Origin of the sequence: Streptomyces sp. NPDC007346, assembly GCF_040703535.1 — a bacterium.
GTDB lineage: Bacteria > Actinomycetota > Actinomycetes > Streptomycetales > Streptomycetaceae > Streptomyces.
In genome coordinates, this window is sequence record NZ_JBEYKR010000045.1 from 1 (window position 1) to 45,926 (window position 45,926).

Below are 45,926 nucleotides of genomic sequence, written 5' to 3' on the forward strand. Positions count from 1 at the left end.
CGGTACCGGGCCCGGAGGGCGGCGGTCTCGCCGTGACCGTACGGCTGCCGGTCGGCCGACGGCTGCCGGGGGCCGGGTCTTGTGGAGGGCGCCCGTGGCCGAAAGGCATGCTTGCGCCGGCTGTCCGGACCCCTCGATACTCTCGTCAGCGATTGTCAGGGGCACGGCAACTCCGGAATCCGGACAGGCCCCCGACTGCGCCTCATGGGCCCGCCACCCCACAAGCGGGCCCCCGATTCCCCTCGGAGGAACCCGAAGTGAGGATCAAGCGCACCAACCCCCGCCGCAACCACGCGAGACGCATCCGTACCACGGCCGTCTTCGCCGGACTCGCCGCCGTCGCGGCGTTCACCGTTCCCACCGCCAGTGCCAGTGCCGAACCCACCGGTACGTTCAGCGCCACCCAGCTGACCGCGGCGAGCGACGCCGTGCTCGGCGCCGACATCGCGGGCACCGCCTGGAACGTCGACCCGAAGACCAACCGCCTCGTCGTCACCGTGGACAGCACGGTCACGCAGGCGGAGATCGACCGGATCAAGAAGGCCGCGGGCGACAAGGCCTCGGCCCTCAGGATCGAGCGCACCCCCGGCAAGTTCACCAAGCTGATCTCCGGTGGCGACGCCATCTACTCCAACACCGGGCGCTGCTCGCTGGGCTTCAACGTCCGCAGCGGCAACACCTATTACTTCCTGACCGCCGGTCACTGCACCAACGGTTCGAGCACCTGGTGGGCCAACTCCGCCCGCACCACCGTGCTCGGCACGACCGCCGGCTCCAGCTTCCCGGGCAACGACTACGGCATCGTGCGCTACACCAACACCACCATCCCCAAGGACGGCACGGTCGGCGGCCAGGACATCACCAGCGCCGCCAACGCCACCGTCGGGATGGCGGTCACCCGCCGCGGCTCCACCACCGGCACCCGCAGCGGATCGGTCACCGGACTCAACGCCACCGTCAACTACGGCGGCGGCGACGTCGTGACCGGCATGATCCGCACCAACGTGTGCGCCGAGCCCGGCGACTCCGGCGGCCCGCTCTACTCCGGCACCCGGGCGATCGGTCTCACCTCCGGCGGCAGCGGCAACTGCTCCTCCGGCGGTACGACCTTCTTCCAGCCGGTCGTCGAGGCCCTGAACGCGTACGGCGTCAGCGTCTACTGACCGGCGCACCGGGTCACCCGACCGGCGCACCGGTTCCCCGGCCGGCGTACCGGCGATACCCGGAGCTGTCCGTACCCGCGAGCCCCCGTCCGGAGTTCCGGACGGGGGCTCCCGTGCGCCCCCCGGCTCTTGAGAGGATGTCGCCACGACCGGTCGCACGGGAAGCGCCGACACCAGGGGGTCCCAGGTCCGTGAATCGCATCGGAATCACCGGTCACCGCACCATTCCCGCAGGCGCCCAGGCCCATGTGCTCGCCGGTCTGCGGGCCGCCCTGAACGGCCTCGACGGAGCCACGGAGGCGCTCTCCAGCCTGGCCGTCGGCGCCGACCAGCTCTTCGCCGGCCTCGCCCTGGACCAGGGCGCGAAGCTGACGGTGGTGATCCCCAGCGGCGACTACGAGGACTGCTTCGAGAACACCGCCGACCTGACCCGCTACCGCCTGCTCAAGTCCCGTGCGGCCCAGGAGGTCCGGCTGGACTTCCCGCACTCCACCGACGAGGCGTACTACGCGGCGGGCGCCTACATCGCCGACCACTGCGACCTGCTGCTCGCCGTCTGGGACGGCCGCCCGGCCCGGGGCCTCGGCGGCACCGGCGACATCGTGACGTACGCCCGTACGCTGGGCCGGCCGGTCACCGTCATCTGGCGGGACGGCGTGGAGCGGGGGTGACACCGGGCCCCCGCCCCCGGACACCGCCGGTTCAGGTGCGGTGCCGGACCAGCCAGTCGGTGTGCTCCGGCGAGACGATCCGCTCGGTCTCGAAGACCGCCACCGGCCACTGCCGCTCGGTGAGCGTGGTCTCCATGGCGGCCTGCATCGACTCCAGATCGTCCTCCACCAGGGAGTGCGCGGAGATCAGCGGATGGTGGCGGCGCAGCTCGTTCCAGGCCAGGCAGGCCGCTCCGGCCGCGGACAGCACCCCGGTCAGCCCCAGGGAGCGCCCCACCCCGAAGGTGTGCAGCACGCTCAGCGCCAGCGCCGGAAGGGTCAGCGCCACGATCGCCCCGGACCAGACGAGCGCGCCGCGCCGGGAGACGAGGCGCCGTCTGCGGTACCACCGCCGCTGCTCGATCAGCCGGTCCCGTACATACGTCTCCTTGCGTACGGTGAAGGCCTTGTCCCGCAACTCCCGCATGGACTCCGTGATGACCGCGCCGCCCCTGTCCGCCGGCGCCTCCCGCGGGTCGGTCCAGCCCACCTTCCTCAGTTCCTGGAGCCCCTCCTCCAGCCGGCTGGCGAACAGCGCCTCGGGGTGCGGGGCCGCGGTCTCGAAGGGCGAGCCGTGGACCGCGTAGCGCCAGCAGAGGGACTTGATGAACTCGGCGGCGGAGCGGTTCAGTTGCCAGTGCGACTTGGCCTTGCGCCGGGAGGCGAGGTAGGTCGTGAACAGGACCCCCAGATACGCCAGGACCGCGGCGCCGTGGAGAAGCTGAACGGCCGGGCCGTCCTCGGCGTGCCACGGGAGCGCCGCGGGCACCGCGCCCGCCACCAGCAGCGCCAGCTGGACGCGGGTGGTGTTCACGGCCTCGCGCTGCCGGGCGACGGCTAGGGCGTCCGTGCGGTGGAACAGTGCCGGAAGGTCCTCGTTCCTGAAGACCATGGACCTCAGCGGCCCAGGGAGCTCCGCCATGGTCACCCCCGTCCGCGGTTGTCGGTGAGACCCGGCCGTCCGCACGGCCGCCCCGCCCCGTCCGGGGCCCTGAGAGTAGGTCCGGGGCCGGGGGGCGGCAAGGGTGCCGCCGGTCCGCGCGGGGCCCGGAGAGCGGACTTCGGCCACCTGCACCGAAGGCCCGTCAAGCCGGGCCGGAGTGTGAGAAAGTTTCCCAACTGGTGTGAACGACAGGGCAGTTGTCGCTCAACGTGACGGATCCGCAACGACTGTCGACGGGGGAGGGGCCATCGAGGCGGACCGCACGGGCGGTGCCGGGGGCGTGCCGCCCGTCGACAGCCGCGAACGGGTCCTGGGCTGCGTACGGGGTGCGTGCGAGGCCGCGCGCCCCGGGCCGGCCGGAGGGTGTCCGTAATCGGCCTCACCCGTCCGGGTGAATGAAGGCGAGGTATCGATCGGAGAAACGGAGTGTGACGGCTCGTTCGCCGGCGTGTGAAAGGGGCGGCGTGGGAGTAAAGTCTGCCTTTCCGGACTCTGCAATTATGCGGGAACCGGCAGCATTTCAATGTCCGGAAATAGACCATCGAGGATCCCCCGAGGACGGCCGTGAAGACCTACGGAACCACCCCCGCCTTCGCCCCCGCGAAGCCCCGCACCACCCTCGCCGCGATCGACGCCCGCAGCGCCGACGCCGCCAGGAAGATCGACCGTGTATTCGGTGCGTCGACCGGCCGCTCCATCCGGACCTCCACCTTCAGTTCGGCTCTCTGATCCGTGCCTTGAGGGCGGCTAGAATGGCGGAATGACAGGACCCCTGGTCCCCTTCCGCGAATTCGTCCTCAAGGTGCACAGCAGGTGCGACCTGGCCTGTGACCATTGTTATGTCTACGAACACGCGGATCAGAGCTGGCAGACCCGTCCGAAGACCATCTCCGACGAGGCTGTCTCCTGGACCGCGCGACGCCTGGCGGAGCACGCGGCCACCCACGCGCTTCCCTCCGTCGCGGTGATCCTGCACGGCGGGGAGCCGCTCCTGGCAGGCCCCGCGCGACTGCGCCGGGTCTGCGAGGAGCTCGGCTCGGCGCTGGAGGGCGTCGCCGAGCTGGACCTGCGCATCCACACCAACGGGGTCCAGCTCAGCCCCCGTTACCTCGACCTGTTCGCCGAGTTCGGCGTCAAGGTCGGGATCTCGCTGGACGGCGACCGCGAGGCCAACGACCGGCACCGCCGCTTCGCCAACGGGCGCACCAGCCATCCGCTCGTGCTGAGGGCGATCGAGCTGCTGCGCCAGGAGCGCTACCGCCATCTCGACCTCGGTCTGCTCTGCACGGTCGACATCCGCAACGACCCGGTCAAGGTGTACGAGGCCCTGGCCGAACTGGCCCCGCCGATGGTCGACTTCCTGCTGCCGCACGCGACCTGGGACGAGCCGCCCCCACGGCCGGACGGCTTCGCCACGGCGTACGCCGACTGGCTGCTGACGATCTTCGACCGCTGGACCGAGCGGGGCCGCCCGGTGCCGGTGCGGCTCTTCGCCTCCGTGCTCTCCAGCCTCAGCGGCGGCCCCAGCCTCACCGAGTCGCTGGGCCTGGCCCCCACCGACCTCGTCGTGATCGAGACCGACGGTCAGCTCGAACAGGTCGACTCGCTCAAAAGCGCCTACGAGGGCGCCGCCGCCACCGGATTCGACGTCTTCACCAACAGCTTCGACGAGGTCGCCGCCCACCCCGGGGTCCGCGCCCGCCAGCTCGGTCTGGCGGGCGTCAGCGACACCTGCCGCCGGTGCCCCGTCGTCCGTTCGTGCGGCGGCGGGCTGTACACCCACCGCTACCGCTCGGCCAACGGCTTCGACAACCCTTCGGTCTACTGTGCGGATCTGGCCGCCCTCGTCCGGGGCATCGAGGACCGTACGGCCGCGGCCACCGAATCGAGCGCCGTCCGGGACCCGGCCGAGCTCGTCTCCGCGCAGCAGGACCTGACGCGCACCCTGCTGGCCCTCCTGAACGACGAGCTCGACGGCGGCGGCGGCGGAGCCCTCTGGGACGAGGCCTGGCACCTGGCCGGGGAGGTGGAGCGGACCGCCGAAGGGGCGGCGGCGCTCGACGCGGTGCTCTCCCACCCCTACACGCGCACCTGGCTGCTCGACACCCTGGGCGCGGTACGGGCCGGGGGCCCGGCCGCGGCGGAGCTGCCGACCGGGCGGCTCGGGGCCACGGTGGCCGCCGCCGCCGTGCGGGCCGGACTCGACCTGCCCGTCCCGGTCGGCTACCGGGACGGCGGCCTGTTCCTGCCCACCCTTGGCGCCGTACGGATCGGCGGCCCGGACGACCGGGGCACCGCCGTGGTGCGGGCCACCGGGGAAGGGTTCCTGGTCCACCGTGAACAGGCGGGCCCGGGTGCGGCGCTGCACCTCGGACAGGACGCGGCGGACACCCCCGACTGGCGGCCCGTGCGCACGCTGCGATCCGGCCCGGCGCCCGCGTTCGCCCTCGACGACCTCGATCCGTACCGGGACTGCTTCGACGTCCCGCCGGCCGGGCGGCTCGGCCCGGCGCGGGCCGACGCCTGGGCGGCGGGGATCGGCGCGGCCTGGGCCCTGCTCGACGACGCCGTGCCGGACCAGTGCGCCGAGGCGGCGCGGACGCTGACCACGCTGACCCCGCTCCCGCGCGCTCCGGCCGGGCCGGGGCGCCACGGACACGGCGCGGTCGGACTCGCGGTGACGGGCGACGCGGAAGAACTGGCGCTCGGGCTGCTGAGCGGATTCCGCAGGGCCACCTTGCGGGCCCTGACCGAAGTGACGGATCTTTACGCCTCGGACGGTTCCTGGGATCATCGGATGCCCTGGTGCGACGAGCCCGTGCCGTTCTCCCGTTTTCTCGCCGAGACATTCGAACGGGTGGGGCTCGGCCTCTTCGAGCCGCGCTTCCTCGAAGGCGTACCCGAAGCCCTCGACCTGATCGAAACGGCGGCCGAGCCGACCATCGACGGAAAACAACTGATCGCCGCTCTCCGTAAAGAGGCCGGTGACACACAGGGGACATCCGGGAGGAATGGTGGCAAGGCCATTTCGATCATGCAGGTCATGGGCCGAACACCCTGACGGCCGACCGGAAAGCGAGGTTCAATGACCGGATGGCAGGGGGGTGGAGCGCAGTCCGCTCCGGAATGATGAATTCGCTCGCATTCCTTTCCTCATCCTCGGGTGCGAGTGCTCACACAGGACGGGGGTCGTGTGCAGGCATCGACGCAGCAGCGAGCGGCGGACCATCGGCCGTACTTCTTTCTGAGTTACGCCCACACACCGGGGCACGGCAGCGGAACGGACCCCGACATGTGGGTCGAACGCCTCTTCCGCGATCTGTGCGGCCATGTGCTGGCCATGACCGATCTCCCCGCAGGCGCGTCCCCCGGCTTCATGGACCGCGAGATACGCTCCGGCGAGGGCTGGTCGGAGCGGCTCGGCGAAGTCCTCGCCACCTGCCGGGTCTTCGTCCCGCTGTTCTCGCCGCGCTACTTCGCCAGTGAGATGTGCGGCAAGGAGTGGCATGCCTTCGAGCAGCGGGCCATCCACCACCGGGCCCGCCGCAACCAGCTCGCCGAGGCGATCGTCCCGGCCCTCTGGGTCCCGGTGCCACCGAGTCAACTCCCCGGCTCCGCCGAGCGGTTACAGTTCAACCACCGCGACTTCGGGGAGCGGTACGTCACCGACGGCCTCTACGGCCTGATCAAGCTCAGACTCTTCGCCCAGGAGTACGAACGGGCCGTCTACGAACTGGCCAAACGCATCGTCAGCGTCGCCGACACGGTCCGCATCGACACCGGCAGACCCGTCGACTACCGCCTCGCCCCCAGCGCCTTCGGCTCCCGGAGCAGCGGGGTCGGCGCCCCCCGCCCGATGCGGATCACCATCGCCGCACCCACCCGCCACGACCTGCCCGACGGGCGCGACAGCGACTACTACGGCGACCACCCGCAGGACTGGAACCCCTACCACCCCTCCTCCGCCCGCCCCCTGGCCTATGTCGCCGAGGAGCTGGTGCGCTCGCTCAACTACCAGGCGCAGATCACCTCGTTCGACGAGGAGTCGGGGCGGCCCGAGGGCAAGACACCGCCCAGCACCCCCGAGATCCTCCTCGTCGACCGCTGGGCCCTGAAGGACGAGGACCGCTGCCGCAGGCTCGCCGCCTTCGACGCCGAGAACCGGCCCTGGGTGACCATGGTCGTGCCGTGGAGCCGCGAGGACCACCAGAGCCGGGCGGCGGAGGCCGAACTCACCGAGAGACTCGAAGCGACCATGCCGGCCAAGATGCGCCACGGGCGGACCTTCTGCCGTGCCGCGGCCAGAGGGGTGCCCACGATGGAGGCGTTCGGCCAGATCCTGCCCCAGGTCGTCGAGGTGGCCGCCCAGCAGTACCTGAAACACGCGACGGCCTATCCGCCGGGCCCAGGCGGAGGACCCGGCGAGCGGACCCGGCTGACGGGACCCATGGGCGACACCAGCTTCGCCCCCGACCCGCACGACCCTACGACGGAAGCGGAGGACCTATGAGTGCCGGTCGTGACGGGCGCATCGTCACCTTCTACTCGTACAAGGGCGGCACCGGGCGCACCATGGCCCTGGCCAACACCGCCTGGATCCTCGCCGCCAACGGCAAACGGGTGCTGGCCGTCGACTGGGACCTGGAAGCGCCCGGCCTCCACCGGTTCTTCCACCCCTTCCTCGAACCCGCCACCCTCGGCGCCACCACCGGCGTGATCGACCTGATCACCGACTACGCCTGGGCCGCGACCAGCCCCGCCGAGCGCGCGGACGACTGGCACCGCGACTACGCCCGCATCCAGCCGCACGCCGTCTCGCTGGCCCCGGAGGCGCTCGGCTGGGAGTTCCCCAAGGGCGGCACCCTCGACTTCGTCTCCGCCGGACAGCAGAACCGCGAATACTCCGCGACCGTCTCCACCTTCGACTGGGACAACTTCTACGACCGGCTCGGCGGCGGCCACTTCTTCGACGCGCTGCGCGAGGACATGAAGGCCAACTACGACTACGTCCTCATCGACAGCCGGACCGGCCTCAGCGACATCGCCGACATCTGCACCGTCCACCTCCCCGACATCCTCGTCGACTGCTTCACCCTCAGCGACCAGTCCATCGACGGCGCCGCCTCGGTCGCCCGCCAGATCGCCGAGCGCTACACCGGCCGCCCCATCGCGATCTTCCCCGTCCCGATGCGCATCGACGAGGGCGAGAAGGAGAAGGCGGACGCCGGACGGGCGCTGGCCCGGCTCAAGTTCGACCGGCTGCCCCGCGACCTGTCCGGCGACGAACTCACCGCCTACTGGGGCGCGGTGGAGATCCCCTACCGCCCCTACTACGCCTACGAGGAGACGCTCGCCACCTTCGGCGACGAGTCCGGGCTCACCAACTCCCTCCTCTCCGCCTTCGAACGGCTCACCGCGGTCGTCACCGGCCAGGAGGTCACCTCGATGCCCCCGGTCGGCGACGAGGTGCGCCTGCGCATCCGGGACGCCTTCACCCGCCGCCGGCCCGCCCTGCCCGCCGACCTCTCCCTCAGCTACGTGGCGGAGAACCGGATGTGGGCCGACTGGGTCGAGGCGGTCCTCACCCGGGCCGGCTTCCGCGTCGTCCCGCGTGACGTCTCCGCCGAACAGCCCCCGCAGGAACCGGAGGACGTCACCCCGGAGAGCGCCGCCCGCACGGTGGTGCTGCTCTCCGCCGCCTACCTCAAGTCGCAGCGCGCGGTGGACGTGTGGGACCGGGCGGTCGCCGAGGACCCGGGCGGCGGCCGGCGCCAGCTGCTGCCGCTGCGCGTCGGGGACGTACGCCTGACCGCCCCGTACATCGACCGCAACCCGGTCGACCTCTTCCGGCTCGACGAGGTGCACGCCACCACCGCCCTGATGCGGGCCCTGGACCGGCCGGTGCAGATGACCGACGGGGTGGCCCCCGGGCCCCGCTTCCCCGGCACCGTACCCAAGATCTGGAACGCCCCGCCCCGCAACCCCGGCTTCACCGGCCGCTCGCTCGTCCTGGAGCGGATGCGCGACCAGCTCGGCGGCGGGATGGCCGTGGTCCTGCCGCAGCCCCAGACCCTGTACGGGCTCGGCGGCGTCGGCAAGACCCAGGTCGCCCTGGAGTACGTGCACCGCTTCATGGCCGACTACGACCTGGTCTGGTGGATATCGTCCGAGCAGACCGACGACGTGGTGGCCTCGCTCGCCGAGCTGGCCGTCCGGCTCGGCGCCCAGGGCGGCGACGACATGGCGGCCGCCTCCCAGGAGGCCGTCGACCTGCTCCGGCGCGGCGTGCCCTCGGACCGCTGGCTGCTGGTCTTCGACAACGCGGACGACCCCGAACACCTGCGCCGCTACTTCCCGCAGGGCGGCTCCGGCCACATCCTGGTGACCTCCCGCAACCAGAGCTGGTCCCAGCACGGGGACGCGCTGCCCGTGGACGTCTTCCTGCGGGAGGAGTCCATCGAGCACCTCCGGCGCCGCGCCCCGGGGCTGAGCGTCGAGGACGCCGGCCAGGTGGCCACCGCCGTGGGCGACCTGCCGCTCGCCGTCGAGCAGGCGGCGGCCTGGATCGCGGAGACCGCCACCCCCGTCGACGCCTATCTCGAACAGCTCTCCCGCCAGGCACCCCAGGTGCTCGCCCTCAACCAGCCCCCCGGATACCCCGAGCCGGTCGCCGCCACCTGGAACGTCTCCATCGCCCGCCTGCGGGAGCGCTCACCCGCCGCGGTCCGGCTGCTCCAGCTCTGCGCCTTCTTCGCCCCCGAGCCGATCTCCGCCAACCTCCTCTACAGCAAGGAGATGATCGAGGCGCTGAAGCCGTACGACTCCTCGCTCCAGGAGAAGCTGGTGCTGGGCCGGGTCATCCGGGAGATCGGCCGGTTCGCCCTCGCCAAGGTCGACCAGGTCTCCAACTCCATCCAGGTGCACCGCCTCGTCCAGGCCGTGATCAAGGCGCAGCTCAGCGAGGAGGAGCAGCGCGAGGCCCGGCACGTCGTCCACCGCATCCTGGCCGGCGCCCGGCCCGACGGCGACGAGCCGATCGACAACCCGGAGACCTGGCCGCGCTTCGCGACGATCTGGCCGCACCTGGGCCCGTCCGATGCCCGGAACTGCAAGGAGCCGGAGGTCCGCAGGCTCCTGATCGACCGGGTGCGCTACCTGTGGAAACGCGGGGACGTCAGGACCGCGGCGAGCCTCGGGGACGAGCTGCGGGAGGTCTGGCTGGAGAAGCTGGGCGAGCGGGACCTGCAGTACCTCTACCTCTGCTTCCACCTCTCCAACATCCTGCGCACCCGCGGCCGGTACGTGGAGGCCAAGGAGCTCGACGAGTTCACCCTCCGGCGGCAGCGGGAGGTGCTCGGCCCCGAGCACCCGCACACGTACATGACCACCTCCAGCCTCGCCATCGACCTCGGCCTGCTCGGCGACTACGGCACAGCGATCGAGATGGCGACCGAGGCCCACGAGGGCTTCAGCCAGATCTTCCACGACTCCCACCCCAGGACCCTGGCCGCCGCCAACAACCTGGCGCTGAACCTGCGCAGCGTCGGCCAGTACGCCAGGGCCCGCGAGATCGACCAGGAGGTCTACGACCTGCGCTCGCAGGTGCTCGGCCCGGAGCACCCGAACAGTCTGTCCTCCGCCATGAACCTCGCCCGTGACCTGCGCGAGGTCGGGCGGTACGAGGACTCCGTGACGCTGCTGAGCCGCGCCTACGAGACCTTCAAGCGAACCATGGGCCGCAGCTTCCCCGCCACGCTGAGCGCCGCGAAGAGCCTGGCGGTGTCGCTGCGCAGGGCCGGCCGGCTGGAGGACGCGCGCAGGCTGACGGCGGCGACCCGCGTCCGGTACCGGGCGAAGTACACCATCGCCAACCCCGATTCGCTGGCCTGCGACCTCAACCTGGCCGCGGACCTGTTCGCGGCGGGCGAGCGGGCCGAGGCGAGGAACACGGCGCAGGAGGTCGTCGACCAGTACCGCAAGGTGCCGGGGGAGAAGCACCCGTACACCCTGGCCGCGCAGAACAACCTCGCCATCTACCTGACGGGGACCGGGGAGCCGGAAGAGGCGGAGAAGGTGCTCAAGCTGGTGGTCGCCTCGATGCGCGAGGCCTTCGGCCGCGAGCACCCGAACACCCTCTTCTGCGTCATGAACCTGGCCAACGCCACGGCGGACCGGGGGGAGCTGGACATCGTGCTGGAGACCGAGCGGAAGCTCTCCGTCCAGCTGCGCGAGGCGCTGGGCGCCCACCACCCGGAGACCCTGGCCATGACCTCGAACATGGCGGTCACGCTCGACGCGATGGGACGCGAGGAGGAGGCACGGCACCTGCGGGCGGAGCTCGTCGTCGAACTGGCACGGCAGCTCGGCGACGACCATCCGCTGACCGACATAGCGCGGACCGAGAAGCGGTTCCGGCGCGAACTGGAGCCGATGTCGGTGTGAGCGGTGCGGGGCCCGGCCTCACGGGCCCGCCGGCCCTCACGGGCCGGGCCCCTTCCGCCCTGCCTCAGCCGCCGGGTGCGGCGGCCGTCAGCGGCCGGCCCGGGTCCTCCTGCTCGTCCAGCAGCCAGTTGAGGATGCCGGGGAGCACGGAGAGCGCGTCGAAGTGCGCCGCCGCCGGTTCCAGTACGGCGGTGGCGCCCGGGATCTGCCCGGCGAGCCAGCGGGAGTGGCCCACGGGCGAGAACACGTCCTTCACCCCGTGCCAGAGCAGCACCCGGCCGGTGATCAGCGCCGGATCGAACCCCCAGGGGCTGCAGAACGCGATGGCGTCGTCGATCCAGCCGTACGCCGACGTGCGCAGCCCCTCGCTGTAGTTGCGCAGCAGCATGGACCGGATCCCGGCGTCGTTGACCACCATCCGGTCGGAGTCGGTCAGTTCCCGGCGCAGGTCGTCCAGGAGCCGGACCGGATCCTGCCGGATCTGCGCCGAGCGGACGATGAAGGACTCCGCGAGGGAGTCCGGGTCGGCGGCGGCCGTGGAGTACGCGAGCACGTTGGACGCGGCCATCCCGTCGAACCAGTCCAGGCCGGCCGCGCCCCAGGGGGCCAGCGTGACCAGGGCGGCGGTCCGGGTGACCCGCTCGGGCAGCAGCGCCGCGCACGCCAGCGCGTGCGGGGCCCCGCCGGAGCGGCCCACGACGGCGAACCGCTCCAGCCCCAGCGAGTCGGCGATGGCCCGGACGTCCTCGACGACATCGGAGATCCGGCGGCCCGCCAGCCGGTCGCTGCCGCCGTACCCGGGACGGTCGTAGGTGATCAGTTGTGTACGGCGCTGATAGAGGACCATGCCGCGGGGGGCGGGCCCGAGCCGGCTGCCCGGCGTCCCGTGGAGCAGGAACACCGGTCTGCCCCGGGGGTCCCCCCGCCGCTCCACCATCAGATGCCGCCCGTCCGCCGCGCGCATCCGGTTGCGCACCCGCGCCTCCTCAGCTCGGTCACCCCGGCCGGCCCGAGCACGGTGTGCCCGGCGTGTGCCGCCCTGTCGATGATGACCCATCAGGCCCGCAACCGTGACTCCTCGACGACGCTTCGTCGACTCCGGGCACGTTCTTCGGCCGGAGCAGGAACTGTGAAGGTCCCGAGGGGCTCGCGGCGGACGATTTACGTCTCTATCCGGACGGTTGGGTACAACATCCGGACCGGCGAGGGCGAATATCGGACAGGACTAGTCCTCACCCAGGGGCCGCCGGCGGTTGCGGCGGGTGTTCGCGAACGGAACCGACATGGTGTGACCGGGGCAGGTGAACATGGCGCGGGTGAAGCGTCGGTGTCGTGTGCACGTCTGGAAGTCGACCTTGTGTGCGTTTCACCGCCTCGGAATAGTGGGCGCCCCATCCTCCGTGTACGGGCAACCCCACTTTGCTCCGTGCACGGCCCCACAGGAGGTCGAATTGAAGCATCGACGCATATCCAGGAAGCGCGCGACGGTGGCCGGATCGGCCGTGGTCGCCCTGGTCGTAGCGGGATTCACGTTCCAGACCGCGAACGCCAGCGACGCGGTACCCGAGTTCACGGTCAAGACGCTCAGCGCGGACGCGGCCGGAGAGCTGGCCGCCACGCTCGACCGGGACCTGGGCGCGGACGCGGCCGGCTCGTACTACGACAGCGCGACGAAGGCCCTCGTCGTGAACGTCACCGGTGAGGCCGCCGCCGAGCAGGTCCGCCAGGCGGGCGGCAAGGCCAGAGTCGTGGAGAACTCCCTCGCCGAGCTGACGTCGGCGCGGCAGACCCTCACCGACAAGGCGACGATCCCGGGCACCTCCTGGGCCGTCGACCCGGTGAGCAACAAGGTCGTCGTCACCGCCGACAGCACGGTCGACGGCGCGGCCTGGAAGAAGCTCTCGACCGTGGTCGAGGGTCTCGGCGGCAAGGCCGAACTGAACCGGACCGAGGGCGAGTTCAAGCCGCTGATCGCGGGCGGCGACGCGATCTGGGGCTCCGGCTCCCGCTGTTCGCTCGGCTTCAACGTGGTCAAGGACGGCGAGCCGTACTTCCTGACCGCGGGCCACTGCACCGAGTCGGTCAGCAGCTGGTCGGACACCCAGGGCGGCTCGGAGATCGGGTCGAACGCGGGCTCCAGCTTCCCGGGGGACGACTACGGCCTGGTCAAGTACACCTCGAACATCGCGCACCCGAGCGAGGTCAACCTCTACAACGGCTCCACCCAGGCGATCACCCAGGCGGGCGACGCGACGGTCGGCCAGTCGGTCACCCGCAGCGGCTCCACCACCCAGGTGCACGGGGGCCAGGTCACCGCGCTGAACGCCACGGTCAACTACGGCAACGGCGACATCGTCAACGGCCTCATCCAGACGACGGTCTGCGCCGAACCGGGCGACAGCGGCGGCGCCCTCTTCGCGGGCAGCACCGCGCTCGGCCTGACCTCGGGCGGCAGCGGCAACTGCTCCTCGGGCGGTACGACCTTCTTCCAGCCGGTCCCTGAGGCGCTCGCCGCCTACGGGGCCCAGATCGGCTGACACGGCAGCACCGCAACTGCACCACGGCAGCGAACCGCACCACGGCAACAAGGAGAGGCCCCCGGTCCGCCGGGGGCCTCTCCCGCGCTCAGGCGGCCCGGACCGGGCTGTCGGAGCCGGCCCCGGCCGGGGCGATGCCGAAGATGTCCACGGCGTGGTAGTAGGTCCAGGCCGTGCTGTTGCACGACGTCCGCTTGGCGCCGGAGTAGGCGGCGCACACGCGCTTGAGGTCCTCGTAGAAGGCGGAGTCGATGCGGGCCTTGTTGGCGGAGAAGGTGCCGGCGGCCTTGTAGTTGCGGTAGCCGAAGTCGTGGCGGGCGCAGGCGGTCTGGAAGGGGAAGCCGAAGGGGTTGTCGGGGGAGCTGCTGCAGTAGTCCGTCGTCCAGTTGAAGCCGTACGCGGACCAGGCGCCCTGGTTGTTGCGGGCGGCGTTCCAGGCGTTGTAGCTGGAGGCGCTGGTCTGCGTCCAGGAGCTGAGCACCTGGGGCTTGTCGGCGGGGGCGGCCGAGGCGGAAGCGGCGGTGATCAGGGTGAGCGGGAGCGACAGGGCGAGAGCGGCGAGCGGAGCGGTGGGACGACGACGCATGAGCGACCTCCGTGGGGGTGGAAGGAGTTGTCCTGGCCGTGCTCCTCGTCGGGTGGTACGAGGCCGCTCCAGGATGTCGCCATGTACCTGTCATGCCTAGCCGTCGCGCCGACCTGACATCAAGAATTGGGGCGCACGTCGGATGGGGCCGCCATCGAGGCGGCCCCACGGATGGATCATCACGGAGGAAAGGGACGAAGGGGGGAGGGGGCGGCCCGCCTTCAGACCGCTGTCGACCCACCGGCTGACGACGCCGTCCCGGTGCTCCCGGTGCTCCCGGCGCCCCACGCGCTCCCGTCGTCCCGTCCCGCCCGCTGCCGCATCGACAGCAGCAGGGTCAGGGCCGTACCGACGACCGCCCAGGCGGAGAGCACCAGCAGCGGGCCGGTGACCGCGTTGCCCCGGAAGTAGGCGATCGAGCGGGCCGCCCAGGTGCCCGCGCCCGGCGGGAGGGCCGGTCCGATCGCCCGCCAGAAGTCCGGGAGCATGGGGAGCGGGAAGGCGCCGCCCGCGCTCGGGTTGCCCGCGATGACGATGATCAGGACGGCCAGGCCGATGCCGACGATGCCGGTGAGGGCCTCCAGGGCGAGCGTGATCATGCCGACCGAGAAGACGACCAGGGCGCCGAGGCCCGCCAGGCCCCAGACGCTGCCCGGCAGGGCGCCGAGGACCGGGCCGATGATGATCGCGCCGCCGATGCCGCCCCCGATCGCGTACAGCGCCATCACCAGGGTCCGGATCAGCGCGCGCTGCCGGTTGGCGGGCTTGGTGCCGGCGCTGATCGCCAGGATCGAGGCGCAGAGGTAGCCGCCCACGCACCAGCCGACCACCAGGTAGAAGGATGAGAGCCCGTCGAAGTCGTCGGCGGAGGCCGGTGCCACGTCCACGGTCCGTACAGTCCGCTGCTGGGCGCCCTCGACCTGGGTGATGAGCCGCTCCAGGGAGCTGGACAGGACGGTCCCGCCGCCGGAGGCGACCAGCAGGGTGTCGGTGCGGCCCTGCGGCGAGACGATCAGGGCGCCGTCGATGTCGCGGTTCATGATCTGCTCGCGCGCCTCGGCCTCGCTGCCCACCGCGCGGGGGTCCAGCGGCCCGCCGGGCAGGGCGTCGAGCTGGGTGAGGAGCTGCCGGGACATCTGCTGCGGGGCCACCACCCCGAAGGCCACATCCGTCGGCTTCGGTTTGTGCAGCGCGCCGACGTAGGACGCGATGAACAGCAGTTGCAGTCCGAGTACGCCGATGACGAGCAGGGCGGCCCGTGGCGTGACGGCGTTCTTCACCTCGTCGACGAAAGTCATGCCCCCACCGTCCGGGCGGGGCGGTGTCCGCGCAGGCGGGGCGGGGCCGAACGGCGTAGGGGCGAGCGCGGCCGGCGGGGTGCCCCGCCCCCTGGATATCGCACGAGTGTTCGAAGCTGGTCTATGGTGGGGAGCAGGGGGTGGTGAGTGACAGAACGGTCGGAACGGTTCAGGAGGTGCGGGTGTCCGGTTTCACGCATCTCCATACCGTCTCGGGATTCTCCCTGCGGTACGGGGCCTCGCACCCCGAGCGGCTCGCCGAGCGGGCCGCCGAGCGGGGGATGGGCGCCCTCGCGCTGACCGACCGCGACACCCTCGCCGGGGCGGTCCGGTTCGCCAAGGCATGCCTGGAGGAGGGGGTCGAGGTCCGGCCGCTCTTCGGGGTGGACCTCGCGGTGGCCTCGTACGCGGAGGGGGCGGGCCGGGCTGCCGTACGCCCGCGCACCCCCGCGCGAGGCGGCGCCTTCGTCGATGAATCCGCACCCCGGGTCACCTTCCTCGCCCGGGACGGCGCGCGCGGCTGGGCCGAGCTGTGCCGGCTCGTCACCGCCGCCCACGCCCGGAGCGCCGGCTCGCCGGGCGGGCCCCGGCCGCTGGACGGGTCCGGGCGGCCCGACGCCCCCGGGCCGCCCCTGGTCGGCCGGGGAGCGCTGCCCGCCGACGGGCTGACCGTGCTGCTCGGGCCCGCCTCCGAGGTGGGCCGGGCGCTCGCCGCGGGCCGCCCCGACCGGGCCGCCGCGCTGCTCGCGCCCTGGCGGGAGATGTACGGCGACGACCTGCGCCTCGAAGCCGTCGACCACGGCCGCGCGGGCACCGGGCCCGGATCGCTGCGGCTGGCCGCCCGTACCCTCGGCTTCGCCGCCGAACAGGGCGTACGGGCCGTGTTGACCAACGCCGTCCGGTACGCCGACCCGGGGCAGGGCCCCATCGCCGACGTACTCGACTCCGCCCGCAGGCTCGTCCCCGTCGACCCGCGCCGCTCGCCCCTGGACAGCGGTGAGCGCTGGCTCAAGGGCGAGGGCGCGATGCGGGAGGCCGCCGAACGGATCGCCTCCGCCGCGGGCCTGGGGCAGGACGCCGCGGCCCGGCTGCTGGCGGAGACCCGGCGCACCGCCGACGCCTGCCGGGTCGACCCCGCCGCCGACCTGGGCCTGGGCGGCATCCACTTCCCGGAGCCGCACCTGGTCGGCGCCGGCCGCCGCACCGCGCACCGGGTGCTCACCTCCAGGGCCGCCGCCGGGATGGTGCTGCGCGGCTACGACCGCGACCGCGTGTACTGGGACCGGATGCACGAGGAGCTGGACATCATCGCCCATCGCGGCTTCGCCTCGTACTTCCTGACGGTCGCTCAGGTGGTCGACGACGTACGGGAGATGGGTATCCGGGTCGCCGCGCGCGGCTCCGGGGCGGGCTCCCTGGTCAACCACCTCCTCGGCATCGCCCACGCCGACCCCGTCGAGCACGGGCTGCTCATGGAGCGCTTCCTGTCCAAGCGCCGCTTCGTCCTGCCCGACATCGACATCGACGTCGAATCGGCCCGCCGGCTCGACGTCTACCGCCGGATCATCGAACGCTTCGGACCCGAACGCGTCGCCACCGTCGCCATGCCCGAGACCTACCGGGTGCGCCACGCCATCCGGGACGTCGGCGCCGCGCTCTCCATGGACCCGGCCGAGACCGACCGGCTCGCCAAGGCCTTCCCGCACATCCGGGCCCGCGACGCCCGCGCCGCGATGGAGGAGCTGCCCGAGCTGAAGGAGATCGCGCGGAACCAGGACAGGTACGGACGGCTCTGGGAGCTGGTGGAGGGGCTGGACGCGCTGCCGCGCGGGGTCGCCATGCACCCGTGCGGGGTGCTGCTCTCGGACGCCGGGCTGATGGACCGTACTCCGGTGATGCCCACCAGCGGTGAGGGCTTCCCGATGTCCCAGTTCGACAAGGAGGACGTGGAGGACCTCGGGCTGCTCAAACTCGATGTGCTGGGCGTACGGATGCAGTCGGCGATGGCGCACGCCGTCGCCGAGGTGAAACGCGCCTCGGGCACGGAGGTGGACCTGGACGCCGTCCCCCCGGGCGACCCGGAGACGTACCGGCTGATCCGCACCGCCGAGACGCTGGGCTGCTTCCAGATCGAGTCGCCCGGCCAGCGGGACCTGGTCGGCAGGCTCCAGCCCGCCACCTTCCACGACCTGGTCGTCGACATCTCGCTCTTCCGGCCGGGGCCGGTCGCCGCCGACATGGTGCGGCCGTTCATCGAGGCCCGGCACGGCCGCGCGCCGGTCCGCTACCCCCACCCCGACCTGGAAGAACCCCTGCGCGGCACCTACGGTGTGGTCGTCTTCCACGAGCAGATCATCGAGATCGTCGCCATCATGACCGGCTGCGGCCGGGGCGAGGCCGACCGGGTGCGGCGCGGGCTCTCCCACCCCGAGTCGCAGGGCCGGATCAGGGTCTGGTTCGCGCGGCACGCGGCGGCCCGGGGGTACGACGTGGAGGTGATCGCCCGCACCTGGAAGATCATCGAGGCGTTCGGCAGCTACGGATTCTGCAAGGCGCACGCCGTCGCGTTCGCCGTACCGACGTACCAGTCGGCCTGGCTCAAGGCGCACCACCCGGCCGCCTTCTACGCCGGTCTGCTCACCCACGACCCCGGGATGTACCCGAAGCGGCTGCTGCTCGCGGACGCCCGGCGGCGCGGGGTGCCGGTGCTGCCGCTGGATGTGAACCGGTCGGCGGTCGCCCATCGAATCGAACTGGTGTCTGATGAAGTGGCGGGAGTGGAAGGGGAGGAGGCCTGGGGGCTGAGGCTCGCGCTCTCGGACGTCCACGGCATCAGCGAGGCCGAGGCCGCCCGGATCGAGGAAGGGCAGCCCTACTCCTCGCTGCTGGACTTCTGGCAGCGGGCCCGCCCGGGGCGTCCGGTCGCCGAACGGCTCGCGCAGGTGGGCGCGTTGGACACCTTCGGCGCCAACCGCCGCGACCTGCTGCTGCACCTGTCCGAGCTCCATCGCGCCCGCCGGGGCTCCGGTTCCGGCTCCCTGGGGGCCCAGCTCCCGCTGGGCGACGGACACCGCACGGGCTCCATCGGGCTGCCCGACCTCAACGAGGCGGAGCGGCTGAGCGCCGAGCTGGGGGTGCTGAGCATGGACGTCTCCCGCCACCTGATGGGGGACCACCAGGCCTTCCTGGAGGAGCTGGGCGTGGTCTTCGCCAAGCGGCTGCGCGAGGCCCGGCACGGGGAGACCGTGCTGGTCGCCGGGGCCAAGGTGGCCACCCAGACACCGCCGATCCTTCACCGCACCAAGTCGAGCCCGTACGGAGAGACGACCCCTCGCGAGGCGCAGCGGATCATCTTCGTCACTCTCGACGACTCAACTGGCTTGATGGATCTGGCCTTTTTCAGTGATAGTCACGCTGCCTGCGCGCATACGGTTTTTCACAGTGGCCTGTTGCTGGTCCGTGGGCAAGTCCAACGTCGTGGGCCGCGTTCGCTCAGCCTGGCCGGCTCTGCCGCATGGGATCTGACGGAGCTGGCGGAACTGCGTCGTGCAGGGGGTCTCGATGCGGTGGCGGACCGGTTGGCGGAGCACCAAGAGCATCGCCGCCCCCAGACGCAAATAGGCGGCCGAACGGTTCAAGTAGCCAATGGCGTCGAAATGGATGCATGGGCGGATCTCAAGCCAGCAGGAAGCGGCCCCATGGGAGGCCGTAAGTTGTGGCACTCCAGCCCCGGAAGCGCTGGGTGAGCGGGATGGCCATCATCTATCTCCGGGCATCAGGGTCGCTGGGGGAACCGTGGGAGACGCTGCTTCAGGTCCTGGGGAACATCACCCCGGTCATCGAAGCGGTGCCTCCCGATGCCGTATTGGCCGATGTGAGCGGGAGTGTCAAGTACTTCAACCGTGACGCTGTTGAGATTGCAAAACTGGTGCGTGTACGCACACTGGCGCTGCATGGCATCGACTGTTCGGTCGGAGTGGCTTCCAATCCCCTGCTTGCCAGGATGGCTGGGAGTCTCGGGCCGCCTGGCGCCGTTCGCCATATCCCGGATACTCCGCAGGCTGTGACTGAATTTTTGAGCCCGAAGCCAGTGACTGCTCTTTATGGAGTGGGGCCGAAGACGGCCCGCACGCTGTGTAAGTACGGCTTGGACAGCATCGGGAAGGTGGCGGGAACTTCTGAGGTCACTCTACAGAGAATCTTGGGTGCGAAGTTGGGACGTCTTGTTCACGAACGGGCCCGCGGTATCGACAGGATGCGCGTGGCACCGTACGCTCCATCCAAGTCGGCCAGTGCTGAATGGAGATTCGGCAGGCACGAGATCGATGGGTCGGTACGCAGTGGGGCGCTACTCGAGCTCGCCGTTGATATCGGGAGGCGTTTGCGAACGGGTGCCCAAGTGGCCCGCGCGCTTACACTTACGGTTCGCTACGCGGATAGGTCTACAACTACCCGGACACGTGCGCTTTCGGAGCCCACGGCTCACACTCCGATCCTGGCGGGCACCGCACAAGCCCTGCATGATGCTTTGGGGCTTCAGCGGGCACGAGTAATAGCTGTCTCCTTGAGGGCCGAAGACCTGATGACAGATCGGCTCTCCAGCCAGCAGCTCACCTTCGATCGGCGAACTGAAAGCAGTCGTCGGCTTGAACCCGTCCTCGATCGTATTGCCGCAAGATGGCCAGGATCGGTGGGGCCGGCCACCCTCGCCCGATCGCGGCAGTTGGAGGCTCAGAGTGTCAGCACGGGCCGGGCAGAGAGGTCTCCGTAAAGGTCTTCGGCGTCCGGACCGTACGCGAACTCAGCCATGGAAGGGTTCCTTTCGGCAGTGGCCAGGGGCAGCCATTCCAGTAGGACTCCGTAGCCGCCGCACACAGATTCGCCACCGTACCCACCGTGAATTGCAGTGACGCCAGTTCCGTGCGGTAGGTGTCGTAGGCGATATGCGGGCCAAAAGAGTTCGGCTGGTTCTGTGGGCCGACACTGCCCCCGTAAGAGATGCGGCCGAGAGGGCAGTCACTGCCCCCAGCGGAACAGGGTCCGAAGCTCCGGGGGGCTTGCGTCGATCGGACCAGTGTCCGTACGGGTCTTTTACCTCGGTCCTCAAATTCACGATCCCTGGATATGACCAGGTTCTCCCCACAGAAGGTGAGGAAGGGGAAGTTCGCTTTGACAGCGCCGCTTACAACCAGCGCGCCCAACTGGGTTCCGTATTCCCCGATGCCACGCCCGCCCTTCGCTACGATCGGAGCGACACGAGCGATCCCGCTGCCCCTGTCGAGCCGTACTACGGAGTGGCCGCAGTCGCCGACCACGTCGGGGACGCCCTGGAGAACCCGGGCAGCACCTTCCCGACGAAGTCCGGAAAGAATCTGCCCGGCGGAGAAGCGCTGCACCCCATGCACCGTCTCGTACCGGGGGCCGGAGCGCTGGAGTCGATTCGCTACGACGCCAACCGCAGCACAGTGACATCCACCTGCAACAGCCCCGCCATGCCGGGTCGCCCTGGCCCGGATGACGAACTCGACTGCGACGAGTTTCCCATGGCCTCCACCTACGAGGGCGCAGCACGCAAAGATTACGAAGGGGCTCAGTACACCGACGAATTTTCCGTCCGGTACATCGACCGAGTTGAGAACCAGGAAGCAGGACGCCGCCTTGGAGCCTGGTACGACAACGACCGGATCCTGAACAACGACGCTTTCATACTAGTCATCGGCGACTGATCCGAAAGCAACTTCGGAAGCAGACGGCTGCGGGGCCGACTCATCGAGCCGGCCCCGCAGCTATTTCCTCAGACTTTGGTGCCCGTAGCTACCCGCCAGATCTGGACGAGGCAGTATTGATCTTTGCCGTCCAGTCTCTCTTCCTGCCCGGCCGGAACCTGCAAGGTGATCGACGGTCCCACGGGAGAGGTAAAAGGCCCTCTCGTGCCGTTGAAAATCCACTGCCACCGCATCTTGTACAGGCCGGGCGAGGGCAGGACGAGAGGAACTGGTCGTGCCCCGCCATCGATGGTTTCCATGGCAAGATCACCTCCGGGAAGAGTCACCTCTACCTCTTCCCGGCCAAACCAGTTGGCGCTATTTTCCGGAGGGGGAGTGGACCAGCTCTCCAGTCTTACGACTGCGTTTATGACCTGAGATGGAACCTGTAGATAGACCATGCCAGGGGCGGAAAGTAGCCACTTTGAACGATCGGCATCCGGTGAATATGTATCGACAGTCGTATCAATCAGCCCGAACAGGCGGTAACTGGGAGAGACCACCGTTTCGCATGCGTCCAGAAGCCTACTCAAAGGGCACCTCTCTCGCTTCGAAGTCGAGCTGCAATAATCATTGCGACCCATGTATTAAAGCACTCTCGTCTTCTTGTCGGCCTCGCGGATCTCAGCGGAAACAGGTGTGCGCCTGCTGCCGTATCTTCCCCTATGCCCGCTGTCCTGGTGAAGTTGGGTTTGCTGGATCCGGTCGGGTTGCCGACTTGCGCCCCCCACCTCGACGCGGTGCCCGATCTGCGTTCGCTGCGGGGCAGGTGGTGCTCGCTGACGGCGATTTCGCTGATGTGCGCCGACGGGGCGTCTCCGGTGGGAAGCGTCCTCCGGGCGTCGTATACGGATGGAGACCGGTTACGAGATGAACCCCTGGGCCGACCTTCGGCCACCCGGCGAAGGAACGCCCACCGGAAGGAAGTTGTGGCACCAGTCACCGGGGAGCGCGGGATGAGCGACGGCAGGGGAGAGAGCCCCGGCATCCTGTACCTGCGGTTCCGCAGGACCGCCGGCGGGCCCCCCGACAGCGGCGGCTACACCGGACTGCTCGCCCTGCTCGGCGCGTTCACCCCGGTCGTCGAGGCCGTGCCGCCCGACGGGGCGCTCACCGATGTGGGCGGCGCGCTGCGCTACTTCGGGCGGGACGCGCAGGGACTGGCCTCGGTGATCCGGGTCCGGGCGCTCGCCCTGCACGGCGTGGACTGCGCGATCGGGGCGGGGGACAACCCCATGGTGGCCCGGATGGCGGCCCGGCGGGCGGCGCCCGGGACCACCTTCGTGGTGGACCGGGGCGGGGAGGCGGCGTTCCTCGCCCCGCTCCCGGCCGCCGCCCTGGACGGCGTGGGGGCCGCGACGGCCCGCACCCTGTGCGGATACGGGCTCGACTCCGTCGGCCGGATCGCCGCCGCACCCCTGGCCACCCTCCAGCGCGTCATCGGCGTACGCACCGGGCGTGAGGTGTGGGAACGGGCGCGGGGCATCGACCGTACGCGGGTCGTCCCCAACGCGGCCGCCCGCTCGATCGCCGCCGAACGCTCCTTCCCGCGCGACGAACTGGCCCCCGCACAGCACCGCCGCGCCCTCCTCTCGCTCACCGAGGAGCTGGGGGCGCGGCTGCGGGGCGAGGGGCAGGTGTGCCGGTCGCTCGCGGTCTCGGTGCGGTACGCGGACCGGACCGGCTACGCGACGCTGACCCGGAGCCGGACGCTGGGGGAGCCCACCACGCACTCGGCCGCGCTCACCGCGCTCGTCTACCGGATCCACGAGTCCTTCGGGCTCCAGCGGGCCCGGGTGCGGGGGATCGCGCTGCGCGCGGAGGGGCTGGCCGACGCCGGCCGGGCCTCCCGCCAGCTGACCTTCGACCCGGCGGACGAACGGTCGCGCCGGATCGAGGAGGTGGCGGACCGGCTGCGGGAGAGGTTCGGGCCCGGTGCGGTGAAGCCGGCGGGGCTTGCGGCCTGAGTGGTGTGCGGGCCCGGCGTGGTGGAGTGGGTCGGCTCGTGGCCTGAACGGAGCGCGGGCCCGGTGTGGTGAGGCCGGCGGGGCTTGCGGCCTGAATCGGTGTGCGGTCGACGCCCTGGGGGCCCGACGGATCAAGGCCGGACGCCTCGGTAACCGGCCTGCCGTGAGGCCGCATCAGTTTTTACCGACGCGTAACTTCCCTCACAACCTTACTCGTGCGTAATTTGGCATGAGCACACAAAGCTTGTGGTCCGGGCCACAGGGCGCACCGCCATCGCACCTCCCTTGAGCCGCAAGGAGACCACACGATGCTGCCCTGGTTCCGTGCTGCGCGCACCCCACGCACGCGCAGCGTATTCGCCGCCCTGCTCCTCGCCGTCACGGTCCTCGTCGCCCCCACGGCGACCGCGACCGCGGCCACCCCCACCGCCGCCGCGGCGACCTCCCGTGGCTGGAACGACTACTCCTGCAAGCCCTCCGCCGCCCATCCCCGCCCCGTCGTCCTGGTCCACGGAACCTTCGGGAACTCGATCGACAACTGGCTGGTCCTCGCCCCCTACCTGGTCAACCGGGGCTACTGCGTCTTCTCCCTCGACTACGGCCAGCTCCCCGGCGTGCCGTTCTTCCACGGCCTCGGCCCCATCGACAAGTCCGCCGAACAGCTCGACGTGTTCGTGGACAAGGTGCTCGCCGCCACCGGAGCGCCGAAGGCCGACATCGTCGGCCACTCCCAGGGCGGCATGATGCCGAACTACTACCTGAAGTTCCTGGGCGGCGCACCCAAGGTCAACGCCCTGATCGGCCTCGCGCCGGACAACCACGGCACCACGCTGCTCGGCCTCACCAAGCTGCTGCCGTACTTCCCCGGCGTCGAGAAGTTCATCAGCGACAAGACCCCTGGACTCGCCGACCAGGTCGCGGGGTCCCCCTTCATCACCAAGCTCACCGCGGGTGGTGACACGGTCCCCGGTGTCCGCTACACCGTCATCGCGACCAAGTACGACCAGGTGGTGACCCCGTACCGCACGCAGTACCTGGACGGACCGGACGTACGCAACGTCCTGCTCCAGGACCTGTGCCCGCTGGACCTGTCCGAGCACGTGGCGATCGGGACCATCGACCGCATCGCCTTCCACGAGGTGGCCAACGCCCTCGACCCGGCGCGCGCCACCCCGACCACCTGCTCCTCCGTGATCGGCTGACGCGCCACGTACGACGCACGACGCGCCACGTACGACGCACGACGCGCTACGTACGACGCACGACCTGCGATCCGCGCCGCACGACGGGCCGAGGCCGCTGTCCGGTGGGGCGGACAGTGGCCTCGGCCCGTGTCATGGCCGCGCCCCGCCCCGGGAAGCCGGGGCGGGAGGCGGGTCAGCGGCTGTGCCGGCCGGTGGAGGTGGCCCGGCGGCGCTGCGAGGAGAACAGCACGGCCGCGCCGACGGCGAGCACGGCGGCCCCGCCCATCGCGAGGTAGGTGCTGGTGGACGAACCACCGGTCTCGGCCAGCACGTCGTCCTGGCCGGCCCCGTTGGCCTGCGGCGCGTTGCCCTGGGGAGCGCCGGCCTCGGGCTCGGCGGCCGGGGAGGCGGGGGAGGCGGTGTTGACCTTCGCGCCCGTGTTCGCGTCGTCGTCGCCGTGCCCGTTGTGCTCGACGGAGGACTTCTCGGCGCCCTTGGTGATCGCCTCCTCGGAGGGGGCGGAGGGGGCCGGCGCGGGGGCTTCGGCACCGGCGCCGGCATCGGCCTCGGGAGCCTCGCCAGCGGGCTTGTCGCCCTCCGCTTCCTCGCCCGCCGCGCCGCCCGTACCCGCCGACGCGCCGCCGAAGACCACGTCGGAGCAGGCGTAGAACGCCTCGGGGGAGTCGGAGCGCTGCCACACCGTGTAGATCAGCTGCCGTCCCGCCCGGTCCGGGATGGTCCCGTCGAAGACGTACGAACCGTCCACCAGCGTCGGGTCGGTGGCCTCGGCGAAGGGCTTGGCCTCCAGGTCCGACCAGGCCAGCGGCTTCGTCGGGTCGTAGCTCGGCTTGGTCAGGTACAGCTCGAAGGAGCCCTTGTGCGGGGCCGTGGCACGGAACTTGAAGGTGTGCTTGCCCGCCTTCACGGGGGAGGCGGGCCAGTCGGCGCGCGGCAGGTCGAGCCCCCGGAACTTGTCGTTGGCCGCGCTGCACAGCTTGCCGTCCGGGATCAACTCGCGGTGCTTGCCCGCCGCGTTGGCGATGTTCACCCCGTTCCAGTCGTACAGCGCCTGCGTACCGCCCGCCGCGACCGCCGCCTTGCACGCCGCCGACACCGGGCTCTCCGGCCCCTCCGCGAAGCAGGCGGACACCCGGCTCACCGGGTCGCTGAGCGAACCGTGGGCGAGCGCCGGAGTGGCGGTGAGTCCGGCCAGCGCGAACGGTGCGAAGCCGAGGGCGACGACCCCGGCGGCCTTGCGGCGAGCGGTCATGGAGGGTTCTCCTTCAAAGCGGCACAACGGTGGGGCGCCGGTTGCGAATCCGTCCCGGCGATCAGCAAGCTAGCCGCTCGAAACGCCGAAAAAGCCTGCTGGGACGGGGTGGAGGGCATCCTTATGGTCGCTTTAAGGAAGGGCTAAGAGGGCGCTGAGGTGGGGGCCGGCCGACGCTTCCGGGACCGAACGCACCGCTCACACGGCACTCAAGGCCGATTCCCCCCGCCCGCGTTCCTGGCTCGCCGCCACTCCGGTGCGTGATACTCGGCAGCAGGCGAAGAGCGCTGAGCGCGTTACGGGGGCGGGGGCCGGGGATGACGAACCGTTGGGGTGAGCAGGAGACGGCGGCGCAGGGCGAGAGGCTGCCGCTGGAGTACACCGTGCTGCCCGGTCAGCGCAGGTTGTGGCGGTGGATCGCCGGAGGGTGGGCGGTGACCTACGCTCTGACCGCCCTGTACATGGGGGCGGGCGGCGATGCCGCCCTGCCGATGTGGGTGGCGGCGCTCGTCTGTCTGCCGGTGCTGGTGGGGGCGGTGCACTCGTGGCGCAAGTCCGCCGGGGGGACCCGTATCGACGACGACGGGGTCACCACCGGGGTCTGGCCCAACCGGCGGCTGTGCCGGTGGGAGGAGGTACGGGCCGTTACCACCGTGCAGACGGGGATGGGGCCCAGCGCCCGCACCTTCATCCAGCTCATACGCCAGGACAGCCGTGCCGTGACGCTCCAGGCCCCCGTCGACCTCGCAGAGAATCCGGACCACCGCTTCCGGCGCGCCCACGCGCTCGTGCGGTCCACCTGGGAGGAGCGGTGCGCCGGCGGCACACCGTGATGCGGCCGGGGGGATCCGGGGCTGTCAGTGGTGGCTGAGACCATCGACAGCATGACCACGATCGACTGGGACGCAGCGGCCGACTCCTTCGACAACGAGCCCGACCACGGGCTTCTGGACCCCGCTGTGCGCGACGCGTGGGCCGGGCGGCTGGAGAGCTGGCTGCCCGCCACCCGCAGCGATGTGCTGGACCTGGGGTGCGGCACGGGCAGCCTCTCGCTGCTCGCCGCCGGCCAGGGCCACCTGGTCACCGCCGTCGACCGGTCGCCCAGGATGGCCGAGCAGGCCCGCGCCAAGCTCGCCGGGACCGGGGCGGAGGTCCTGGTCGGGGACGCGGCCCGGCCCCCGGTGGGGGAGCGGGTGTTCGACGTGATCGTGGCCCGGCACGTCGTCTGGCTGCTGCCCGACCCGGCGGCGGCCCTGGCGCACTGGTTCGGTCTGCTGAAGCCGGGCGGGCGGCTGGTGCTGATCGAAGGGGTGTGGGGCGGGGTCGGCCTCTCCGCCGCCCGGATCACCACCCTGCTCGCCCCGCACACCGAGCGCGTCCACCACGAGGACCTGGCCGGTGACGCGCGGCTGTGGGGCAAGGAGGTCGACGACGAGCGGTACGCCCTGGTGGCCCGCGCGGAGCCGCCCCACCGGCACACCGAGGTCGTCGACGTCCACCTGATCCTGCGCCGGGGCCCGGACGTCCTGCTCGCCCGCCGTGCCGACACGGGGTACGCGGACGGGCTGTTGAACCTGCCCTCCGGCCACGCGGAGGACGGTGAGGACGTCCGCGAGGCGATGATCCGGGAGGCCGCGGAGGAGATCGGAGTCGTCCTGAATCCGGAGGAGGTGCGGGTCGCCCTCGTGATGCAGCACCGGGGGCCCGGGGGCGGGGCGCGGATGGGGTGGTTCTTCGTCGCGGAGTACGACGAGGAGCGCCCGCCGCGCAACGCGGAGCCGGAGAAGTGCTCCGAGCTGGGCTGGTTCCCGCTGGACGCCCTGCCGGACGACATGGTCGCGTACTGCCGTGCGGGCCTGGACGGTTACCGGTCGGGCGAGCACTTCATGATCCACTGGCACGAGGACGGCGACCCGATCGCCCACCGGCCGGAGGGCCCGCGCCGGGCCGTGGCGCTGCCGCCCGCCACGGAGCGGACCGGCCGGGTGCACCACATCGAGCTGTGGGTGCCCGATCTGGCGGGTGCGGAGCGGAGCTGGGGCTGGCTGCTGACCCGGCTCGGCCATCTCCCGTACCAGCGCTGGGCGGACGGCCGCAGCTGGCGGCGCGGCGAGAGCTACGTGGTCGTCGAGCAGTCGCCCGACCTCTCCGCCGACCACCACGACCGCCACCGCCCCGGCCTCAACCACCTGGCGTTCCATGTCGCGGACCGGGCCACGCTGGACTCCCTGACGGCCGAGGCCCCTTCGTACGGCTGGCGCCTGCTCCACCCCGACCGTCACCCGTACGCCGGCGGCGAGGGGCACTGCGCCGCCTATCTGGAGGACGGGGCGGGGTACGAGGTGGAGCTGGTCGCGAGGTCCGAGCCGCGTCCCTGAGGCGGTCTTCGCGGCCCGTCCCTGAGGAGGCCTCCGCGTCCGTCCTCCGTCCTGAGGCCGCCTTCGCGGGGTGAGGCGGACCGGCTGGTCAGCCCAGCAGGCCCGTCAGCCCCTCCGTCCGGGCCAGCCGTTCCAGCTCGTCCAGGGCGCGGGCCGCCGATCCGGCCGCCTCGGGGTCGCGTGCGGCCAGGCCGCTCGCCTCGAACTCGTCCTCGTCGAGCCGCAGTACGGAGGAGCCGTCCGCCGACACCCACAGGTCCAGGTCCAGGTCCTCGACCGCCAGCACCCCGTCGGCCAGGACCGCGGGCCGGGTGATGTCGCAGTACCAGCCCTTCAGCTCGCCGTCACCGGTACGGACCTCCTTCACCGCGAACCACCGGTCCCGCCAGTAGTGCTCGGTGAAGACATCGCCGGGCTCGAACCGGACGAAGCCGAAGTCCCGCGCCCCGGGCGCGGCCCACGGTGCCTGGACGGTGACCCGGGTGCCGTCGTCACGGACCAGCTCCGCCGGATACCTGATCTTGGTGCGGCCCGCTTTGGTCAGGGCGACGACCAGGCCCTCGGAGCGGGGCGGCCGGGACTCAGCCGAGGGTGCGGACATGGCGGACCTCCGTTGCGCAGATGGTGTAGCCGAACCACTTGTTGATGGCCAGCATCGGGCCGTTGCCCGTGTCGTTGGCGGTGTAGGCGTCCGTGTAACCGGCCGCCCGCGCCCGGTGCAGCGAGTCGTTCTTCGCCAGCTTCGCCAGACCCCGTCCCCGGAAGGCTCGCAGGGTGCCGGTCATGTTGCTGGAGTACGTCCGGTTCCCGTCGGTGCCGGCCGCGCTGAACGCCGCCACCTGACCGCCCACCAGGACCACGGTGGTCAGAGCGGCGTCGAAGGCCGGGTGGCGCCAGGTGTTCGCCAGCCAGTCCTCGTAGTCGTCCAGCTCGGTGGGGATGTCGCTCGGCTCGTCCAGCGTCACCTCGGCGTCCGCGTCGAAGAGCGGCCGGGGATCGTCGGCGAAGTCGGCCCCCGACCTCAGCTCGACGCCCGCCGGAGGGTTCCGGAGCGGCGGGAGGGTGCCGCCCGCCAGCTCCAGGTGCTGGAAGTGGGCGGAGCGGCCGGGCCGGTAGCCCCGGGCGCGGGCGAACTCCAGGCTCTGCGGAGCATCCAGCACCCAGGCGTGGACGACGGCGGCCCCCGCCTGCGCCAGATGCTCCTCCGCCGTGCTCAGCAGCAGCGAGCCCGCCCCGTGGCCGGTGTGGCCGGGCAGGACGTGCGGGGTGACGGAACCCTGCCCGGCCTCCGTGCTGTCGTGGGCGATGCCGGCCTGCGCGGTGCCGATGATCTCGCCGTCCCGCTCGGCCACCAGCAGCCGGTGGTGCCGGTCCGGATGGGCATGGGCCAGATCGTGGGTGACCTGCTCGGGCGTGGACACCAAGTAGGGCACCACCGCCCGCCGGACGCGGGTCCACGCCTCGGCGTCGGACGGCCGGAAGTCACGCACAATCACTGTCATGCGGCGGAGGTTACGCGTGGCCCCGCCACGGCCGCCTCCCCTTTTTTCCCGCCGTCGGCGCACCCGTGGGGGACAATCGGCCCGTGACTGAGAAGCCCGTGACTGAGAAGATCGTCCTGGACCCGGACTCCGGCGTCGCCCCGTACGAGCAACTGCGCGCCCAGCTCTCCGAACAGGCCCGTTCCGGCGTGCTCCCGGTCGGCCACCGGCTTCCGACCGTACGCGGCTTCGCCGAGGAGCTGGGCCTCGCCGCCAACACCGTGGCCAAGGCCTACCGTGCGCTGGAGGCCGACGGCGTGATCGAGACCCGGGGGCGCAACGGCACCTTCGTCGCGGCCGCCGGGGGAGCGGCCGAGCAGAAGGCCGCCGCAGCGGCGCAGGGTTACGCGGAGGCCGCCCAGCGGCTCGGGCTGCCCCGGGACCGGGCGCTGTCGCTCGCCCAGGACGCGGTACGGGCCGCGTACGCGCGCTGACTCGGCCTGTGCTGACTCGGCCTGTGCTCACCGGGCTCGTGCCGACCCGACAGGCGTCACCCCCACCGGCGCCGCCCCACCGGCGTTACAGATACAACCCCGCGTCCGCCCCCGCGTCCTGCTTCGGCACCGACGCGGGGCCGATGCCCCGGCGCAGCGCGTACAGCTCGGCGAGCGAGCTGCCCTCCCGGCTCACGCCCTCCTCCGTACCCAGCCAGGCCACCGACTCCTGGCGGGTCAGCGGGCCCACCTCGATCCGGGCCAGGCAGCGGCCCGGCCGGACGACCGCCGGGTGCAGCCGCTCCAGGTCCTCGTTGGTGGTGACCCCCACCAGCACGTTCCGGCCCTGGCCGAGCAGTCCGTCCGTCAGGTTCAGCAGCCGGGACAGGGCCTGGCCCGCCGTGTGCTTGGCCTCGCCCCGGATCAGCTCGTCGCAGTCCTCCAGGAGCAGCAGCCGCCACCGGCCCTTCGCCGTGCCGTCGTCCTCACCGATCGCGATGTCCATCAGATAGCCGACGTCGTTGAAGAGCCGCTCCGGGTCCAGCACGCAGTCGACCTGGCACCAGTCGCGCCACGAGCGGGCCAGGGTGCGCAGCGCGGACGTCTTGCCGGTGCCCGGCGGCCCGTGCAGCAGGAGCAGCCGGCCCGCGATGTCGTCCGGGGTGATCTTCATCAGCCGCTCCATGGCATCGGCCACCGGGGCGGTGTAGTTGGGGCGGACCTCGTCCCAGCTCCCGGCGGTGATCCGCCGGGTGGTGCGGTAGGGGCCGCGGCGCGGGGAGACGTACCAGAAGCCCATGGTCACGTTGTCGGGCTGCGGCTCCGGTTCGTCCTGGGCGCCGTCGGTCGCCTGCCCGAGGACCTTCTCCGCCAGCTCGGCGCTGGTCGCGGTGACCGTGACGTCCGCGCCCCGGTTCCACCGCGAGATCAGCAGGGTCCAGCCGTCGCCCTCGGCCAGCGTGGCGCTGCGGTCGTCGTCACGGGCGGCCCGCAGCACCGAGGCGTGCGGGGGCAGCAGGGTCGCCCCGGCCTTGACCCGGTCGAGGGAGGAGCTGTGGGAGTACGGCTGCTCGCCCGTCGCGAAGCGGCCGAGGAAGAGCGCGTCGACGACGTCGGAGGGGGAGTCGCTGTCGTCGACGGTGAGCCGGATCGGCAGAGCGGACTCAGGGTTGGCTGGCATGGCGCCCATGATCCGGCACGGGGGCACCCCGCGCACCCAGGTTTCACCTGCCCGGCCGGGCCGGACGCCGGGCAGGTCGTACGGCGGCCCGGCACGCCGGCTCCGTACGCGGTGCGGGTGCGCCGTCCACCCCCCCGGTACCCGCCGTCCACCCCCCCCGTACCCGCCGTGCCCGCCGTCCACGCCCCGTGCCCGCCGCACACGTCGTACGCGCCGGAGGTGACGCGACGCCACCGGCGCGTCAAGGAGCGCCCGTTGAACTCCTGGGGGCGGGAAGAAGCACTCACCACCTATTTTTGGCATGAACACTTCCAATGAGCCGGGCGCACTGCTACTACGGAGTAACGCAGATATCCCCTGCTCAAGGAGTCCCCCCATGAAAATGTCCAGACTCGTGGCATTCTCGTCCTCGCTCCTGCTCGGTGCCGCCCTCGCCCTGACCGGTGCGGGGATCGCGAACGCCGACTCCTCCGTCAAGGCCGTCGACTACGTCGCCCTCGGCGACTCGTACTCCTCCGGCGTCGGGGCGGGCAGCTACGACGGCTCCAGCTGCAAGCGCAGCAGCCGCGCCTTCCCAGCCCTCTGGGCCGCCGCCAACTCCCCCGCCTCGTTCCACTTCGCCGCCTGCTCCGGTGCCCGGACCAACGACGTCACGAGCGGTCAGCTCGGCCAGCTGAACGCCTCCACCGACCTCGTCTCGATCTCCATCGGCGGCAACGACGCGGGCTTCGCCGACGTCATGACGACCTGTGTCCTGCAGTCCGAGGCCACCTGCCTCAACCGGGTCGCCACGGCCCGCGCCTACGTGGACTCGACCCTGCCCGCCCGGCTCGACTCCGTGTACGCCGCCATCAAGGCCAAGGCCCCCTCCGCCCGGGTCGTCGTCCTCGGCTACCCCCGCTTCTACCAGCTCGGCGGCGGCTGCCTGGCGGGCCTCAGTGAGGCCGAGCGCTCCGCCATCAACGGCGCCTCCGACCACCTGAACACCGCCACCGCCAAGCGCGCCGCCGACCACGGCTTCACCTTCGGTGACGTCAGGCCGGCCTTCACCGGACATGAGATCTGCTCGAGCAACTCCTGGTTGCACAGCGTGAACTGGCTCAACATCGGTGAGTCCTACCACCCGACCGCCGCCGGACAGTCGGGCGGATATCTGCCTGTCTTCAACTCGGCGGCCTGACAGGCGAGTTGGTCTACAACTCATCCCACCGGGCGGGAGGCCCCGGCCGCCGGGGCCTCCCGTTCCGTCGAACAACCCATCCGAACTGTCCGAAGTCGCCCTGGAATCGGGCGGATTCGGCAACTGGTCGTCAACCTCCGTAAGTGTGTGCTCGATCCGGTGGGCGGGATACCCGTGTGTCACCGTGGGGCGATAGGGTTAACCTGCCCGGACCGGGTGCCCTCGTACGGGTGGGGAGTGACATGGAACAGATAACGGCGCGGAGCAGGCCGCGAGTGCCTGCCATCACATGCGGAAGCGGTGCGACGAGTACGCGCCTGGACCGCCATCTCGCGGTGCTCGGCGGCCCTGTCGTCCCGCAGCGCGAGTCGGCGGAAGCGACGCTGCTGATGCGTGAGCTGACCTCGCGTGATGCCGCGCGCACCCGCCGGAGCCGGAGCGCCCGTGTGTCGCTCTTCGCGCCGCTGCGGCGACTGCGGCGTTCGCTCTTCGGTAGCCGCCACTGACCGACGCCACGTCGACCACCGGGCCGGCCCACCGCTCGGGGCGGCCCTACCGCTCGGGGCCTCCCGCCGCAGGGGCGGCTCAGGCGATCACCCCGTCCCGGCGCAGCACCGCTGCCTGCTCGTCCGTCATCCCCAGGGCTCGCAGCAGCGCATCGGTGTGTTCACCCAGCGCCGGTACGGCACCCATCCGAGGCTCCGCCCCGCCCGGCAGCGTGATCGGCGGCAGCAACGCCCGCAACGGCCCGACCGGTGACCCCACTTCCCGCCACCGGCCCCGCGCCGCCAGCTGCGGATGGGCCGCCACATCGGCCACCGTGTTCAGCCGGGCACACGCGATGCCCGCCGCCTCCAGCGCGTCCAGCGCCTCCTGACCCGTCAGCCGCGCCAGCGCCCGCCCCACCACCTCGTCGGTCCGCTTCCGGTTCGCGGTGCGCGCGGTGTTCGTCGCGAAGGCCGGATCGGCGGCCAACTCGGGGAGACCGAGCACCTGTTCGGCGAGCCGGCGCCACTCCCGGTCGTTCTGCACGGAGAGCAGCACCTGCTGACCGTCGGCCGTGCCGTAGGCGTCGTACGGAGCGATCACCGAATGCGCGAGCCCCGTACGCGGCGGGGGAGGGGCCCCGTGCATCCCCTGGTGCAGCGGATGCCCCATCCACTCGGCCAGCGCGTCCAGCATGGAGACCTCCACCGGCCCGCCCCGCCCGGTCGTTCCCCTCCGCAGCAGCGCCGCCAGCACCCCGGAGAACGCGTACATCGCCGCCGCGATGTCCGCCGCCGGAACGCCCGCCTTCACCGGCTGCTCGGCGGTCCCGGTGACGGAGACCAGGCCCGCTTCGCACTGCACGAGCATGTCGTAGGCCCGCTTGTGCGCGTACGGTCCGCTCTCCCCGTAGCCGGAGATGTCCACGGCCACCAGCCGCGGGTGCGCCGCGCAGAGCGTGGCGGCGTCCAGCCCGAGCCGGGCCGCCGCGCCCTGGGCCAGGTTCTGTACGAACACATCGGCGCCGGCGACCAGTTCACGTACCACCGCCAGACCGCGCGGGTCCTTCAGGTCGACCGCCAGGGACTCCTTGCCCCGGTTGCACCAGACGAAGTGCGAGGCGAGTCCGCGCGCGGCCGTGTCGTATCCGCGCGCGAAGTCGCCGCCGTCGGGGCGCTCCACCTTGATCACCCTGGCCCCGAGGTCGGCGAGCTGGCGCGTGGCGAAGGGGGCCGCCACCGCCTGCTCGACGGCCACCACGGTGATGCCGTCGAGGGGGAGAGGGGCCAGTGGCGGGCGCGGCTGAGTGCTCATGGCCCGTGCTTACCCTGCCGACCGGCCCTTTCGCCACCTCGCGGCCTCGCCACTTCGCCACCTCGCGGCCTCGCGACCTCGCCCTTTCGCCGCCTCGCGAACTCGCCACTTCGCCACCTCGCCACCTTCGCGGCAGGGGGCCGCCGCCCTCACAGCAGTGCGAACTGCCCCTCCGGACCCTCCTCCTGGTGGCCGAGGACCGAGGCGGGGCGCCGTACGGAGGCCGGGACCGGCAGCACCCCGGCCGCCCGCAGCTCGTCCCGGGAGATCAGGGGCGCCCCCTCCAGCCGGGCCCGCAACGCCTCCTGCCGGGGGCGCAGACCGTCCAGGAGCGCCAGTACGGAGATGAGCTCCAGCAGCTCCGAGGTCCACTCCGGGGTCCACCCGCGCGCCCCGACCGCATCGAGCCCGTCCGCGTCCGCCCCCTCGGGAACCGCGCCCACCGCGGCCGCCACCCGGCGCCCGAACCAGAGCTCCAGCACCCGTACACCGCTCACCGTGAAGGCCCAGGCCCCTGCGGGCACCGGCGAGATCCGGCCATCGCCGATGAGCAGGGCCTCGGCCTCCGCGTCGTACGCGATCCCGGCCGGGCGGACCGGGAGTGCCGCCCGCACATACGGCCTGCGGCCGCCCGGCAGCCGGGGCCGCTCCCCGCCCCGGGCCCCGCGCAGCTGGAGCCGCAGCAGCTCCCGGCCGAGCTCCACCCCGGCCGTCCACACCTCGGCGTCGGCGGGCAGCGGGACCCGGCAGCCGGACGGGGAGGGCAGGGCGGCGGCCAGGATCCAGGCCAGTACGGATGCGGGGTCCACCTCCGGTCCCAGCCGTGCGCGCAGCACGTCCAGGAGCCCCGGTGCCAGGTTGGGGTCGGTGGCGCCGGGCCGCCGGTACAGCGGCCGGATCCGGCCCGGACGTCCGGCGGGGGAGTGCCCGTCGGGGAGCAGGTGGGTCACCGACAGGGCGGGCCCGGCGGCCCGGGGCACGTAACCGTGTTCGACCACGAAGAGCTGCCGCTCGTCGCCGACCCGCCACAGCTCCGGGCGGGCCGCGTCGATCAGCCGGTGGTCGGGGAGCAGCCACTGCTCGTCGAACGGGCCGTGCGCGATCCGTACGGGATCGGGGCAGACACCCGGCTCACGGGCGAAGCGGCCCGTGCCCGGGGAGCTGTCCGTGCCGGTGGGGCCGCCGATGCCGATGCCGACGCCGGTGGGGCTGCTTGTGCCGGTGGCACGGCCCGTGTCGGTGGAGCGGCCCGTGCCCGGGGAGCGGCCGGGCAGCGCCGCGACCGGTGTGTGCGGTGTACGGGAGCGGCTCGGGCAGAACAGCCGCTCCTGCTCGGCGCCCTCGGCGGCGGCCAGCCGTTCCCAGCGGGCCCGGAGCGCGGCGGGGTCGGGGCCGCTCACCCAGGAGCGGCCGGTTCTCAGCGGCCGTACCGACCACGGCATCAGCTCGTCCAGCGGCACGGTCCTCGCGTCCTCGCCCGACCCGGACGCTGCCGTCGCCGCCGTCCTGCGCGCTGCCACCGAGCCGTCCTCCCCAGTCCGCTCTCCGCCGACCCTGTCCGCCGTGAACCGTTCGCATCGTAACGGCGGGCCGGGCGCCCCGGGGGCCCGGTCAGTGGGCCTCCACCGTCACGGAGAACGAGAACCGGTCGCCCCGGTAGCGGATCCGGGCCACATCCACGACGCGCCCCTCCTCGTCGTACGTCACGCCCGTGTAGTGCAGGATCGGGCTGAGCAGCGGCACCTGGAGGAGTTCGGCGGTGACCGGGTCGGCGAGCCGGGCCTCCACCGTGTCGGTGATCCGGGAGATCGTGACCCCGACGACATCGCGCAGCACCTTGGTCATCGGCCAGCGTTCGAGGTCGGCCACGTCGATCCGGGCGGCGATGTCGGAACGCACCGCGTTCTCGGCCCAGTTGGTCGGCTCGTCGCTCTCGCCGTCGCGGCGCAGCCGCCGGTAGCTGACCACCTCGCCGCAGTCCGGGAAGAACTCGGCGAGATCGCCCGGCACCGGCATCGCGCCGTGGCCGAGAACCGTCGTCGCCTCCCCGGACTGCTGGGCGACGATCGCGTCGACCGAGCCCAGCAGCCGGACCGGGGAGACCCGCCGGGCGCGCGGCTCGATGAACGTGCCGCGCCGCCGGTGCCGGCTGATCAGCCCCTCCGTCTCCAGCTCCTTGAGGGCCTGGCGCATCGTGAGCACGCTGACCCCGTAGTGGGCGGCGAGCTGCTCCTCGGTGGGCAGCCGGGGGGAGGCGTCCTGCGGGCGGCCGAGTATGGAGGCCCGCAGCGACTGGGAGACCTGGTACCAGAGCGGCAGCTTCCGGTTGAGGACGAGCGAGTCGGGGGCGAAGGCGGGCGGGTGCGGCCGGCCCGCCGGGCTCGCCTCGCCCCCGGCGCCCGCGTCCCCGGTGCCCGCGTCCGCGCGCCCGCCCGCCCCGGCGTCCGAGCCCTGGGACTCCGCCTCGGGGTCCGTGCTCCCGGACCCCGCGCCGGCGTCCGCGCCCCCGCCCGTCCCCGCCCCGGTCGTCGTCTCATGGCTCTCTGTCACGTCGTCCCCGTCCCGTGCTCCGGGCACCTCCGGCCGCCTGGCCTGTTCCTACGGCCGGAAGTTGCGGCTCAGACCCTGCCACACGTCGTCGTAGCCGCGCTGCAGGTGGTCGGCGCCGGCCGCCTGCGGGGTCGCGATGATGGGCCAGCGGGTCTCGAACATGAAGGCCAGCCCGTTCTCGATCTTCTGCGGCTTCAGCTCCGCCGCGCTCGCCCGGTCGAAGGTCTCACGGTCCGGTCCATGGGCCGACATCATGTTGTGCAGCGAGCCGCCGCCGGGGACGAAGCCGTCGGCCTTCGCGTCGTACGCGCCGTCGATCAGCCCCATGTACTCGCTCATCACGTTCCGGTGGAAGTACGGCGGCCGGAAGGTGTCCTCGCCGACCAGCCAGCGCGGGGCGAAGACGACGAAGTCGACACCGGCCAGGCCGGGGGTGTCGGACGGGGAGGTCAGCACGGTGAAGATCGAGGGGTCGGGGTGGTCGTAGCTGATCGAGCCGATGACGTTGAACCGGCGCAGGTCGTAGACGTACGGGGCGTGGGTGCCGTACCAGGCGACGACGTCGAGCGGGGAGTGGCCGTACGTGGCCGTCCAGAGGTTCCCGCAGAACTTGTTGACCACCTCCACCGGCCGGTCCTCGTCCTCGTACGCGGCGACGGGCGCCAGGAAGTCCCGGGCGTGCGCCAGGCCGTTGGCGCCGATCGGCCCCAGGTCCGGGAGCGCGAACGGGCGGCCGTAGTTCTCGCAGACGTACCCGCGTGCGGTCTCCTCCAGCAGCTCCACCCGGAAGCGGACGCCCCGCGGGATCAGCGCGACGTGGCCCGGTTCGGCGCGCAGCAGGCCCAGCTCGGTGCGGAGCAGCAGCCCGCCGTGCTCCGGGACGATCAGCAGCTCGCCGTCGGAGTCGCTGAACACCCGGTCCACCATGGAAGAGTTGGCGTGGTAGAGGTGCACCGCCATGCCGGTGCGCTGGGCGGCGTCACCGTTGCCGCCCAGGGTCCACAGCCCGCTGACGAAGTCCGTGCCGGGCGCGGGGGCGGGGAGAGGGTTCCAGCGGAGCCGGTTCGGGTCCGGCACGCTCTCGGTGAACGGCGCCGTCCGCAGATTGCCGTTGTCGGTCCGGGTGAAGGCCGGGTGTACGGCGGAGGGGCGGATCCGGTAGAGCCAGGAGCGGCGGTTGTCGGCGCGGGGCTCGGTGAAGGCGGAGCCGCTCAGCTGCTCCGCGTAGAGGCCGAGGGGGGCGCGCTGGGGTGAGTTGCGGCCGTGCGGCAGCGCCCCCGCAACCGCCTCCGAGCTGTGCTCGTTGCCGAAACCGGAGGAGTACGTCAGCCCCTCCGCCGTCTTCCTCGCCTGGTCGATGCCGCTCATCCCGCACTCCCGGTGCCCATGAAGCCCTCGGATCCGCCGGACAACGAATCCTATGGGACACCGTAGGAATAGGAAGCGGGCGCGTCAACGGCATGGATCACGCCATTCGGGGGACGGCGGGGCGTCCGACCGGGTGTGCGAGGGGCGCGCGGGCGCCCGGAAGGCCTGCCCGGCGGCCCGGGTGGGAGGGGCGCGCCACCCCTCCGGGGGCCCACGGCATCATGGGGGCCGTGTCCCACCCGAACCCGAACCTCCGCCGCGCCCCCGTGCAGCAGCGCAGTGCCGACCGGCTCGCCCGGATACTCGACGCCTGCGCCGGACTGCTCGACGAGATCGGTTACGAGCAGCTCTCCACCCGCGACGTCGCCCTGCGCGCCGGGGTGCCCATCGGTTCCGTCTACCGCTTCTTCTCCAACAAGCGGGCGCTCGTCGAGGCCCTCGCGCTGCGCAACCTGGAGCTCTACGCCGAGCGCATCACCGAGCGGTTCGACACCCTCCCCGCCGAGGACTGGCGCGGGGCCATCGACGCGGTGCTGGACGAGTACCTGGCGATGAAGCGGACCGTGCCCGGCTTCGCCCTGGTCGACTTCGGGCCCCCGTCGCCCGCCGAGGACGCGGCGGACGACGCCAACCGCCGCCTGGCGGGCCGGCTCACCGAGCTCATCGCCGGACACCTCGGCCGCACCCCCGGTCCGGAGCTGCCGCGGGCCATCCTGGTGAGCGTCGAGGCCGCCGACGCGCTGCTCCAGCTCGCCTTCCGTACGGACCCGTCGGGGGATCCGGCGATCGTCGCCGAGACGCGGACGCTGGTACGGGCGTACCTCGCGCAGATCCTGGACTGAGGGCGGCGAGGGGGCGGGGCTCCGGGCGGGGGCGGGCGCCACGTGCCCGGCCTCCAGCACCTCCCCACCATGCGTACCGGTCGGTATGCTCGCCGTGCCGGGCCGCTCGTCGGCCCGGTCCACATCCGCGTGCCGTCACCGCCGTCACCGCCGTCGCCCCGGGGAGGGCCCATGTCCCACCACTCCCGTACCGCACCGCGTATCTGCCCCCTCTGCGAGGCCACCTGCGGCCTCACCCTCACCATCGAGGGCACCACCGTCACCGGGGCGCGCGGCGACCGCGACGACATCTTCAGCCGGGGCTTCGTCTGCCCCAAGGGGGCGTCCTTCGGAGGCCTGGACGCCGACCCCGACCGGCTGCGCGGTCCGCTCGTGCGGGGTGAGGACGGGGAGCTGCGGGAGGCGACCTGGAGCGAGGCGTTCGACCGGATCGCCGCCCGCATACCGGCCCTGGCCGAGGCCCACGGCCCGCAGGCCGTCGGGGTGGTGCTCGGCAACCCCAACGTCCACACCATGGCGGGCTCCCTCTACCCGCCCCTGCTGCTCGCCGCCCTGCGCACCCGCAACGTCTTCACGGCGAGCACCCTGGACCAGATGCCCAAACACGTCTCCAGCGGGCTGCTGTTCGGGGACGCCAACGCCATCCCCGTACCGGACCTCGACCGCACCGACCACCTCCTCCTCATCGGCGCCAACCCGCTGGAGTCCAACGGCAGCCTCTGCACCGCGCCCGACTTCCCCGGCCGCCTCAAGGCGCTGCGCCGGCGCGGTGGCACCCTCACCGTCATCGACCCGCGCCGCACCCGTACCGCCCGCCTCGCCGACCGGCACGTGGCGATCCGGCCGGGGGCCGACGCGCTGCTGCTCGCCGCGATGGCCCACGTCCTGCTCCAGGAGAAGCTCGCCGACCCCGGCCCGCTCGCCGAGCACCTGGCGGGGACGGACGAACTCGCCTCGGCCCTGGCCGACTTCACCCCGGACGCGGTCGCCGCCGCCTGCGACGTGGACGCGGCCACCATCACCGCCCTCGCCCGGGAACTGGCCGCCGCCCCCACCGCCGCCGTCTACGGGCGGATCGGCAGCTGCACCGTCGAGCACGGCACCCTCGCCAGCTGGCTGGTCGACGTCCTCAACATCCTCACCGGCAACCTCGACCGCCCCGGCGGCGCGCTGTTCCCCCTCTCCGCGACGGCCCGCGCACCCCGCCCCGCCGCCCCCGGCAAGGGCTTCGCCCTCGGCCGCTGGGCGAGCCGGGTCTCCGGCCACCCCGAGGCCAAGGGGGAACTCCCCACCGCCGCCCTGGCCGAGGAGATCGAGACGCCGGGCGAGGGCCGCATCCGCGCCCTGGTCGTGCTCGCCGCCAACCCGGTCCTCTCCGCGCCCGACGGCGACCGGCTCGACGCGGCCCTCGCCGGCCGGCTCGACTTCATGGTCAGCGTCGACCCGTACCTGAACGAGACCTCCCGCCACGCGGACGTCGTACTGCCCCCGCCGCCACCGTCGCAGAGCGCCCACTTCGACTTCGCGCTCAACTCCTTCGCCGTGCGCAACCAGGTCCGCTACACCCGGGCGCCGATGCCGCTGGAGGACGGGCGGATGGACGAGAGCGAGATCCACGCCCGGCTGATCCTCGCGGTGAGCGGGAGGCACGGCGCCCCGCCCTCCGACGTCGACGACCGGGCCGTCTCCACCGCGCTCACCCGGGCCGGTGCCCCGCAGGAGCTGGCCGGCGAGCTGACCGGTCGGAGCGGACCCGAACGCCGCCTCGACCTCGCGCTGCGGCTCGGCCCGTACGGTCTGACGCTGGAGGAACTCCTCGCCCACCCGCACGGCATCGACCTCGGCCCGCTGAAGCCCCGCATCCCGGAGGTCCTGCGCACCCGCTCCGGCCGCGTCGAACTGCTCCCCGCCCCGATCGCCGCCGACCTGCCGCGCCTGCGCCGGGCGCTGGGCGAGAGGCCCGCCCCGCTCGTCCTCGTCGGCCGCCGCCATCTGCGCTCCAACAACAGCTGGATGCACAACGTCGGATCGCTCACCGGCGGCTCCAACGTCTGCACCCTCCAGATCCACCCCGACGACGCGGCCCGGCTCGGACTGGTGGACGGGGCCACCGTCCGGATCGAGTCGGCGGGCGGCGGGATCGAGGCCCCCGCCGAGATCACCGACACCGTACGCAGCGGGGTGGTGAGCCTCCCGCACGGCTGGGGCCACAGCCGCCCCGGGACCCGGATGGCGGTCGCCGCCGCCCACCCCGGGGCGAACGTGAACCAGCTGCTCGACGGCGCCCTCCTGGACCCGCTCTCCGGTACGGCCGTACTCAACGCCATCCCGGTGACGGTGACCCCGCGCTGACCGTCCTCGGCTTGAACCGGAACCACTCCTGACACACCCGTCCCGCCCGTCCCCGTACGTCCCAACCTTCGCGCGAGTCATTCCCACACCCCGCCCGGTGGGCTAACTTCCCTCCACAGCCGCTCCCCACCGCGACGCACACCTTCATCCCGGGCGGACCTTCATGACGCGCGCCATCTCCCTGCACCATGTCAGCAAGAGCTACGGCCGGGACCGGCGTGCCGTCGACCGGTTCACGCTCTCCATCGACCCCGGCGAGTTCGTCGTGCTGCTCGGCCCCTCCGGCTGCGGCAAGTCGACCGTGCTGCGCATGATCGCGGGCCTCGAGGAGATCAGCGAGGGCGAGCTGCTGCTCGACGGCGAGTTCGCCAACCACATCCCGCCGCGCGAACGGCGGATGGCCATGGTGTTCCAGAACTTCGCGCTGTACCCGAGCATGACCAACCGCGCCAACATCGGCTTCCCGCTGAGGCTGGAGAACCCGCGCGAGGACAACACCGCGCGGATCGAGGCCACCGCCCGGATGCTCGGCATCGAGCACGTACTCGACCGCTTCCCGGGCCAGCTCTCCGGCGGGGAGCGCCAGCGCGTGGCGATGGGCCGGGCCATCTCCCGCAGGCCCTCGGTCTTCCTGATGGACGAACCGCTCTCCAACCTGGACGCCAAGCTCCGCAACCACCTGCGCGCCGAGATCGCCCTGCTCACCCGGGAACTCGGCGTCACCACCGTCTACGTGACGCACGACCAGGCCGAGGCGATGTCGCTGGGCGACCGGGTGGCGGTGATGCGCGGCGGTGTCCTGCAACAGGTCAGCCCGCCCCGGGAGGTCTACGCGCTGCCCGACAACGTCTTCGTGGCCGCGTTCATCGGCACCCCGCGGATCAACCTCCTCCAGGCCGTGGTCCACGCCCCGCTGGAGGGGCGGATGTCCATCGACCTCGGCCGCCAGCGGCTCGCCCTTCCCGAACCCCTCAGCCCCGACCACCAGTTGCTCCGCATCCAGCAGGGCCGCCGGATCATCGTGGGGCTGCGCTCGGAGGCGGTCCGGATCGCCCCGCCGAGCCAGGCCCGCCCCGGTGAGGTGGCGCTCAGCGGGATCGTCGAGCACGTCGAGTACCAGGGCCACGAGGCGCTGGTCCACCTCGCCACCGGCTCCCGGGCCGCCGTCGTCCCGGACCTCGAATCGGCCCGGCCGCGGGCCATGCCCCGGCGCCGCAAGGCCGCCGCGGGCCGTCCCGGCGGCGGGCCCGGCGGCCAGGGAGGTCTCGGTGCCCTCGGTGTCCTGGAGCGGCTGAAGGGGCGGGCCGGGGCACGGATCAGCGGCCCCGTCGTCACCCTCGACGAACCCGCCCCGGACCCGGCGGCGGTCCGCACCCCGGACCGGCCCTCCGTCGTCTCCGGCGACCTGGTGGTCCGCACCGGCCCCGACATGCGGCTGCGCACCGGCGGCCAGGTGCCGCTGCTGGTCGACCTGGCCCACCTGTACGTCTTCGACCACTACGGCCGCCGCATCTGCCCGCTGCCGCGGGATGTGCCCGGACTGGACAACTGACCACGGGCCGCGCCGCCCTCCCGTAGGCGTGACCGGCGTGACCGGCGTGACCGGTGTCTCCGGGAGCTCCCTGGCGCCAGAAAACTAACAGCGCTAGTTTGGGCGGGTGCGACGGTGCCCCGTGCCCGCCGTACGGCTTCGCTTCGGCGCTCCGCACAGTTTGTCCGGGAGGAAACAGCCATGAAGGCCCATGACCAGATGTACATCGGCGGCGCGTGGCGGCCCGCCGCCGGCCAGGACACGATCGCGGTCGTGAACCCGGCCGACGAGCAGCTCATCGGCCACGTGCCGGCGGGCACGGCCGAGGACGTCGACGCGGCGGTCCGGGCCGCGCGCGCCGCGTTCCCCGGCTGGGCCGCCACCCCGCCCGCCGAGCGCGCCGCCCGGCTCTCCGCCCTGAGCGACGCACTGGCCGCCCGCAAGGACGAGCTGGCCGAGACCATCACGGCCGAGCTGGGCTCGCCGCTGCCGCTCTCGCAGATGGTCCACGCGGCCGTCCCCGTCCTGGTCGCCGCCTCGTACGCCGAACTGGCCGCCTCGTACGCCTTCGAGGAGAGGATCGGCAACTCCACCGTGCTGCTGGAGCCGGTCGGGGTCGTCGGCGCGATCACCCCCTGGAACTACCCGCTCCACCAGATCGTCGCCAAGGTCGCCCCCGCGCTCGCCGCCGGCTGCACGGTCGTCCTCAAGCCGGCCGAGGACACCCCGCTCACCGCCCAGCTCTTCGCCGAGGCCACCGAGGCCGCCGGGCTGCCCGCCGGGGTCTTCAACCTCGTCACCGGCCTCGGCCCGGTCGCCGGTCAGGCGCTCGCCGAGCACGAGGACGTCGACCTGGTCTCGTTCACCGGATCGACCGCCGTGGGCAGGCGGATCGGCGCCACTGCCGGAGGAGCGGTCAAGCGCGTCGCGCTCGAACTCGGCGGCAAGTCCGCCAACGTGATCCTGCCCGGCGCCGACCTGGCCAAGGCGGTCAACGTGGGCATCGCCAACGTGATGACCAACTCCGGTCAGACGTGCAGCGCCTGGACCCGGATGCTGGTCGACGACGAGCGGTACGAGGAGGCCGTGACGATCGCTCGGGCCGCCGTCGCCAAGTACGTACCCGGCGAGCGGGTCGGTCCGCTCGTCAACGCCGAGCAGCGGGCCCGGGTGCGCGGCTACATCGAGAAGGGGGTCGAGGAGGGCGCCCGGCTGGTCGCCGGAGGCCCCGAGGCCCCCCTGGAGACGGGCTACTACGTCAGCCCCACCGTCTTCGCCGACGTCACCCCGGACATGACCATCGCCCGCGAGGAGATCTTCGGCCCGGTGGTCTCGATCCTCCGTTACGCGGACGTGGACGAGGCCCTCCAGATCGCCAACGACACCGTGTACGGGCTCGCGGGAGCCGTGTGGGCCGCCGACGACGAGCAGGCGGTGGTCTTCGCCCGCCGGATGGACACCGGGCAGGTCGACATCAACGGCGGGCGGTTCAACCCGCTGGCCCCCTTCGGCGGTTACAAGCAGTCGGGGGTGGGGCGCGAGCTGGGCCCGCACGGTCTGGCGGAGTACCTCCAGACCAAGTCGCTCCAGTTCTGAACCGCTTGCGTCCCCGCAGTCCCGAACCACTCACGTCCCGGCCGCTTCGCACCTCCTGAGCCGGCCGCCCGAAGAACCCTAGGAGCCTGTTCGTGGTCCGCGCCGCCGTACTGCCCGCCGTCGGAGCTCCGCTGGAGATCACCGACATCGTCCTGCCGGAGCCCGGCCCCGGCCAGGTGCGCATCGCACTCGCCGCGGCCGGGGTCTGCCACTCCGACCTCTCCCTCACCAACGGCACCATGCGCGTCCCGGTGCCCGCCGTCCTCGGACACGAGGGCGCCGGTACGGTCCTGGCGGTCGGCGAGGGCGTCACCCATGTCGCCCCCGGCGACGGCGTGGTGCTCAACTGGGCCCCCTCCTGCGGGGCCTGCTTCCACTGCGGGATCGGCGAGGTCTGGCTCTGCGCCGACGCCCTGAAGGGGATGGCCAACCTCCACGCCCGTACGGCGGACGGCACCGACCTCCACCCGGGCCTGAACGTGGCGGCCTTCGCGCAGGAGACCGTCGTCGCCGCCAACTGCGTGCTCCCGGCCCCCGACGGCATCCCGCTCACCGACGCCGCCCTCCTCGGCTGCGCGGTCCTGACCGGCTACGGGGCGATCCACCACAGCGCCGGGGTCCGCGAGGGCGAGAGCGTCGTGGTCTTCGGGATCGGCGGCGTCGGCCTCGCGGTGCTCCAGGCGGCCCGGATCGCGGGCGCCTCCCGGATCATCGCGGTCGACGTCTCCCCGGCCAAGGAGCAGCTGGCCCGGCAGGCGGGGGCGACCGACTACGTCGTCGCCTCCGCCACCACCCCGCGCGAGATCCGCAAGCTCACCGGCGGCCAGGGAACGGACGTCGCCGTGGAGTGCGTCGGCCGGCCCGCGACCATCCGGGCCGCCTGGGAGTCCACCCGGCGCGGCGGGCGTGCGACGGTCGTCGGGATCGGCGGCAAGGACCAGGAGGTCACCTTCAACGCCCTGGAGATCTTCCACTGGGGCCGGTCCCTGACGGGCTGCGTCTACGGCAACAGCGACCCGGCCCGCGACCTGCCGGCCCTGGCCGACCACATCCGCGCGGGCCGCTTCGACCTGTCGATGATGGTCACCGAACGGATCGCCCTGGACGGCATCCCCGCCGCCTTCGACAACATGATCGCGGGCAAGGGCGGTCGCGCCCTGGTGGTGTTCTAGGCGTCCTTCCCCACGGCCCCGGTGACGCCGCTTCCCGGTGGCCGGGTGGTCCGGCGGCCGGGTGGTCCGGTGGTCCGGCGGCCCGGCGACCCGGTGGCCCCGGGGGGCCCGGGGGGGCAGGAGAACCCGGCCCCCCC

Annotated in this window: 35 protein-coding genes and 1 pseudogene; 22 read left to right on the forward strand and 14 right to left on the reverse strand. The window is 72.2% G+C overall.

Annotated elements, in window-relative coordinates; translation table 11 throughout:
- The first annotated feature begins 257 nt into the window (after window positions 1-257).
- Window positions 258-1,163: a S1 family peptidase gene (locus AB0917_RS14410; RefSeq protein WP_366819838.1), complete on the forward strand. Its 906-nt coding sequence runs from the start codon at window positions 258-260 to the stop codon at window positions 1,161-1,163.
- Between the two features lie 191 nt (window positions 1,164-1,354).
- Window positions 1,355-1,834 carry a hypothetical protein gene (locus AB0917_RS14415; RefSeq protein ID WP_366819840.1) on the forward strand — a complete coding sequence of 160 codons (480 nt, stop codon included), beginning with the start codon at window positions 1,355-1,357 and terminating at the stop codon, window positions 1,832-1,834.
- 31 nt (window positions 1,835-1,865) lie between these two features.
- Here the strand turns inward: AB0917_RS14415 and AB0917_RS14420 are convergent, their stop codons facing one another.
- Complete coding sequence (locus AB0917_RS14420; protein ID WP_366819841.1) at window positions 1,866-2,795, reverse strand: DUF4231 domain-containing protein; 930 nt, start codon at window positions 2,793-2,795, stop codon at window positions 1,866-1,868.
- Between the two features lie 585 nt (window positions 2,796-3,380).
- On the opposite strand from AB0917_RS14420, the gene AB0917_RS14425 reads away from it, so the two are divergent.
- From AB0917_RS14425 to fxsT, 4 genes are all read left to right on the forward strand, one after another.
- Window positions 3,381-3,545, forward strand: coding sequence for an FXSXX-COOH protein (locus AB0917_RS14425; protein ID WP_366819842.1), 165 nt, complete (start codon window positions 3,381-3,383; stop codon window positions 3,543-3,545).
- A 31-nt stretch (window positions 3,546-3,576) separates the two neighbouring features.
- A complete protein-coding gene (gene fxsB, locus AB0917_RS14430; protein WP_366819843.1) occupies window positions 3,577-5,877 on the forward strand; it encodes a radical SAM/SPASM protein FxsB, inactivated metallohydrolase extension form in 2,301 nt (766 codons plus the stop codon).
- Between the two features lie 108 nt (window positions 5,878-5,985).
- Window positions 5,986-7,326 (forward strand): FxsC protein, encoded by a 1,341-nt coding sequence (fsxC, locus tag AB0917_RS14435; RefSeq protein ID WP_366819878.1) that lies wholly within the window; start codon window positions 5,986-5,988, stop codon window positions 7,324-7,326.
- Window positions 7,323-11,258, forward strand: coding sequence for an FxSxx-COOH system tetratricopeptide repeat protein (gene fxsT / locus AB0917_RS14440; RefSeq protein WP_366819845.1), 3,936 nt, complete (start codon window positions 7,323-7,325; stop codon window positions 11,256-11,258). Before fsxC ends, fxsT begins: the two co-directional genes overlap by 4 nt.
- 64 nt (window positions 11,259-11,322) lie before the next feature.
- On the opposite strand, the gene AB0917_RS14445 is transcribed toward fxsT, so the two are convergent.
- Window positions 11,323-12,234: an alpha/beta hydrolase gene (locus AB0917_RS14445; protein WP_366819846.1), complete on the reverse strand. Its 912-nt coding sequence runs from the start codon at window positions 12,232-12,234 to the stop codon at window positions 11,323-11,325.
- 475 nt (window positions 12,235-12,709) lie between these two features.
- Between AB0917_RS14445 and AB0917_RS14450 the strand changes: the two genes are divergently transcribed.
- The gene (locus AB0917_RS14450; RefSeq protein ID WP_366819847.1) at window positions 12,710-13,795 is read left to right on the forward strand and encodes a S1 family peptidase; all 1,086 of its coding nucleotides are present in this window, start codon (window positions 12,710-12,712) and stop codon (window positions 13,793-13,795) included.
- A gap of 88 nt (window positions 13,796-13,883) precedes the next feature.
- Here AB0917_RS14450 and AB0917_RS14455 read toward each other — a convergent pair whose 3' ends face one another.
- Together AB0917_RS14455 and AB0917_RS14460 are read right to left on the reverse strand one after the other, a co-directional pair.
- The gene (locus AB0917_RS14455) at window positions 13,884-14,381 is read right to left on the reverse strand and encodes a phospholipase (protein WP_366819848.1); all 498 of its coding nucleotides are present in this window, start codon (window positions 14,379-14,381) and stop codon (window positions 13,884-13,886) included.
- 221 nt (window positions 14,382-14,602) lie between these two features.
- Complete coding sequence (locus AB0917_RS14460; protein WP_366819849.1) at window positions 14,603-15,679, reverse strand: DUF3533 domain-containing protein; 1,077 nt, start codon at window positions 15,677-15,679, stop codon at window positions 14,603-14,605.
- 182 nt (window positions 15,680-15,861) lie between these two features.
- On the opposite strand from AB0917_RS14460, the gene AB0917_RS14465 reads away from it, so the two are divergent.
- Both AB0917_RS14465 and AB0917_RS14470 read left to right on the forward strand, forming a co-directional pair.
- Complete coding sequence (locus AB0917_RS14465; protein WP_366819850.1) at window positions 15,862-19,425, forward strand: DNA polymerase III subunit alpha; 3,564 nt, start codon at window positions 15,862-15,864, stop codon at window positions 19,423-19,425.
- A gap of 5 nt (window positions 19,426-19,430) precedes the next feature.
- Entirely contained in the window at window positions 19,431-20,450 is a 1,020-nt protein-coding gene (locus tag AB0917_RS14470; protein ID WP_366819851.1) for a hypothetical protein, read from the forward strand.
- Here the strand turns inward: AB0917_RS14470 and AB0917_RS14475 are convergent.
- Window positions 20,411-20,694: pseudogene (locus tag AB0917_RS14475) on the reverse strand (hypothetical protein); the annotation flags it as partial. The gene AB0917_RS14470 and the pseudogene AB0917_RS14475 overlap by 40 nt on opposite strands.
- A gap of 279 nt (window positions 20,695-20,973) precedes the next feature.
- Between AB0917_RS14475 and AB0917_RS14480 the strand changes: the two are divergent.
- The gene (locus tag AB0917_RS14480; protein WP_366819880.1) at window positions 20,974-21,405 is read left to right on the forward strand and encodes a hypothetical protein; all 432 of its coding nucleotides are present in this window, start codon (window positions 20,974-20,976) and stop codon (window positions 21,403-21,405) included.
- Between the two features lie 68 nt (window positions 21,406-21,473).
- On the opposite strand, the gene AB0917_RS14485 is transcribed toward AB0917_RS14480, so the two are convergent.
- Window positions 21,474-21,704: a hypothetical protein gene (locus AB0917_RS14485; protein WP_366819852.1), complete on the reverse strand. Its 231-nt coding sequence runs from the start codon at window positions 21,702-21,704 to the stop codon at window positions 21,474-21,476.
- Window positions 21,705-22,400: 696 nt separating this feature from the next.
- Here AB0917_RS14485 and AB0917_RS14490 point away from each other — a divergent pair.
- Both AB0917_RS14490 and AB0917_RS14495 read left to right on the forward strand, forming a co-directional pair.
- Window positions 22,401-23,411 carry a hypothetical protein gene (locus AB0917_RS14490; RefSeq protein WP_366819853.1) on the forward strand — a complete coding sequence of 337 codons (1,011 nt, stop codon included), beginning with the start codon at window positions 22,401-22,403 and terminating at the stop codon, window positions 23,409-23,411.
- Window positions 23,412-23,719: 308 nt separating this feature from the next.
- Window positions 23,720-24,613: an alpha/beta fold hydrolase gene (locus tag AB0917_RS14495; RefSeq protein ID WP_366819854.1), complete on the forward strand. Its 894-nt coding sequence runs from the start codon at window positions 23,720-23,722 to the stop codon at window positions 24,611-24,613.
- A 175-nt stretch (window positions 24,614-24,788) separates the two neighbouring features.
- Here the strand turns inward: AB0917_RS14495 and AB0917_RS14500 are convergent, their stop codons facing one another.
- Entirely contained in the window at window positions 24,789-25,865 is a 1,077-nt protein-coding gene (locus AB0917_RS14500; protein WP_366819855.1) for a lytic polysaccharide monooxygenase, read from the reverse strand.
- A gap of 317 nt (window positions 25,866-26,182) precedes the next feature.
- Here AB0917_RS14500 and AB0917_RS14505 point away from each other — a divergent pair, with 317 nt between their 5' ends.
- Complete coding sequence (locus AB0917_RS14505; protein ID WP_366819856.1) at window positions 26,183-26,698, forward strand: hypothetical protein; 516 nt, start codon at window positions 26,183-26,185, stop codon at window positions 26,696-26,698.
- Window positions 26,699-26,749: 51 nt separating this feature from the next.
- Window positions 26,750-28,243 carry a trifunctional class I SAM-dependent methyltransferase/NUDIX hydrolase/VOC family protein gene (locus AB0917_RS14510; RefSeq protein ID WP_366819858.1) on the forward strand — a complete coding sequence of 498 codons (1,494 nt, stop codon included), beginning with the start codon at window positions 26,750-26,752 and terminating at the stop codon, window positions 28,241-28,243.
- An 88-nt stretch (window positions 28,244-28,331) separates the two neighbouring features.
- Here the strand turns inward: AB0917_RS14510 and AB0917_RS14515 are convergent, their stop codons facing one another.
- Window positions 28,332-28,844 carry a DUF402 domain-containing protein gene (locus AB0917_RS14515; RefSeq protein WP_366819860.1) on the reverse strand — a complete coding sequence of 171 codons (513 nt, stop codon included), beginning with the start codon at window positions 28,842-28,844 and terminating at the stop codon, window positions 28,332-28,334.
- Window positions 28,825-29,745, reverse strand: coding sequence for a GNAT family N-acetyltransferase (locus AB0917_RS14520; protein WP_366819861.1), 921 nt, complete (start codon window positions 29,743-29,745; stop codon window positions 28,825-28,827). The genes AB0917_RS14515 and AB0917_RS14520 overlap by 20 nt, the downstream gene beginning before the upstream one ends.
- Before the next feature lie 98 nt (window positions 29,746-29,843).
- On the opposite strand from AB0917_RS14520, the gene AB0917_RS14525 reads away from it, so the two are divergent.
- The gene (locus AB0917_RS14525; RefSeq protein WP_366819879.1) at window positions 29,844-30,218 is read left to right on the forward strand and encodes a GntR family transcriptional regulator; all 375 of its coding nucleotides are present in this window, start codon (window positions 29,844-29,846) and stop codon (window positions 30,216-30,218) included.
- Between the two features lie 85 nt (window positions 30,219-30,303).
- Here AB0917_RS14525 and AB0917_RS14530 read toward each other — a convergent pair whose 3' ends face one another.
- Window positions 30,304-31,398: a DUF5925 domain-containing protein gene (locus AB0917_RS14530; protein WP_366819862.1), complete on the reverse strand. Its 1,095-nt coding sequence runs from the start codon at window positions 31,396-31,398 to the stop codon at window positions 30,304-30,306.
- Window positions 31,399-31,774: 376 nt separating this feature from the next.
- Between AB0917_RS14530 and AB0917_RS14535 the strand changes: the two genes are divergently transcribed.
- On the forward strand, window positions 31,775-32,578 hold the full coding sequence (locus AB0917_RS14535; RefSeq protein ID WP_366819863.1) for an SGNH/GDSL hydrolase family protein: 804 nt from the start codon (window positions 31,775-31,777) through the stop codon (window positions 32,576-32,578).
- 242 nt (window positions 32,579-32,820) lie between these two features.
- Entirely contained in the window at window positions 32,821-33,084 is a 264-nt protein-coding gene (locus AB0917_RS14540; RefSeq protein WP_366819865.1) for a hypothetical protein, read from the forward strand.
- A gap of 79 nt (window positions 33,085-33,163) precedes the next feature.
- Here the strand turns inward: AB0917_RS14540 and AB0917_RS14545 are convergent, their stop codons facing one another.
- The 4 genes from AB0917_RS14545 to hmgA all read right to left on the reverse strand — a co-directional run bounded on the left by AB0917_RS14545 (window position 33,164) and on the right by hmgA (window position 38,296).
- A complete protein-coding gene (locus AB0917_RS14545) occupies window positions 33,164-34,378 on the reverse strand; it encodes a CaiB/BaiF CoA-transferase family protein (RefSeq protein ID WP_366819867.1) in 1,215 nt (404 codons plus the stop codon).
- Between the two features lie 149 nt (window positions 34,379-34,527).
- The gene (locus tag AB0917_RS14550; protein WP_366819869.1) at window positions 34,528-35,898 is read right to left on the reverse strand and encodes a type ISP restriction/modification enzyme; all 1,371 of its coding nucleotides are present in this window, start codon (window positions 35,896-35,898) and stop codon (window positions 34,528-34,530) included.
- A gap of 91 nt (window positions 35,899-35,989) precedes the next feature.
- Window positions 35,990-36,928, reverse strand: coding sequence for a GntR family transcriptional regulator (locus tag AB0917_RS14555; RefSeq protein WP_366819870.1), 939 nt, complete (start codon window positions 36,926-36,928; stop codon window positions 35,990-35,992).
- 48 nt (window positions 36,929-36,976) lie between these two features.
- Window positions 36,977-38,296 carry a homogentisate 1,2-dioxygenase gene (gene hmgA, locus AB0917_RS14560; RefSeq protein WP_366819871.1) on the reverse strand — a complete coding sequence of 440 codons (1,320 nt, stop codon included), beginning with the start codon at window positions 38,294-38,296 and terminating at the stop codon, window positions 36,977-36,979.
- A 221-nt stretch (window positions 38,297-38,517) separates the two neighbouring features.
- Here hmgA and AB0917_RS14565 point away from each other — a divergent pair, with 221 nt between their 5' ends.
- The 5 genes from AB0917_RS14565 (at window position 38,518) to AB0917_RS14585 (ending at window position 45,789) form a co-directional block, all read left to right on the forward strand.
- On the forward strand, window positions 38,518-39,138 hold the full coding sequence (locus AB0917_RS14565; protein WP_366819872.1) for a TetR/AcrR family transcriptional regulator: 621 nt from the start codon (window positions 38,518-38,520) through the stop codon (window positions 39,136-39,138).
- 171 nt (window positions 39,139-39,309) lie between these two features.
- Entirely contained in the window at window positions 39,310-41,490 is a 2,181-nt protein-coding gene (locus AB0917_RS14570) for a molybdopterin-dependent oxidoreductase (protein WP_366819873.1), read from the forward strand.
- Between the two features lie 163 nt (window positions 41,491-41,653).
- Window positions 41,654-43,042: an ABC transporter ATP-binding protein gene (locus tag AB0917_RS14575; RefSeq protein WP_366819874.1), complete on the forward strand. Its 1,389-nt coding sequence runs from the start codon at window positions 41,654-41,656 to the stop codon at window positions 43,040-43,042.
- 180 nt (window positions 43,043-43,222) lie between these two features.
- Entirely contained in the window at window positions 43,223-44,617 is a 1,395-nt protein-coding gene (locus AB0917_RS14580) for an aldehyde dehydrogenase family protein (RefSeq protein WP_366819876.1), read from the forward strand.
- Between the two features lie 92 nt (window positions 44,618-44,709).
- Window positions 44,710-45,789: a Zn-dependent alcohol dehydrogenase gene (locus AB0917_RS14585; RefSeq protein WP_366819877.1), complete on the forward strand. Its 1,080-nt coding sequence runs from the start codon at window positions 44,710-44,712 to the stop codon at window positions 45,787-45,789.
- The last annotated feature ends 137 nt before the right edge of the window (window positions 45,790-45,926 follow it).

Coding starts and splice junctions, on each gene's coding strand:
- AB0917_RS14575 (WP_366819874.1), top strand. CDS start 41,654: ATGACGCGCGCCATCTCCCTGCACCATGTCAGCAAGAGCTACGGCCGG.
- AB0917_RS14530 (WP_366819862.1), bottom strand. CDS start 31,398: ATGCCAGCCAACCCTGAGTCCGCTCTGCCGATCCGGCTCACCGTCGAC.
- AB0917_RS14485 (WP_366819852.1), bottom strand. CDS start 21,704: ATGGAAACCATCGATGGCGGGGCACGACCAGTTCCTCTCGTCCTGCCC.
- fxsT (WP_366819845.1), top strand. CDS start 7,323: ATGAGTGCCGGTCGTGACGGGCGCATCGTCACCTTCTACTCGTACAAG.
- AB0917_RS14515 (WP_366819860.1), bottom strand. CDS start 28,844: ATGTCCGCACCCTCGGCTGAGTCCCGGCCGCCCCGCTCCGAGGGCCTG.
- AB0917_RS14495 (WP_366819854.1), top strand. CDS start 23,720: ATGCTGCCCTGGTTCCGTGCTGCGCGCACCCCACGCACGCGCAGCGTA.
- AB0917_RS14540 (WP_366819865.1), top strand. CDS start 32,821: ATGGAACAGATAACGGCGCGGAGCAGGCCGCGAGTGCCTGCCATCACA.
- AB0917_RS14520 (WP_366819861.1), bottom strand. CDS start 29,745: ATGACAGTGATTGTGCGTGACTTCCGGCCGTCCGACGCCGAGGCGTGG.
- AB0917_RS14420 (WP_366819841.1), bottom strand. CDS start 2,795: ATGGCGGAGCTCCCTGGGCCGCTGAGGTCCATGGTCTTCAGGAACGAG.
- AB0917_RS14565 (WP_366819872.1), top strand. CDS start 38,518: ATGGGGGCCGTGTCCCACCCGAACCCGAACCTCCGCCGCGCCCCCGTG.
- AB0917_RS14535 (WP_366819863.1), top strand. CDS start 31,775: ATGAAAATGTCCAGACTCGTGGCATTCTCGTCCTCGCTCCTGCTCGGT.
- hmgA (WP_366819871.1), bottom strand. CDS start 38,296: ATGAGCGGCATCGACCAGGCGAGGAAGACGGCGGAGGGGCTGACGTAC.
- AB0917_RS14490 (WP_366819853.1), top strand. CDS start 22,401: ATGAGCGACGGCAGGGGAGAGAGCCCCGGCATCCTGTACCTGCGGTTC.
- AB0917_RS14455 (WP_366819848.1), bottom strand. CDS start 14,381: ATGCGTCGTCGTCCCACCGCTCCGCTCGCCGCTCTCGCCCTGTCGCTC.
- AB0917_RS14460 (WP_366819849.1), bottom strand. CDS start 15,679: ATGACTTTCGTCGACGAGGTGAAGAACGCCGTCACGCCACGGGCCGCC.
- AB0917_RS14580 (WP_366819876.1), top strand. CDS start 43,223: ATGAAGGCCCATGACCAGATGTACATCGGCGGCGCGTGGCGGCCCGCC.
- AB0917_RS14500 (WP_366819855.1), bottom strand. CDS start 25,865: ATGACCGCTCGCCGCAAGGCCGCCGGGGTCGTCGCCCTCGGCTTCGCA.
- AB0917_RS14570 (WP_366819873.1), top strand. CDS start 39,310: ATGTCCCACCACTCCCGTACCGCACCGCGTATCTGCCCCCTCTGCGAG.
- AB0917_RS14470 (WP_366819851.1), top strand. CDS start 19,431: ATGGCCATCATCTATCTCCGGGCATCAGGGTCGCTGGGGGAACCGTGG.
- AB0917_RS14545 (WP_366819867.1), bottom strand. CDS start 34,378: ATGAGCACTCAGCCGCGCCCGCCACTGGCCCCTCTCCCCCTCGACGGC.
- AB0917_RS14505 (WP_366819856.1), top strand. CDS start 26,183: ATGACGAACCGTTGGGGTGAGCAGGAGACGGCGGCGCAGGGCGAGAGG.
- AB0917_RS14510 (WP_366819858.1), top strand. CDS start 26,750: ATGACCACGATCGACTGGGACGCAGCGGCCGACTCCTTCGACAACGAG.
- fxsB (WP_366819843.1), top strand. CDS start 3,577: ATGACAGGACCCCTGGTCCCCTTCCGCGAATTCGTCCTCAAGGTGCAC.